The sequence below is a fragment of the Arthrobacter sp. efr-133-TYG-118 genome, from assembly GCF_030209755.1.
GTDB lineage: Bacteria > Actinomycetota > Actinomycetes > Actinomycetales > Micrococcaceae > Arthrobacter.
This window is the reverse complement of the sequence record NZ_JARVRH010000027.1, coordinates 1-57671: the sequence shown is the minus strand read 5'-3', so window position 1 is coordinate 57671 and position 57671 is coordinate 1. Positions and strand designations below refer to the sequence as shown.

The following is a 57671-nucleotide window of genomic DNA, read 5'->3' as shown; positions in this document are numbered from 1 at the left end:
TGGCGCAGCGGTTAGTGCGCCGCATGGCAGAATGGCCGGGTGATGAGCAGGGGAACGCCGCGAAAACGATCAGGACGCCGCCACGCGGCCGGAAGCCCGGGTTTGCTGCTTGCAGTACCGTTAGTCGTGACCGGGCTGGTGGCCGGCTGCACGGCGCCTGCTCCTGTTGTGTCAGGAAGCATGGCGGTCTCATCGCCTGCCCCGTCGAGCACAGCCACTGCCGCTCCCGCTGTCACCCCGAGTGCTGGAAACTCATCGGCATCGGCATCCGCTTCGCTCAGCCCGGGCACTGCCGCACTGAAGCAGACCATGGAGTCCGTCCTGAAGACCATTGCCGCCGCAACCCCGAAACCGGCACAAGACGACCTGCGATCGCAACTCGTATCGGCCGGCATTCCGGCCCCTGCTGTCGAGGTGTCCGCGAGCAAGACGCCAACGGGGCTGGATGTCGACGCCATCGAGGCCGCGGCCAGACTGGACAAGGACTGCGTCATGGGCGAGATCAGGGCCGGCCAGGTTTCCGTGACGGTGTTGCCGGTGTTGGCCAGCGGCAAATGCTTCGTCGGGGATTCCCGCTAGCAGGGCCGAATGTGAGTTATGCCTTGCCACCCATTAGATTTAACGGCATGGCGGAATTCATTTATACGATGACCAAGGCTCGCAAGGCCGTTGGCGAAAAACTAATCCTGGACGATGTCAGCATGTCGTTCTTCCCTGGCGCGAAGATCGGCGTCGTTGGCCCGAACGGAGCCGGCAAATCCACGATCCTGAAGATCATGGCTGGTATCGACACACCGTCGAACGGCGAAGCCCGCCTCAGCCCCGGCTACTCCGTGGGCATCCTCCTGCAGGAGCCGCCCCTGAACGAGGAAAAGACCGTCCTGGGCAACGTCCAGGAAGGCGTGGGCGAGATCTACTCGAAGATCCAGCGCTTTAACGCGATCTCCGAGGAAATGGCCAACCCGGACGCCGACTACGACACCCTGCTGGAGGAAATGGGCCACCTTCAGGAAGCCATCGACGCTGCGGATGCGTGGGACATCGATTCCCAGCTCGAGCAGGCCATGGACGCACTCCGCTGCCCGCCGGGTGACTCCGACGTGACTGTCCTGTCCGGTGGTGAGCGCCGGCGCGTAGCGCTCTGCAAGCTCCTGCTGCAGAAGCCTGATCTCTTGCTCCTTGACGAGCCCACCAACCACTTGGATGCCGAAAGTGTCCTGTGGCTGGAGCAGCACCTCTCTTCCTACCCCGGTGCCGTCCTCGCCATCACTCACGACCGCTACTTCCTGGACCACGTCGCCGAGTGGATCTGTGAAGTGGACCGCGGCCGCCTTTACCCCTATGAAGGCAATTACTCCACGTACTTGGAGAAGAAGCGCGCCCGCCTTGAAATCCAGGGCAAGAAGGACGCCAAGCAGGCCAAGCGCCTCACCGAGGAACTTGAATGGGTCCGCTCCAACGCCAAGGGCCGCCAGACCAAGTCGAAGGCTCGTCTGGCCCGGTACGAGGAAATGGCGGCCGAGGCTGACCGCACCAGGAAGCTCGACTTCGAGGAAATCCAGATTCCGCCGGGACCGCGTCTAGGTGGCCTGGTTCTGGAAGCGAAGAACCTGCAGAAGGGCTTCGAGGACCGGACCCTGATCGACGGGCTTTCGTTCACGCTGCCCCGTAACGGCATTGTCGGCGTCATCGGTCCTAACGGCGTCGGCAAGACCACCTTGTTCAAGACCATCGTCGGGCTGGAACCGCTCGACGGTGGCGACCTCAAGATCGGTGACTCGGTCAAGATCTCCTACGCAGATCAGAGCCGTGGCGGCATCGACCCCAACAAGACCCTGTGGGAGGTCGTTTCAGACGGTCTGGACTTCATCCAGGTCGGCCATGTTGAAATGCCGTCCCGCGCCTACGTCGCGGCCTTCGGCTTCAAGGGGCCGGACCAGCAGAAGAAGGCCGGGGTGCTCTCCGGTGGTGAGCGTAACCGCCTGAACCTGGCACTGACCCTCAAGCAGGGCGGAAACCTCCTGCTTCTTGACGAGCCCACCAACGACCTCGACGTCGAAACCCTCAGCAGTCTTGAGAACGCCTTGCTCGAGTTCCCCGGCTGCGCCGTAGTGGTCTCGCACGACCGGTGGTTCCTCGACCGGGTTGCCACCCACATCCTGGCCTACGAAGGCGACGAGGAGAACCCGTCGAAGTGGTACTGGTTCGAGGGTAACTTCGAGTCCTACGAGGAGAACAAAGTGGAGCGCCTCGGTGCGGACGCTGCCAAGCCGCACCGCGTCACGCACCGCAAGCTGACCCGCGACTAAGCGAATTGCTCCACAGAAGGCCGGCGCCCTGGATATTTCTCCGGGGCGCCGGTCTTCTTTGCTTCGATGATCCTGGCGGCGTTGCGGCAGCTACGACGGGATCCGGAGCATGCCCTCTTGCGCCACCGTGGCGACGTGCCGGCCATTGCGGCTGAAGATCTTGCCGGTGGCCAGTCCGCGGGCGCCTTGGGCGCTGGGGGACTCCTGCACGTAGAGCAGCCACTCGTCCACGCGGACGGGGCGATGCCACCACATGGCGTGGTCAAGGCTCGCGACGCTCATGCCTGGCGTCATCCAGCTCAATCCGTTCTTGCGCAGCACCGATTCCAGGATGGTGTAGTCGCTTGCGTACGCCAGGGCGGCCAGATGAAGGTTGGGATCGTCCGGCATCGGGCCGAAGGTCTTCATCCAGACCGCATTGCTGGCTACCCGGTCCTTCGGCGCCTCCACATAGATTGCGGGATCGACGTGGCGGACATCGAAGGGCCGCTCGAAGGACATGTGGCGGGCGAGCGGATGGTCGTACTTCTGCAGCAGTTCCGCCGTGCTCGGCAGTGATTCGGGGTCCGGGATTCCGGCCGGCATGGAGGACTGGTGCTCCACGCCCTCGGCTTCGGTCTGGAAGGAAGCGATCATCGACAGGATCGGTTGGCCTTCCTGGTAGGCGTGGACTCGCCGGGCTGAGAACGAGCGTCCGTCACGAAGCCGTTCAACGCTGAAAGTGATGGGCTGGTTGGCGTCGCCCGGACGAAGGAAATAGCCATGCATGGAATGGACGGTTCGGTCATCCTCGACCGTGCGGATGCCGGCCACGAGCGACTGGGCGAGCACCTGCCCGCCGAACACGCGGTGGCGTGGCTGTTTCTGGGACGGCCCGAGGAAGATGTCCTCGGCTGTCCTCGCGCCGTCGAAGTCGGCCAAGGACAACAGGTCGATGAGGGTGGATGTGGGGTCCTCAAGGGCGACCTGATGTTCCAGGCCGGCGCGCGCGTCAGTCATGGTTCGACTCTAGACGCACCCCTGACCCCTCTCAACCGCGGACATGCCGGTAGAGTCGATGATGTGTCCGATGTATTGACCCAGTCCTTCCATTTCGTCGATCCCCGTGATCTGGCGGATCTCCGCACTTATGTCACGCGTGCCAAGAGCATCGACGATGGCGCCATTCGGCTGCAGGCGTCCGGACGCGTCCTGGCTGCGTACGTGTGCGTCCTGAGGCCGCGCCTCCTGGGCGAAGCGACCCCCACCATTCTCGGGCTTCGGACCATCGCCCTTGCCAATGACGCGCACGCGGACGTCACTGTAACCCTGTCCTCGGTCCTGGACCGCTTGGCGCGTTCCGGTGCCGACGACGTCGAGCTTCCGATCCCGCCGTCGACCGTTTCCGAATCGTGGGCCGGAGTCGGGGCGCCCCGCAGCGGCTGGGAACCGCTGGGTTCAGTGCCCGACGCCGAACTCAAGTCTGTCGCGAATGCAGGCATCGCCGAGGTGGCCGGGATTGTTCCGGATCAGCCCGGCGCGTTGATCGTCAACAATGCCAGGGCCGCGGTGTGGGGCCGGCAGATTCCGGGACTCGACGGCGTGCCCGCGGGCGCGGCGTTCGCGGCCTTGGCGCTCGGTTTCCTTGGCGACGGCGAACACCGGCTCTTCCGCAACGGCCGTTGGTTCCGGCTCAGCGGGAGCCGGGGCCACATCCTGGCACGATCCGGATCAGGCCTGGGCTTCCAAGCCCGCTGAAATTGGGGCAGGCCCTTTCGTGTCGCGTTCCGCGCCACGTAGGGACCCTGCTGCCCCACTCTGGGCGGGTGCAGGCCCAAGCGCCTACAAACTCAGGGCTGTTGGACCGACGGGCTGTTGACCATCGTGAGCGCAGCCCGCTCCATGTAGTCCCACAGCGTTCCTTCGTGAAGCGGCGACAAGCCGAGCGAATCCACTGCCGTGCGCATGTGGAAGAGCCAGCGGTCCTTGGCTTCGGGCGTCACCTGGAACGGCATGTGCCGCATCCTCAACCGGGGGTGCCCGCGTTCCTCGCTGTAGGTACCCGGGCCGCCCCAATACTGCTCAAGGAACATAAGGAACCGTCGCTTTGCCGGGGCGAGGTCTTGTTCCGGGTACATGGGCCGGAGCAACGGATCTCCTGCGACGCCGTCGTAGAAGACATCAATGAGCTTCACGAAAGTCTCGTGGCCACCGATGGCCTCATAGAAGCTGTCGGTGTAGGCAGGCTGGCTGAACGGATCGTTTTGCATCAACTGCCGCCGTTCGGCTGGCTGCGGTGTCGAGGATACCGGCTGGCCGCCCATGTCACTCACCTGCTTTCTGCTCTTGAATCTTGAGGGATTCCTTTGAAGATTGAGGCGCGCCGGATGCAGCGGTTTCGGCAGGCGCAGTACCCGGGGGCGCAGGCGGAACGTCGTCCGGGACTGCTGGTTCCTCCGGGACGTAGTCGCCTTGCGAGCGGTTGCCCACCCTTAGGATTTCTCCGTTGCGCAGATACCAGATGGCGCCGTCTTCGGCCCGCAGGCGTGTGATCCGGAGGCCTACGGATTCAACGGTGCCAATCACTTCGGTGGTCACGATCACATCGCCGATCCCGAACTGGTCCTCGATGGTGATGAAGATGCCGGACAGGAAATCGCGGATGAGCTGTTGGGCTCCGAAGCCAATGGCCACACCCAAAATCCCGACGCTGGTGAGCAGCGGTGCAATATCCACATTCAGGTATTTGAGCACGTAGATGATGACGATGACCACCACCACCACGCTCAACACGCTTGTCAGCAGTGAGCCGATCGTGTGGGCGCGTTGGGCGCGCCGTTCATGGTCGAGCGCTCGGAAGGCCGGCTGGACCCACCTGAAATGCGGTTTCTTGAAGAAGCTGGTGCCCTCGGCCACTCGGCGGGTAATACGCAGGATGACGAACCGGGCCACAACCCAGACCACCAACCCAATGCCCAGCGTCACGAAGATTGACGCGTAATCGATTTTGGCTGCATCGGCCACGATGTTGTCGGTCGACGAGGCGACGTTCATGTGCGGGAATGCTCCTCACGGGATCCAATTGTTCGCCGGGCCCTTTTTGCCGGGCGCTGAACACTCTGTCCACGGTCAACCCTATCGCCGTAGCGTGGCCGCATGCGCATCGTGATTCTTGGGGGAACAGCCTTCCTGTCATGTGGCTATCTGGCGGCCACCGTCGTGCTCGGCTCATGCAGAACGGGAAAATTGACGCTCCTGGCGATAAAGCACACCTGGTTGGCCTCATGGTGCAATTCGTCCACAAGGGAAACATGCGCTGGGTCGGCAACTGTGACCTGCGGCTTCAAAGTGACGTTCTCGAACTGGCCGCTGCCGTCGCGATTGAGCCTCATCATGCCCTCGGCGTGGTCTACATAATCGGTGACAACCACGCCGTGTTGGACCGCGACATGCAGGAAGGACAGCATGTGGCACTGGGAAAGGGCGGTGAGAAGAAGTTGTTCGGGGTTGTACCGGCTACGGTCTCCATGGAAGGTGGGATCCGAGGAGCCCTTCAGGACGGGCAAGCCGGGGATCTCGACGTCGTGGTCCCTGGTATAGCCGCGATAGGTGGAAGTCCCCGTGCCCAGATTTCCGGTCCAGCGCACGGTCAGGGAGTAGCGGTGTTCGTCCAGGCTCATGCGGAAAGTCTAGCGGCGGTGGGTTCGCGGGCGGCACACGGGAGGCCCCGGTTGTCGCAACTGTCGCGGGTTCCACTCGGCCTCCCTGCCCCCTAATGGTGATTGGATCCCTGAACCCCAGGCCATTTCGGCAGGCTTTCCGCGTAATGAAGTTTCTTCACGATTCCTGACGACTATATTGTTTTCCTGACAGTCTTTCGTTCTGGCCGAAGTGAGGTGCCTGTGGTTAAGCTGGCGGTCGTTCGCCCTGCCGTGGCCAGGAAATCCTTGTCGCCTCAGGAACTGGATGATTTCGAGCAGGAGCTCGTGGACCAGTTCGCTCTGGCGGCTGCTGCTTCGGGCATCGGCGACGACCACATCTCGAAGGAACGCTCCGTGATCTTTGCCTTGCTGAGGCATCTCGGGAACTACGTCTGGACCGCCCAGCCTGCCGACGTCGACAGGTTCCTGAACAGGGAACGTAAAACGAAGGGGCTTGCCAGAAGCACCGTCCATGGAAAAGCAGAAACTATCGCGCGGTTCTTCGACTTCCTCACCACCCGGTATCAAGGTGAAATCCATCAGCTCACCGGTCACGTAGTGATGCAACCAGTTGACGAGTTCAACCGTCCCGCGAAGGCCGACTACGGTGGCATGATCCGGGTACCTCCGTCAGGAGGAGAAGTGGATGTGCTGTTCTCGGGCTGGCGTGAAGCCTTGCCAGATGCACGCAAGTACCTGCCCGCTGCAAGGGACTACCTCGCCGCATCGCTGTGGCGGCGAGTTGGGCTTAGGATCGGCGAAACAGTCATGCTCGACATCCGTGACTGGCGCCCGGATCTGGGCGAGCAGGGCAAACTGCATGTCCGCTTCGGCAAAGGCAGCATGGGCCGCGGCCCCAAGACGAGGATGGTGCCGGCAATCAACGGCGTCGACGAATTGCTGAACTGGTGGCTCACTGATGTGCGCCACCAGTTCGGTGATGACTGGGAGGATCCCGATGCACCATTGCTCCCGAGCGAAAGACGGGACCCCGAACTCGGCCGTAGCCGCAGGGCCGGAGATGATGCATTGCGGTCCGGCTTCGCCAGGGCAGTGAGCCTGTGGCTTCCGGACTGGTCCGGCCGGCTGACGCCGCATGGGATGCGCCATTTCTGTGCCTCGTCGATGTACGAGCGCGGGATGGACCTCAAAGCCATCCAGGATCTGCTCGGGCATGAATGGCTGTCCACGACCACCCGCTACATCCACGTCCACGATAATCATGTGGAGACCGCATGGGCCGTGGCGAACGATCGCGTCGCGCTGCGATGGGGAAACGGAAAGAGGTGAACGGATGCGCTGGAACCTGCGCATGAAGGCCGCCGAACGCGGAGTCTGGAAATCGACGGAGCTGCGACGGCGGCTGGCTGAGGCCGGCCTTGAAATCAGTGCCGGAAAGATGTCTGCCCTGTGGACAGGCACCCCGATGTCAATCCGTTTGGACGATCTCGACATCATCTGCCACGTCCTGGACTGCGAGCCAAACGAGCTGCTCATCCGCGAGCCCGACGCGGTGGCGGCGCGCCGCCCCGCCAAAGAGAACATCGCTGCAGTCGGCGGCCAAGTCATCCCACCCCGGTTGGGACGCAACCGCACCCTTCCGCCTGCGTGAGCGCCCCGCGGACCTGCCGGGCGTGCGGTGCGCGGCCGGTTGCAACGGCGCGTGATGCGTTCTGCCACCAGTGCATGCCCGGCGGGCCATTCTCGCCACCGCCGTGCCGCAAGTGCGGATCCACGGAACGCTACTACTCAGGCGGGCTGTGCCGGCGGTGTCACCGCTTCGCACCTCACGTGATCGACAGCTGCCTGGATTGCCTCGGCTGGGGAGTCACCCGGCATACCAGCTGGCTATGTGAGGGGTGCAGGGGGTGGCGCCGCCGGTTCAAGACGGTTGGACCGTGCTTCTCCTGTCAGGAAACGAAAGCGCTGAGCCCCGATGGGTTCTGCCGGCTGTGTTGGCGCACTGCCGTGGGTGCCCGCCCCCACGGAACCGGGCCCGGTGTCCTCGAAATGAACCGGCATGGGCAGCAGCTGTTCTTTGTAGGCCTGATCTGGCGGCAACGCCGGCTTAAGCCCCGTCCGGCTTCGCTGACTGCACCTCGTCACCGGTATCCGGTAATGCACAGGCAGCTGACACTGTTCGACGCGCCCCGGGACCTCACCCGCCTCCGGGTGAACCTAAGTCCACCAGACCCGGAATTCGCCCTGGTGCTTGACCAAGTCGCCCGCGAGCATGCCCTCAAGCACGGGTGGAGCAAGACGAGAAACGTCAGTATCCGACAAGGCCTTCGGATACTCGCTTGCATTCAGGACACGCCTGGCGCGCTGATCAAGGCCAGCGACGTCGATCAGCTCGATCCGGTCGCGTTCAACCGTCAGCCGATCTTGGACGTTCTCGAGGCGGCCGGGTTGCTTCAGGACGACCGTGAGCCATCGATCGTGGCGTGGTTCGGCCGAAAGGTAGCCGGTCTTCCGGAACCCATCACCAGCGAACTGCAGACCTGGTTCGACACCATGCTTTACGGAAGCCCGAAAGCCCCGCGATCACGGCCGAGGGCACATGCCACCATCAAGGTACGGGTCCGATCCGCACTCCCCGCCGTGCGGGCATGGGCCACCGACGGCCGCACATCCCTGCGCGAAATCACCAAGGGAGACATCAACCGAATGTTGCCCTCCCAGGGAAACGACCGCGCTCTGACCGGAGCAGCCCTGCGGTCGCTGTTCCGCACGCTCAAAGCCAAGCGGCTTGTCTTTGCCAACCCCACGACCCACACCAAAACGGGCTGGCCCGAGTCCCGCATTCCCCTGCCGATCAATGAGAGCGCGATGCGAGCCGCCCTCGACTCCACCAACCCTGCCCGTACCGCTTTGGCCACCCTGATCGGGTACCACGCCCTGCGCAGCACACAGGTCCGGTCCCTGCTGCTCGCGGATATCCGTGACGGACGGATGCATTTGCCCGGACGCACAGTTCTACTGGCCCCGCGTGTCCGTGAAAGCCTGTCTGCTTGGCTGGACCGCCGCAGGGCCCAATGGCCGGAAACGAGCAACCCCCACCTGTTCATCAACAAACAAACCGCGGTCCGAACCACCCGGGTCAGCAACGTCTGGGTCATCGAGACTCTTGGTATGTCACCCCAGGCACTCCGGGAGGACCGGATTCTGGACGAAGCCCAAGCTACCAAAGACCTACGCAGACTCTGTGATCTCTTCGGACTCAGTGTTCCGGCCGCCGAGCGCTACCTAACAACACTCGATCGTCCTTCCCACATTGCAACGACGAGCGGTTACCTATAGCGGCGTCAGATGGAAACGAAGTTCTGACCTCCTCCAACTTCACGGATGGAGCAGGAAACGGGCGATGAGGTAGAACGCAAAGTCCACGATGCCCAGGATCATGCCCGCGATGGCGAGGCCGCGCCCACGCAGCCCCTTGTCCCTCGCACGCCGAAGCCCCAGGCCCGAAATGGCTGTTCCGAGCGGACCAACCATGGCAAGGGCAAATAGTCCGATACAACTGATAACGAACCCGGCGATGGCGGCCTTGCTGAACGGCGGACGCTCTCGGAGCGGGGCATACGGATTCGGGATACGCGAAACCTCGGAAGGCCAACGCTTCTCCGAAGGCTGGGGGGCACGTGCCATTTCGTTTTCTCCTTCATGGAATGTTGTGGCTGGGGCCTACGGGCAGCGGGGCCGACCGTGGTCTGCAGAAAACCATCGCGCCCGGTATGACTTTCGTTCTTCACTTCATTCCTGTCACCAATAGATCGGGGCGATCGTCCATATGTATGCGAGCATGATTGCGTAGCCGATTCCGCACGTCCACGCATATGGCCACCGCGTTCTTTCTTGCTCGGCAAGTGGTTTTGCGCGCTGCCCGCCGGCATTCGTTACGCTCACTCGAAGACCCAGCGGTTGCAACCGATACAGGAAAAGCGACGTGACGATAAGTGCGGCGGCAAGGTAGGCGAAGATTGGCGCCCCGATGAAGAGTGTGAGAGGGGGCAATACTAAGGCAATAGCGACTGCCGCAACGTGGAAAGCTACGTTGATGCGCCGGACGACCGTTTCAATACGCGAACCTCTGCGAATGATCGATGGAATCCCGAACCTTCCTGAGAACCCCAGAGAATATCCGACCATACCGAGAAATGCGCCAATGAGAATTTTGATCATCGGCTTCGGCAGTAGGCCCGGTTGTAGTTGATCGCATCATACGCCGGGCCGCTGAAGTGAACAGCTCCCCACGCCATTCTCGCATTGGCTCTTGCCGCGTCGGCAACGTGCAGGGATTCCCAGGCTGTTCCTTTGAGAAGACTGCCGTATTTCAGGCCGACAGCCGAGAGGCCCACTCCTGCCAAGGAATAGCCACAATCCTCGCTGAATCCTTTCGAGCAATCGTGGATTGCGGCTCCTACTCCGATCGCAGTTCCGGTCAAGGTTGCGGTGGTTTCTATTACGGTAAATACAACCGCGGCGGCTCCCCCCGTGGCAACCGTGGCACCAATCACCGCGGCTGTGAGGGCGATGACTCCAGCGATTGCTCCGACCTTGGCCCATTCTTCCCCGGTCCATTCGAAGGGATTCCAGCTCCAGAGCCCCAGTGGGTCTGATGAGTTGAACGGGTTGTTTGTGGCGTAGTTGTAGACCGCGTGGGTGATGGCCGCCAGTGGGTCGATGCTGATGAATTGTGTCGTGATGGGGTCATAGTAGCGGGCTCGGAGATAGTAGAGGCCGGTATCGATGTCCTGTGTTTGGCCGTTCCACCGCAGCGGGGTGTCGGCTGTGCCGGTTTTGTTGGTGAGGTTGCCGTTCGGATCGAAGGTGTAGGTGGCTGTGACGTTGCCGGCGCCGTCGGTGAGGAGCCTGGTTGATCCGTATTGGTCGTGCTGGTAGAACTGGACGGCGCCGCTGGAGTCGATTTGCTCAACTGGGTTCCCGGCCGTGTCATAGATGTAGTTGGTGGTTCCGTCGGTGAGCATGAGCGGGACCGCCTTGGCGGTGTCCCAGGTGTAGGACTGTCCTGGCCCTGTTGCCGGGGTCCGGGAGGCCCTCAGCCCGGTGGCGTCGTAGGTGAATGTCGTCCCGTTGGCGTTGGCGAGGCGGTTGGCCTGATTCCAGGTGTACGTCGAAGTTCCGGATACCGGTGCGGGACCTGTGAGCCTGTTGCCTTGGTTGTCGTACGTGATGGCAGTGGCAGTGCCGCCGAATGTGATCTGTGTGGGTTGGTTGGCTGCGTCGTAGGCGAGCGAAGCTCCGGTTGTCAGGGCTGTCGGGTTGCCGGCTGCGTCATAGCCGTAGTTGGTCGTGTTGACACTGGCCAGTTGGTCGCGGTTGGTGTAACCGTAGTTTTCGGCCGGTTGGCTAATCCCTGTCGTCGTGGTCGATGCCAGGTTGCCGACGTCGTTACGGGTGTAGGTGAAGCTGGCCAGTGTGGCCGTTGCTGTGGCGTCGGTGATGGCGGTGGCCAGCCCGGCGTTGTCGTAGCTCGTGGTGGCCGTGACACCGTTGGCGTAGGCGGTGGTCGCGGGAAGGCTGTCGGCCGTTGTCATGAAGGTGGTCGTATTGTTCAGCCAGTCCTTCAGCGAAGTCAGGTTGTTGGCCGCGTCATAAGCACGGGTGACGGTCTGGGCATTTGGGTAGGTCTGCGCGGTGGCGTTGCCTGCCAGATCATAGGCGTAGGCGATGGTTTTTCCGGCGCCGTTGGTCCGGGACGTCAGCCGCCCCAGGGAGTCGTAAACCATGGCCGTTGTGCCGGTCCCGTCCACGATGGTTGCGGGCTGGTGCAGGGCGGTATACGTGAAGGCTTCGTTGGGCGTCACCCCGTCGGAGTAGCTGGTACTGGTTCTGTCTCCGCCCGAGTTGTAGCCGTAGCTGGTCGTCCGGCCGCTTGGGTCGGTTTTTCCGGTGAGCTGTCCTGCTGCATCGTAAGCGTAACTGGTCGTCCGGTTGAGTCCGTCCTGGGAGGACGTGAGCCGGTTCCTGGAATCGTAGGTGTAAGTGGTGATGTGAGAGGACTGGTCCGTCTGGGAGGTCAGGTTCCCGTCGCTGTCGTAGGCGCTGGAGGTGACAGTGCTGTCCGCGGCAGTCGTGGAGGTCTGGTGGCCAAGCGCATCGTAGGTGTAGCTAGTGGTGTGGCCGAGCCGGTCGGTGACGGCTGTGGTCTTGCCGTTGGCATCGTAGGTGTAGGCGGTGGTCTTGCCGGGCGGATCGGTGGTCGTGGCCAGGAGACCAGCGGTGTTGTACGTGAAACTGGTGGTCTTTCCGCTTGGAGTCGTCGTGGAGATTTTTCTGCCCAGGACGTCGTAGGCGGTGGCGGTGGTCCGGCCGAGGGCATCCGTGACTGCGGTGCGGTCTCCGTTGGCGTCGTAGCTAAGGGTGGTGGTGTTGCCGTTCGGATCCGTGACCGAGGTGACGTCACCCGGGTGAGCGGTATCTCCGTAGGTGTTTGCAACGACGGAGACCTGGCTTGTGCCGGTCAACGGGGTGGAAGTGGTCAGGAGGTTGCCTTTAGCGTCGTAGGTGAGCGTTGTGACCGTCCCGGCCGGGTCCGTGGCGGAAGTAACGTCATTGAGGCTGTCGTACGTGTACGTGGTGGTATGGCCTGCCGGGTCAGTGCTGGTGAGCCGGTTCCCTGACGGGTCGTAGGTGCCCGTAGTGACGCGGTTGAGCGGGTCGGTGACTTTGGTGGTTCCGAAGGTTGCCGGGTCGTAGGTGTAGGACCAAGTGGCTGCCTGGGCGGTGCCTGCGCCTTCGATACGGGTGGCCAGTTGCCCGTTGATGTAGGTTTCTTTGATGACCCGCCCCGCCGGGGACGTCGTCGTGGTAGTGCCATCTCCGCCGTAGGCGAATGTTGTCACGCCGCCGTTCCGGTCGGTCTGCCTGGTGACCCGGTGGGCAGCATCGTAAGCGTTCGTGGTGGTTTTGCCGTTCGGGTCGGTGATGGTAGTGAGCAGATTGGCGGTCCCGTAGGCGTATCCGGTCACGGCTCCTGCGGGGGCGGTAACGGAGGCGAGCCGGCCGTTGCCGTCATATGCATAGCCGGTGATGCGCCCGGCCGGGTCGGTAGCCGAGGTGACGTGCCCCGATCCGTCGTAAGCGAAGGTCGTTGCCCTGCCGCTGCCGTCCGTGACGGTGGTGACGTGCCCGGCTGTGTCGCGGGTGATGGCTATGGCGTTGCCGTTCAGGTCCCGCATCCGGGTAAGAAGCCCGTTGGAGTCGAAATCGAAGATCTCCTTGGCCTTGCGGGTGTAGGTCCAGGAGCCATCGGCGTTATGGGCGAGGGTGGCGAGGACACGGGGCGGGGCAACGTAAGCACCCGAGTTGGCGGTGAATGTCACCATCGAGCCGTTTTCCTGGTGGACGTCCGCTGTGTCGCCTGAAGGTGACGGCACCAGATTCATGCCGTAGTTGAACGTCCACCCGAACCCAAAGGCGCTGTCATAGCCAGCCCGCTGGGAAGAATAGGACCGGGTGGTTTCCATAGCGGGTCCACGCCCTGGCACTGAACTGTCAGTGGTGTTCTCGAAGAATTCTCCGGTGAACGTGTTGATCGGGTCGCTTCTGCAGGAGAAACATTGGTTCAGTTCAGCCGGGTTCGGGCCGCCCACCGTCTCGTTCGCTCCGGAAGGACCTGACATCCCGACCTGGTTGGATACGGCATAAACCGTCGAAGGAGGGAAGGATGCGCTTTGGTTTCCAACAGCGCCGATGAAGCGATGGCCATTGGACGGAAGATTGACCGAGCAGGTCATGCCGGTGTTGCAGTAGACCCATGCACTTCCGGTATCGAGGTCGTAGATCTCCAGATTTATTGAGGTGCGGGCAGCGTAGTTGCTGGTCAACGTCGCCAGTGTTCCGCTCACGCTCAAACTCAATACCCAAGGGGGAGGGGTGACAGGATTGGAGGTTCCTACCGCACCTGCTGGCGGGTAATACGGTCTTTCAACAGGGTCAACAGTTGCGACGAAGGTATCAGGCGCACCGGGGAATATCGGGGCGGGGGTGCAACTGGTCCCGGTGGTGCACTCTGTCACGTACGACCCGGTATTGGTGTCCCAGAGCTGAAGGAAATATCCGGTGCCGGTGAGCGTGTAGTTCGTTTGGGCGTTGAGAGTCACTTGTCCGGTCGTGGCGGAAACCGATTGGGTGAGCGAAACGCTCCATGGCGGGGGCGTTTCGGTATTGGAATATGCGACCTGGTTTGTGGGCGTTAAGTACGCTGTATTCCCGCCAATGGTTGCCTGGAAGGTATACGGTGGTCCGGCGGTGCTTGTGAGGGTGCACGTCGTCCCTCGGCTGCAACTCACGCGTTGCTGGCCGTTGGAGAAGATCTGAAGGTAATAAGGCGTCGGTCCTACATCTTGATTCGCCGTGGCGGTCAACTGCATCGTCTGACCCACGGTCATTGTGAGAGTGACGGACAGCCCACCCGAATCCATCGGGACCGCACCAGAATGCTCCTTCACGTTCGTCTGCCGGGAAATGGTCTGTGGCAAAACACTGCCTGTTGAGGCGGGCTGCAGACTGGCCGTTCTGCTGATGCCGCCTAGACCCAATGAGGTGGCCTCGGAACGTCCTTGGACCGGCACCGTCTCCTGAACGGACGTCGTGGCATCCGCGGGAACGCGCGATGGTGCCTGAATAGAGGCCCGAGCAAGGGGTGCAGAGCCCACGCCGGCAGTTTCGGCGAATGCCGGCGTGCTCAATCCGTAAAGGGAAACACCGATCGTGACGAGCGTGGCAATAGCCATTTTGACTGCGAGGTAAGGTGCGGAAACAGGCTGAAACAAGGCAGGCTTGCGCCGGCTCCGGACATTGGTCATCCCCAGGTCTTTCTACGAAACAGATTCGAGGCTATCCAATTCCGCGAAAGCCCGATCCCCCAACGAGTGATGGCCTCGACGCTAGGCGTCCAGTCGGTGTGTCCTCAAGGATGCTGGTCAAATCCTAGGGAAAAACTAGGGATTCAAAATCGCTTTCTGCTGGATTTCCTCGTGGGTCCACGTCTCAGGCGCATCTGGGCAGGGCGGAATGCCGCGCCAGAAAGTCCGGAGTGTCACCGCCTAGGTCCGCGAACGCCTGGACCGTTCCGAGTCGCACGATGACCGCACGGGTGAATGGTGCCCCAATGGTGGGACCACCCCCGAAGCCGTGGACCGCTTCCACGACCCGTGACTGGCGTGCTTGGCGGCCGAAGCCGAGGGGCGAGCTGTCGGCGGGCGAACCGCTGGGACCGACATTTCGCGTTCGTGTTCAGCAAGTCCGAGTGTGCTCCCAGTGCGCTGGGGGGAACACAAGGAATTTTCTGACCATTGCGGACAGGGAATCCTTCGCGCGCCGGGTGGCGGTGTCGCTGGTTGCGTCCGGCCGTTGTTCTGCGGTCACAGTCGGAGGTTTTCCGTGCCTGGGGCTGGCGGGCGTCGATGGCAGTTGAGGACTCCGTTGGAGGACGGGGGCGGGAGAGTCGATCCGTCAGACTTTCTTTGGCTGCGGCGGCTTTCCTCGCGGGTGCGCCTGCCGGGTCGGATCTGCCCGGCGGGGATGCCTAGCCACTTTTTGCCTCCGTTGTATTTGCGCTGCAACCGACGGAGTTCGCGCAGGGTGGCTGCTTCCACGAGTTCGCTGATCGAGGCATAGCCCTCGAGGCAGCCGACAGCGTTGAGCGCGGCCCGGATCTGGTCGACGTCCTCTTCAGTGAAGTATGGCGAGAGGGACTTGGTCTTCTTGGGAATCGGCGGCATTGCTTCGCTCTCCCCTACAACGGTGTGTTGATACCCTGGTTGGCGTTCTTGCCGAACCACCGGTCATCGTCGGCGTAGCCGCCGGGTTCAGTGACCGCCGCGTGCCCGCTTTGGCTCTTTGCGGCGGCCTGGCGGCCGCCTTGAACGCCGGCAGATGTCGCCGCCGTGTAGCGGAGGGACAGGGCAACCTCGTCGGCCTCGAGCTCCACCACGGTGCGCTTCTCCCCCGTTTTCGTCTCATACGTCCGCGGCTTCAACCTGCCGGAGACAACAACCCTCGAACCCTTGGTCAGGGACGCTGCGACGTTCTCAGCCATCTCCCGCCACGCCGTGGCACGGAGGAAAAGCGTCTCGCCGTCCTTCCACTCATTGGAGGCCTGATCGAATGTACGTGGCGTCGACGCAATCGTGAAGTTCACGACGGGAGTGCCTTCAGTTTTCCCGAACCCACGGGAACCCAGTGAAGCGGAACCGGGGCCTGACGGTGATTTACCCGACGGTTTCTAGACGTCTGCCGCGCGGGCTTTCAAGGCGCGGGCAACGCCGTCGCGGTTCTCGAGCATCATGCGCCGCAGGGCGCTGCTGTCCGCCGGCAGCTCAGCGAGGAACTTGTCCGTACGGTCAACCGTGGCCTGCGTGGTCAGCTGCGCCGGGTAGAGCCCGACGACGATTTGCTGGGCCAGCGCATGGGTGCGGGTAGCAACAATCTCCGGTACGGCCTCAAAGTACTCTTCGGCGTACGGCTCCAACAGGGAGGTGTCCAGCACCCGTGTGAAGCCCGTGACGGCGGAGCTTTGAATGGCGTTGGAAAGCTCGCCTGTGACCACGATCTTCTTCCACGCGTCGGCCTTGGCCTCGGGGGTGGGAAGGGCTGCCATCGCCAGAGCGGCCGCGTTCTGGCCATTGGCCGTGTGGTCGCGCTCGAGTTCGGCGTCGATCCGGTCTTGGCCCTGGCGCCCGCCCACCACCAGCGCGGTGAGGAGTTCCCAGCGCAAGTCCTGGTCGACGGTCAGGCCATCCAGGACGGTGCTGCCGTCCAAGACCGCCTGGATTGTGTCGAATTGGGAGCTGCTCGCGGCAAGCAGCGCGAAGGACTTCACGAATTGGAGCTGCGCGTCCGATCCGGCAGCCGCCGCGGTCGAGAGTTCCCACAGCGTGTCAGCGGCGGCCACCGTGGCGGCATCCTTGTGCTCGGCTGCGACGTAGTAGGTCAGGGTGGTGGCCAGCTGCCGGAGCTGGGTCTGGATCACGGAGGAATCGGTCTCGGACGCGATGTTCGCCAGGATCAGCTCGGCGTAGCCACGGGCCGGGGTTTCGCCGTCGCGGGCCGCATCCCAGGCCGAGCCCCACACGAGGGTGCGCGGCAGGCTGCCGGCGAAGTCCTTCAGGTGGGCCTTCGCGGTGGCCAAGGATGTGGGGTCGAGGCGCACCTTGGCGTAGGCGAGGTCGTCGTCGTTGAGCAGGACCAGGTCCGGACGTGCCTTTCCGGCAAGGGCCGGGACGTCGGTCCGGGGGCCGTCGACGTCGAGCTCCTCCCGGTGGGTCCTCTCAAGCTTGCCTTCGGCTGAGAGGTCGTAGAATCCGACAGCGAGGCGGTGCGGCCGCAGCGTGGGCTGCTCGTCGATAGCCGTCTGCAGGATCGTAAAGGACGTGATGATGCCGTCGGCGTCGACCTCGAGCTCGGGAGAGAGGGTATTGACGCCGGCAGTCTCGAGCCAGAGCTTGCCCCACTGGTCCAAGTCGCGGCCGCTGGCAGCTTCGAGTTCCTTCATGAGGTCCACCAGTTCGGTGTTCTGCCAGGCATGCTTCTGGAAGTATTCGCGGACACCGGCCATGAACTGTTCCGGTCCCACCCAGGCAACCAACTGCCGCAGCACCGAAGCTCCCTTGGCATACGTGATGCCATCGAAGTTGACCTCGACGTCCTGGAGATCGTTGATCTCGGCGAAAATCGGGTGCGTCGTGGGCAGTTGGTCCTGCCGATACGCCCAGGATTTCTCCACCGAGGCAAAAGTTGTCCACGCCCGGTCGAATTCCGTGTTCTCGACGGCAGCCAAGTGGGACATGTACTCGGCAAAGGACTCGTTGAGCCAGAGGTCGTTCCACCATCGCATCGTGACGAGGTCCCCGAACCACATGTGGGCCAGCTCGTGCAGCACGGTAATGGCGCGGCGCTCGATCTGGGCGTCGGTGACCTTGCCCCGGAACACGTAGCCTTCGAGGATGGTCACCGCGCCGGCGTTTTCCATGGCGCCGGCATTGAACTCGGGAACGAACAGTTGGTCGTACTTCTCGAAGGGATACGGGAATCCGAACTGGGCCTCGAAGAACTCAAAACCCTGGCGGGTCAATTCGAAGATGTTGTCGGCGTCCAGGTATTGCATGAGGGACTTGCGGGCGAACACCCCGAGCGGGATGATGCGGCCATCGGAGCTGGTGACCTTGCTTCGGACCGATTGGTACGGTCCCGCGATCAAGGCAGTGACGTAGGAAGAGATGCGGGGAGTAGGGGCGAAATGCCAGACGGAGCGCGCGCCGCCGTCGTCCGCGGGAGTGGTTTCCACCGGAACCGGAGTGGGTGAGTTGGAGATCAGGTCCCAATGCGAGGGCGCAGTGACCGTGAACGTGAATGCGGCCTTCAGGTCCGGCTGCTCGAACACAGCGAACATGCGGCGGCAATCGGGCACCTCGAACTGCGTGTACAGGTAGACCTCGTTGTCCACCGGGTCAACGAAACGGTGCAGGCCCTCACCGGTGTTCATGTAGGGGGCATCGGCAACTACCCTGAGTTCGTTCTCCGCGGCGAGGCCGGGCAACTGGATGCGCACGCCGTCGGACACTGCTGCCGGATCGAGTTCGGTGCCGTTCAGTGTCACGGTGTGCACGGTCTCCGTGATCGCGTCGATAAAGCTCGAGGAGCCCTCGACGGCGGAGAACTTCACCACCGTGGTGGAGCCGAAGACCGTGGCGCCCTTCGTCAAGTCGAGGGTGACGTCATACGAGGTCACGGTGAGCAATTCTGCGCGCTGTCCGGCTTCGGCGCGCGTCAGGTTCAGGCCTGGCAAGGTTTGCCTCCAAGAATGGTGTCGAGAAGCCGGTTGGTTTCAGCCAGCGCCGGCGCTGTGAAGTCATTCTTTCACTTGATCCCGCCTTGGCAAGGAAGCTCGATCACAGTGTCGCCGGCGCGGGGTAGCGTTGGAATATGGCAAAGATGCGCGACTCGTTGGACCTCCGGGCACTCCGCTTTGCGGTGGCATTTCCACTGCTGCTGGCCGGCGCATTTGCTGTGTGCGCACTCATGTTGCGCAACAACCTTCCCGATCCTGTCGCCATCGCGTGGAACGCCGACGGCGGAGTCAGCTTTGCGCCGTTCCTCGCCTACGTCTTAGGCGGAGGGGGGTTCCTGGTCCTCGCGGGCTGGCTGGTGTTCATCCAGGCAGTTCCCCTGGCCCGGCCCGTGATCATGCGCCGGGTCATGATGGGCATGGGCCTTATGGTGACCCTCTTCATCACCTCCGTGCTGGCCGCCGGCCTCGTGGGGCAGACGGGCCTGGCCGACGCCCGCAGCTCTCACGTTGATGCCACCGTCCTTGCGCTGGGCGCCGGCGCGGCGCTGCCCCTGGGCGTGGTCATGATGATGGCTTTCAAGCCCGACCCGCATTGGACATCGGAAGACGACGCCGCCCTCGAGGCCGAAAGGATCCGGACGGAAGACCCCGGCCTGGCGGAGGATTCCATGTTGCTGTGGGTACACGCCCGGAGTTCGGTGTTCGTGATGATCTGCGTGGCCACCTTGTTCCCAGCCATGTTGATCGCGATTGCGCTCCCGTGGTTAGGCGCATTGCTCGCAGTGGTCGCCGTCATCGGAGCCTGCTTCCTCTTCGTCCGGGTCAGGGCGGACAGGGGAGGCGTCCAGGTCTTTGTCGCGGGCGTTCTGCGGGTCCTCACTGTGCCTGCCGTGGATATCGCAGGCGCTGCCGCGCAGGAAGTCAGGGCCGCCGACTTTGGCGGGTGGGGACTCCGGCACCACCGAGGAGCCACTGCCATGCTCGTCAGCAGCGGTCCCGCCGTCGTCGTCCGCCAGGTGAGCGGCCGCAGGGTGGCGTTCAGTGCCGGGACCTCGGCCACGGCGGACCGGCTCGCAGGAATTCTGAACCGCGTCGCGGCGCGTGCCCAGCGCGGCGAGCAGCCTCCGGCCCCCTGAGTGCCGGAAGGCCATCCAGTCTGCTGGCTTTGTCTTAAGAGGTGAGCCGGGGCCCGATCCTAGTAACCTAGGAACCGCATCCCGCACCGCCGCGCCCGGCATTGCCGCGTTCGCGCGCCAGACTGAATGGACTTCCTGTGACCACACCCCGCGTCCACATCGCCACGGACCACGCCGGCATGGAGCTCAGCGCCCACCTCGTAAGCCACCTGACTGCCAAAGGCTACGACGTCGTTGACCACGGCCCCAAGGTGTACGACGCCCTTGATGACTACCCTTCGTTCTGCATCAACGCGGCCGCTGCCGTAGTCGCCGACCAAGAGGCGGGCGTTCACGCACTGGGCATCGTCCTGGGCGGATCCGGCAACGGTGAACAAATTGCCGCGAACAAGGTCAAGGGTGTCCGGGCCGCGCTCGCCTGGAACCTCTCCACAGCGAAACTGGCCCGCGAGCACAACGACGCCAACGTTGTTGCCGTTGGCGGCCGCCAGCACACCGTCGAGGAAGCCACCGAACTCATCGAGGCCTTCCTGGAAGAACCGTTCAGCAACGACGAACGCCACGTGCGCCGCATCGGAAAAATCGCCGTCTATGAGAACACCGGCGAAATTGTTGCGTAGTGCCTGAAGGGCATTCCATCCATCGCCTGGCACGCCAGTTCCAGGATGTTTTTGCCGGACGGGTGCTGGAGGTCTCCAGTCCCCAAGGCCGGTTCGCAGCGGGCGCGGCGCTATTGGACTGCCACGAGCTGCTCGAAGCGACGGCGCACGGTAAGCAGCTCTTCCTCCGTTTTGACCATGGTGTTCTTCTGCACGTCCATCTGGGTCTCTACGGTGCGTGGAGTTTCGGTGGCGATGAATCTTTCCGCGGGGCCTCGAGCATCGGTGCGCCACGGCGGATCGGCGAACGCGAGACTTTCTCGCAAGACGCAGAGCAGGACGTCGGGCTGGGTGCGGGTTCCCGCGCAGGGAGCCCCGGAAGCAGTTACGCGGGTCCGCCCGAGCCCGTGGGTGCCGTGCGCGTGCGCCTCGTTTCGGCGAACGGCTGGGCAGACCTGAGGGGCGCCACCACGTGCGCAGCGATCACCCAGGCGGAGGCCGCGGTTGTCCTGGCCCGCTTAGGTCCCGATCCCCTCCACAACCGCCCTGGGGACCGGGAGGAGTTCATCCGTCGCTTGCTGCGCCGCAAGACCGCCGTCGGGCTCCTCCTCATGGACCAGTCGGTCGTGGCAGGGATCGGCAACATCTATCGCGCGGAGGTGCTGTTCCGCCAGCGCGTTGATCCGTGGACTCCGGGCAGCTCCCTGGACGCCGAAACCGCCGGACGACTCTGGGATGACGCCGTGGCGGCGATGTCCGACGGCGTCCGTGACGGGCGGATTGTTACGACCCCGCCGGCTTTGTGGAGCGGCGGGAACGCCGGAGCGTTCGACGGCGAGGCTCACTTTGTCTACAAGCGGCAGGGACAGCCGTGCCGCCGATGCGGCGAAGCGGTGGGGATGGCCGAGATCGGTGCCCGCAAACTCTATTGGTGCCCCGGCTGCCAGAACTAAGAGTCAGGCGCTAAAGTCCGGCGCTGGGCTGCGGGCCGGGTTTATGGGCCAAAACGTGTGTAAATCCCGGGCGGGTCATGTCCGTCGCGGGATCGTCTTGGCTCGGATGTCGGATTCTGCTCAATCATTCGAATGGACAAATTCCGGGCCCGCGGAATCACCGGACCGGCAACTTCGGCGAAGAGAATGATCCAGCAGAATCCGACGGGCAACGTACCAGCACCAGGCCGTGCGGCGGCGGAATGACCGGGCGGCGTAGAACGGGGTGAGGCGGAAAGACGAAGGGCCCCTCGACGAGGGGCCCTTCGTTCTTTGGAGGGGACGACGGGAATCGAACCCGCGTAATCAGTTTGGAAGACTGAGGCTTTACCATTAAGCTACGTCCCCGGGCAAGACTGCATGCACCCTGATGAACCTCTCGGAGTGTTCCGCGCATCTTTCCGGCGGCTGTTGAAGCCGGATATAACTAAACCTAATTCAGGGGCCAAGTGTCAAATGTGCATTCTCCGCCGAGATGCCCGTAGACTGTCCTGTGCATTCACGGGGTGTAGCTCAGCTTGGCTAGAGCGCCTGCTTTGGGAGCAGGAAGTCGCAGGTTCAAATCCTGTCACCCCGACTCTGTGTGCCTGTCCCGATCCGGGACGCGGCAGAACCCCATCCCACAAAACCAGGAGTACTTAGACTGTGAAGAGCGCTGTCGAGAACCTCACCGCCACGCGGGTCAAGCTCAACGTTGAGGTTCCCTTTGAGGAACTGAAGCCGAGCATCGATGCCGCTTACAAGACCGTTGCTTCGCAGATCCAGGTTCCCGGGTTCCGCAAGGGCAAGGTTCCCTCCAAGCTGGTTGACCAGCGCGTTGGCCGCGGCTACGTCCTGGAGACGGCCATCAACGATGGCCTCAACGGCTGGTACCAGGCTGCCGTCCAGGAAGCCGGCCTCCGCCCGCTGAGCCGTCCTGAGGTTGAGATCACCGAGGTTCCGGACCCGTCCTCGACCGATGGTGAGCTGAAGTTCCAGGTTGAGATCGACGTCCGTCCCGAGGTCGAACTGCCCGACTACGCCGGCATCAAGGTCGAGGTTGCCGCAGCCGACTCCTCCGACGCCGACGTCGACAAGGCCCTCGACGAGCTCCGCGGCCGCTTCGGCACGTTGAAGTCCGTTGACCGACCGGCCGCCGATGGTGACTTCCTGACCATCGACATCACCGCCACGATCGACGGCGCCGAGATCGACTCCGCCACCGGCCTGTCCTACCAGGTTGGCGCAGGCACCATGCTTGAGGGCCTCGACGAGGCTGTCACCGGCCTTTCTGCCGAAGAAGAAGCAATTTTCGACACCACGCTGGTTGGCGGCGAGCACGCCGGCGAGGCAGCCCAGGTGAAGGTTGCTGTCAAGACGGTCAAGGAGCGCGAGCTTCCTGAGGCCAACGACGACTTCGCCCAGTTGGCATCCGAGTTCGACACCCTTGCGGAACTGCGCGAAGACCTCGCCAAGCAGGCTGCTGAGTCCAAGGTCGTTGGCCAGGGCGTCGAAGCCCGCGACAAGGTCCTGGACAAGCTCGTCGAGCTCATCGAGGTCCCGGTTCCGGACTCCGTGGTCGAAGAGCAGCTCGAAGCGCACTTCAACGCGGAGAACGCCCACGGTGAAGGCGAGCACGACACCGAGGAACACCGGGCCGAGGTCAAGGCCAACACTGCCCGCGCCTTCCAGAACGAGATCATCCTTGACGCCATTGCCGACAAGGAAGAAGTGAGCGTCAGCCAGAACGAGCTGATCGACTACATCGTCAGCACGGCAAGCCAGTACGGCATGGACCCGAACCAGTTCGCCCAGATCATCGATCAGAGCGGCCAGGTTCCCATGATGGTCTCCGAGGTACGCCGCCGTAAGGCTCTCGCAGTTGTCCTCGGCCAGGCCGAGGTTGTCGACTCCGAAGGCAACAAGGTCGACCTCAGCGACTTCGTGCGCCCCGCCGGCGAAGAGGTCTCCGTCGAGGAAGCCGAAGAAGCGGCTGTTGTTCCAAGCGACGACCCTGCTGCAGTGAAGTTCTAGTTTCAACTCAAGCCGCCCCCGGATCCTTGATCCGGGGGCGGCTTGGTTTAAGCCCGGCCAGCACCGAAAGCGGCACCCTTCCGCAATCGTGCGCCGTCAGCGAACAGCGCGATTTGGGAGAACAAATCGCCGTGGAAAACGGTTAGTGTCCAAGTAGTGAAGATCAGGGATGGCAAGTTCAGCAATGGCCCTGTCACCAGCGAGAGGTAAGTACTTATGTCACAGCACGCAGAGGCCCCCAGGATGGCAACCGTCGATCCAGCGGCCCAGGACAACTACATCTACAACCGCCTGCTGAAAGAGCGCATCATCTGGCTCGGATCCGAAGTCCGTGACGAGAACGCCAACGCGATCTGCTCCCAGCTCCTCCTCCTCTCCGCTGAAGACCCGGAGAAGGACATCTACTTGTACATCAACTCTCCCGGCGGCTCCGTGACCGCCGGCATGGCCATCTACGACACGATGCAGTTCATTCCGAACGACGTCGTGACGGTTGCCACCGGGCTCGCGGCCTCCATGGGCCAGTTCCTCCTTTCCTCGGGCACCAAGGGCAAGCGTTACGCCACCCCCAACGCCCGCATCCTGATGCACCAGCCTTCAGGCGGCATCGGCGGCACGGCGTCGGATATCAAGATCCAAGCGGAGCTGATCCTTCACATGAAGAAGGTCATGGCCGAGCTGACAGCCGACCAGACCGGACAGACCGTGGAGACCATCCTCAAGGACAACGACCGCGACAAGTGGTTCACCGCCCCCGAAGCGCTCGAATACGGCTTCTTCGACAAGATCTCCGCCCACGCAGGCTCTGTGGCCGGCGGTGGCGGAACAGCCAACTCGTCGAATTCCGAGAAGTAACCGGCAGCAAGAAACATTCAGATCAGGAGCAATAAAAATGAACTACAACTTTGGATGGTCTGCCGGTAATCTCCCGTCCAGCCGCTATGTCCTCCCGCAATTCGAGGAGCGCACGCCCTACGGCTTCAAGCGCCAGGACCCGTACACGAAACTCTTCGAGGACCGCATCATCTTCCTCGGTGTGCAGGTTGATGACGCCTCCGCTGACGACATCATGGCCCAGCTGCTGGTGCTCGAGTCCACGGACCCGGACCGCGACATCACGTTGTACATCAACTCCCCGGGCGGCTCGTTCACGGCCATGACGGCGATCTACGACACGATGACGTACATTCGTCCGGAGATCCAGACCGTTTGCCTGGGCCAGGCGGCGAGTGCCGCGGCCGTGCTGCTCGCGGCAGGTACCCCGGGCAAGCGCCTCGCCCTGCCCAACGCCCGGGTCCTGATCCACCAGCCGTCGCTGTCCGGCGGCCAAGGGGGCCAGGCTTCCGACCTCGAGATCCAGGCCGCAGAAGTCATGCGTATGCGCTCATGGCTTGAGGACACGCTGGCCAAGCACTCCGGGCGTACGCCGGAACAGGTCAACAACGATATCGAGCGCGACAAGATTCTCACCGCTGCCGAGGCAATGAACTACGGATTGATCGACCAGGTGCTCGATTCCCGCAAGATCAAGCCCCAGGCGATCGCCAGGTAACTGGCAAAAACTCGACGCCGGTGCGGTTCAGGAAATATGGACCGCATCGGCGTTCTGTTTCAACCCAAGCAGCCCATTGTGTCCTACAGTGGAAGTTGTCATGGTGGCGCCCCCGCTGCGATCTTGCGAAATTGCGGATAGGTACGGGGCTGCACCACCCGCATGAAACGAAGGGATTCCCACATGGCTCGGATTGGCGAGAGCACGGATCTGCTGAAGTGTTCTTTCTGCGGAAAGAGCCAGAAGCAGGTTCGGAAGCTGATTGCCGGGCCCGGCGTGTACATCTGCGACGAGTGCATCGAACTCTGCAACGAGATCATCGAAGAGGAACTCGCCGAGGTATCGGATCTTGGTAGCTTCGAGTTGCCCAAGCCGCGGGAGATCTTCGACTTCCTCCAGGAATACGTCATTGGCCAAGAGCCCGCGAAACGCTCCCTCGCCGTCGCGGTCTACAACCACTACAAGCGCATCCAGGCGGGCCACGCGCCGAAGACCGGCCTCGGTGAAGGCGGACACCACGAAGACGTGGAGATCGCCAAGTCCAATATCCTGCTGATCGGCCCCACCGGATGCGGCAAGACTTACCTGGCGCAAACCCTGGCCCGCCGTCTGAACGTACCCTTCGCCGTCGCAGACGCCACGGCCCTGACTGAGGCCGGATACGTCGGCGAAGACGTCGAAAACATCCTGCTGAAGCTCATCCAGGCCGCCGATTACGACGTCAAGAAGGCCGAACAAGGCATCATCTACATCGACGAGATCGACAAGATTTCGCGCAAGAGCGAGAACCCGTCCATCACGCGCGATGTGTCCGGCGAAGGCGTGCAGCAGGCCCTCCTGAAGATCCTCGAAGGCACCGTGGCCTCGGTTCCGCCGCAGGGCGGACGTAAGCACCCGCACCAGGAATTCATCCAGATCGACACCACCAACGTGCTGTTCATTGTGGCCGGTGCGTTCGCCGGTCTCGAGGACATCATTGGTTCGCGGTCCGGACGCAAAGGCATTGGTTTCGGGGCCCCGCTCAACGAGGTCAAGGACAACGCAGACAGCTACGGCGAGGTGATGCCGGAGGATCTGCTCAAGTTCGGGCTCATTCCTGAATTCATCGGACGCCTGCCGGTGATCACCACCGTGTCCAACCTTGACCGTTCCGCGCTCATCCAGATTCTCTCCAAGCCCAAGAACGCCCTGATCAAGCAGTACCAGAAGATGTTCCAGCTGGACGGCGTCGAGCTTTTGTTCGACGACGACGCCCTTGACTCGATTGCGGACCAAGCCCTTGAACGTGGCACGGGAGCCCGCGGCCTGCGTGCCATCATGGAGGAAGTGCTGCTGCCGGTCATGTTCGACCTGCCCAGCAGGGACGACATCGCCAGCGTGGTCATCACTGCCGACGCCGTGAACAAGAAGGGCCAGCCCACCATGATCGCCCACGAGGTCATTGCGAAGCGTCGGAATAAGTCCGCTTAGCCTGAGGTTGGCATCATTGGCGCCGGACACCGTTTCGTCCGGCCAACGCGCCCCCTTACGCCTATCGAAGGAGTTCCCTGTGCCCGAGCAGACCGCCAACAAGGTCGATTTCTGGTTCGATCCCATGTGCCCTTTTGCCTGGGTGACATCCCGCTGGATCGGTGAAGTGGAAAGCGTTCGCGGCATCGAGACCAACTGGAACGTCATGAGTCTCTCTGTCCTCAACGAAGGCCGCGAGCTGCCTGCCGAATACACCGAGAAAATGAAGCTGGGCTGGGGACCTGTCCGTGTCATCATTGCCGCTCGCGAGCTGCACGGAAACGAGTACATCAAACCGCTGTACGACGCGATGGGTTCCCTCATCCACCACGAAGGCATCAAGGATTTCTCCGAGGTCATCTCCAAGGCCCTGGCTGAAACCGGCCTCCCCGCCGAGCTGGCCCAATACGCCGATTCCGAGGAATACGATGTCCAGTTGCGTGCGAGCCACGAATCGGGGATCTCCCTGGTGGGCCAGGACGTCGGCACCCCGGTGGTCGCCGTCAACGGCACAGCTTTCTTCGGCCCTGTCCTCACCCGTATTCCCCGTGGCGAGGAAGCCGGCCGGATCTGGGATGCCACCGTCACGTTGGCCGGCTACCCGCACTTCTTCGAGCTTAAGCGCAGCCGCACGGAAAGCCCGGAATTCAACTAGCCTGAATCAATAAGCCTGAGCGGTGGCGGTCGTCTGAACCGCTGGTACGGCTATTTCAGGAATCGCGACGTTCTACGGTCCGCGAGGATCTTTCCGTTTGTCTGGCAGCCAGGGCAATACTGCAACGAAGTGTCGGCAAAGGACACCTCGCGGATGGTGGTCCCGCAGACGGGGCAAGGCTGGCCCGCCCTGCCGTGGACCCGCATGGTGTTACGCTTCGCGTCCTTGAGTTCGCTTGAGGCTTTCCCGACGGCGGCGGCGACGGCCGCACCCAGGACACTTTCGATGGACTCATAGAGGACACGGGTGGTGTCCTTGTCGAGCGACTTGGCGATCGCGAACGGTGAAATCCTGGCGGCGTGAAGGATCTCGTCACTGTAGGCGTTGCCGATGCCCGCGATGACACTTTGGCTCCGAAGGAGTCCCTTGATCTGGTGCGCGCTTGAGGAAAGGATTCCGGCCAGGGTTTCCGCCGTGAATGCAGGGCTCAGCGGGTCCGGGCCGAGTGTGGCGATCCCGGGAACGTCCAAGGGATCGCGCACCACGTAGACGGCCAGGCTCTTCTTCGTCCCGGCCTCCGTCAGGTCCACGCCGACGTGGGTCGAGCCGTCGCTCTTGGTGAAGCCGAGCCTCGCGGCAATATTGCTGCCGCCCATGCGCAGCTGGGTGTGCGATGGCTGCTCCGTGTAGCGGAGCCAACCGGCCTTGGCGAGGTGGAAAATGAAATGGATGCCCTCGGCGTCGAGACTGACGAACTTTCCGAAGCGTTCCACCCCGATGATTTTGCGACCCTCCAGGGCTGAGTAAGGCGGATCGGCTGTCTTCAGCACAGCAAAAGAAGTGATCTGGATCTTCGTCAGTTCGGCACCGAGAAGATTCCTGCGCAGGAAGGCAGTCAGCCCGGCCACTTCGGGAAGTTCTGGCATAGCAACACTGTGCCACAAAGCGCCCAGCCCCAGAACCCCGGGGGCCCGCCACCAGACATCCGAATTACATGCCAGTAGTTCCCGAAGAGGGCTTGTGCTGGCCGGGGAGCGGGTCAAGAATAGAACTTACCCACTTCGAAAGAAGAGGGACACGGAAACCAGAGATTCAGTGATATGCATCTGACGCAGCCTTCGGCAAAGTTGGATGCAAGCTACCAGTGACGAGGTAGGAAGACCTGAAAGTCCGAGGATTCCGCCAGACTGCCAAGACGTCACCAAGCAGCCGAAAAGTCGAAGCCCCACCAACGGCTAAACGCTGATGGGGCTTCCCCTTTGCCCGGAAACTCCCGGGCTCGTCCAAACTACGCCTGGGCGGGCTCCTCGGCTGGTGCCAGGACCACGTCCCTCACTGTGAGCTCGCCGTCGCCGGCTACCAGTGAGATCTCCTGTGCGTTGGCTGCGGCCTTCAGGTCTCCCAGTCCGGCTTCCAGCTGTGCAACAAACGACTCGGTAGCGGTGATGGTGGCGGAGAGGACTTCGGTGCGCTGCTTGACCTTCGCCTCGGACTTGGCCTTGCGGATGCCGCTTAGCGCGATGCCGACGGTGCCGAGCATGGTGGTGTCGCCGTCGACGATTTCCACGGCTGCCGGCCACGCTGCGCGGTGAACCGAACCCGTGCGCCACCAGCTCCAGACCTCTTCGGTGGCGAAGGGCAGGAACGGCGCGAACAGCCGCAACAGCGAGTCCAGCGTGGTGGCAAGGGCTGCAAGCACGGATGCCTGCTCGGTCTCGCCGGCCGCACCGTAGGCGCGGTCCTTGATGAGTTCCACGTAGTCGTCCGTGAACTGCCAGAAGAACGATTCCGTGATCTGCAGCGCGCGTGCGTAGTCATAGTTGTCGAATGCCTTGGTGGATTGCGCCACGACGTCGGCCAGCTGGGCGAGCAATGCCCGGTCCAAGGGATTGCTCAGGACGGACAGGTCGGCGCCGACAACCGAGTTCTCCGTAGCCCCCAGGTTCAATACGAACTTGGAGGCGTTGAGAAGCTTGATGGCCAGGCGGCGGCCGATCTTCATCTGGGCGATCTCGTAGGCAGTGTCCGCGCCGAGCTTGGCCGAGGCGGCCCAGTAACGGACGGCGTCGGAGCCGAACTCGTTCAGGACGTCGGTGGGAACAACCACGTTGCCCTTGGACTTGGACATCTTCTTGCGGTCCGGGTCCAGGATCCAGCCCGAGATGGCGGCGTGCTTCCACGGCGCACTGTTCTGCAGGGCATCTGCCCGGACAGCCGAGGAGAAGAGCCAGGTGCGGATGATGTCGTGTCCCTGTGGGCGGAGGTCGAAGGGGTAAACCTTGCCGAACAGTTCCTCGTCGCGGCTCCAGCCGCCCACGATCTGCGGAGTCAGCGACGACGTGGCCCAGGTGTCCAGGACGTCGGAGTCTCCGATGAAGCCGTTGGGCTGCTCGCGCTGGGACTCGTCGAAGCCGGGGGCCGCGTCGGCCGCAGGGTCTACGGGCAGGGACTCGTCGGACGGAAGGACGGGGTTTGCGTAGTCCGGGTTGCCCTGGGCATCCAGCGGGTACCAGACGGGGATCGGCACGCCGAAGAAGCGCTGGCGCGAAACGAGCCAGTCACCGTTCAGCCCGGAGATCCAGTTCTCGTAGCGGGAGCGCATGAAGGACGGGTGGAACTCGATCTCGTGTCCACGCGCGATCAACCGTTCGCGGCGGTCCTCGTCCCGCCCGCCGTTGCGGATGTACCACTGGCGCGAGGTGACAACTTCAAGGGGCTTGTCGCCCTTCTCGAAGAAGTTCACGGGGTGCGTGATCTTCTTGGGCTCGCCATCCAGCAGATCGGCGGCAATGAGAAGCTCAACCACCGCCTCCTTGGCCGAGAACGCCGTCTTGCCGGCGATTGCCGCGTAGGCTTCCTTGCCGGCGTCGGTGGTGATCCACTCAGGAGTCTCGGCGATGATGCGGCCGTCGCGGCCCATGATGGCGCGTGTGGGCAACTGCAGCTCGCGCCACCAGGTGACGTCGGTCAGGTCGCCGAAGGTACAGACCATGGCGATGCCCGAGCCTTTGTCCGCCTTGGCGAGCGGGTGGGCTTTGACCTCGAGCTCGACGTCGAACAGGGGGGATGTGACGGTCTTGCCGAACAGCGGCTGGTAGCGCTCGTCGTCGGGGTTTGCCACCAATGCGGCGCACGCGGCGAGCAGTTCCGGGCGCGTGGTCTCGATGTAGATCTTCTCGCCGTCAGCGGTGAAGAAGGGGTAGCGGTAGTACGCGCCGGCAACCTCGCGGTCCTCCAGCTCGGCTTGCGCGACGGCGGTACGGAACGTCACGTCCCACAGGGTGGGGGCCTCGGCCATGTAGGCGTCCCCGGCGTTCAGGTTGGCGAGGAAGGCGCGCTGGGACACTGCCCGGGAGGTGTCGTCGATGGTCCGGTACGTCAGGTCCCAGTCAACGGACAGGCCGAGGGTCTGGAACAGGTTCTCGAAGACCTTCTCGTCCTCGACGGCGAGTTCTTCGCAGAGTTCGATGAAGTTCTGGCGCGAGACGACGTCGAAGTCGCGCTGGTTCTTCGCCGGCTGTGCCGGCGGGCGGTAGTCGGCGTTGTAGGGAATGGCGGGATCGCAGCGGACGCCGTAATAGTTCTGCACGCGGCGCTCGGTGGGAAGTCCGTTGTCGTCCCAGCCCATCGGGTAGAAGACGTTCTTGCCGGTCATGCGCATGTAGCGGGCCTGGACATCCGTCTGCGTGAACGAGAACATGTGGCCCACGTGGAGCGAACCGGACGCGGTGGGCGGGGGAGTGTCGATCGAGTAGACCTGCTCCCGGGTGGTGTCCGGGTTGAACTTGTAGGTTCCTTCGTCCAGCCAGCGCTGTGTCAGGGCAGCCTCAAGGCCTTCAAGGGCCGGCTTGTCGGGAACGTTGATGGGGGCGGTGGCGGGCGTGTCTGTACCCTGCGTTGATTCAGCCATGCGCCAATTGTTTCATCAAACTGCAGTGCCAGTGGCACCAAGGTGCAGTAGCATGCGGCCCATGACGGAACTCAGGGACGTTTTGGCTATTAAGCGCATCTATGACGAAGCAGCCGACGACGACGGCTGCCGGGTTCTGGTCGACCGGCTCTGGCCGCGAGGGGTATCCAAAGAACGGGCCCGTTTGGATCTCTGGCTCAAGGAGATCGCGCCCTCGCCGCCGCTGCGGACGGAGTTTGCCCATATGCAGGAGCGATTCGAGTACTTCCGCCGCTCGTACGAAGCCGAACTGGAACAGAATCCGGCCGTGGAGCAGTTGCTGGAGCTGGCAGCCGGGAAGAAGCGTGTGACGCTGCTCTTCGGCGCCAGGGATCCTGAAGTCAATCACGCCCGCGTGCTGCTGGAGTTCCTGCTGGGTGCCGGGGCGGTAGGCAAATGACGACGCCGCAGCACCCCCGCTTTGCCCGGGCTTACGCCCGGGCCGTTCCGGCGATAAACGTCCGCGGCGGAGCCGAGCACCGGCGCAGCTTGCTGGCCGGCCTGCAGGGCCGTGTCATCGAGGTCGGCGCCGGCGAGGGCTCGTCGTTCGGCCTGTACCCGACCACGGTGGAAAGTGTCCTCGCGGTTGAACCTGATGACTACCTCAGGGGGCTTGCCGGAGCTAAGGCACGATTTGCTCCCGTACCGGTCACGGTAGTTTCGGCAACCGCTGAAAACATTCCAGCGGCCGACGGCGAGGCGGACGCCGTCGTGGTCAGTCTTGTCCTCTGCAGCGTCGCCGACCAGGCGGCGGCCTTGGCGGAAATCCGCCGCGTGCTTCGGCCCGGCGGAACCCTGGCATTCTACGAGCACGTGCGCTCGGACAACGGGGTTCTCGCAGCCGTCGAAGATCTGCTCACTCCGGCTTGGGAGCGCGTGGCCGGAGGCTGCCATCCCAACCGCAACACCCTGGAGGCGATCCGTACCGCCGGCTTCGAAGTGCTGCATAATGAGCGGTTCGGCTTCTCTGCCAGCCCGTTGTCCCCGCCGATCGCCCACATCCTTGGCCGGGCGATTTCTCCCGGCGAACCACGTTAGGGTGGTGCCATGACTGAGGAAGTACAGAAGAAGACCGCAGTAGTGACGGGCGCCAGCACGGGAATCGGCGAAGCCACAGTACGGGCCCTCGCCGCCGATGGATGGAAGGTATTCGCCGTCGCCCGCCGTGCGGAACGGCTCGAGGCGCTCGGCGCCGAGAGCGGCGCTGTGCCGTTCGCCGCGGATATCACCAACGACGACGACGTGGCGGCCTTGCTCTCCGCCGTCACCGAGGCAGGGGGAGCGGACACGCTCATCAACATTGCCGGCGGCGCGCGTGGCGCGGACACCCTGGCCAATGCGCAGACCGAAGACTGGGACTGGATGTACCAAGTCAACGTGCTCGGCACCCTGAAGCTGACCCGGGCCTTCCTCCCGATGCTGCGGGCCAACGGCGAGGGCACAGTCCTGAACCTGACGTCGACCGCGGGATTCACGGCCTACGAGGGCGGCGGCGGGTACAACGCGGCCAAGTTCGCCCAGCACGCCATGACCGGCGCCCTGCGCCTGGAGGAAGCCGAGAACAACATCCGCGTCATCGAGGTGGCACCGGGCCTCGTCCAGACGGAGGAATTCGCGCTCAACCGCCTCGGCGATGCCACCGCTGCAGCCAAAGTGTACGCCGGCGTCGAGAAGCCGCTCACGGCGGAGGACGTCGCCGACGTCGTCAAGTACGCGGTCTCAGTGCCGCACCACATCAACCTGGACGAGATCATCGTCCGCCCGGTGGCGCAGGCCGCTACCCACAAGTTGATCCGCAAGGGCTAGTTTCCCGGCGTCGCGCGCCCCATGCCCTCAAGTGGAGCTCGCGGCGCCGCTGCCGCTAGACTTGTGGCACAAGCTTTGACCCGGACATCACCGGTGAGCTTCCGGAAGAACGCCCCCGCCACCACGGGGGTCAGTAGAACCGGACGGGTAAGCCCGTCACAGCAGCAATGAGCGGCCGACGCCGGAACAGCTCCCCTTCACGAGGAGCAGGACCCGCGACGGTAAGTGAGGTGGTACCGCGGTACCGGCGCTGTTGGAAACAACGCAGCTGGCGCCGTCCTCGCATCCTGAATGAAACTTTGTGTTCACCGGCTCAACCCAGGATGAAGAGATGACGTATTACCCCAAGGCCTCCGCGGCACTTTCAGGCACAGTTCCGTCCGGCGCTTCCACAGGGGTGCCCGCCTCCGTGAAGTTCCCGGAGATCGAAGAGCGCATCCTCAAGTACTGGGATGAAGACGGCACCTTCCAAGCCAGCATCGACAACCGCAGCGCTGATCTGCCCGGTGGGCACCCTGGCAGCAACGAGTTCGTCTTCTACGACGGTCCTCCTTTCGCCAACGGACTGCCGCACTACGGCCACCTCCTGACCGGCTACGCCAAGGACCTCGTAGGCCGCTACCAGACCCAGCGCGGCAAGCGCGTCGAACGGCGATTCGGCTGGGATACCCACGGCCTGCCCGCCGAACTCGAAGCCATGAAGCAACTGGGCATGACGGACAAGACCCAGATCGAAGCCATGGGCATCGACAAGTTCAACGACGCCTGCCGTGCCTCCGTCATGAAGTACGCGGACGAATGGAAGAGCTACGTCACGCGCCAGGCACGCTGGGTGGACTTCGACAACGACTACAAGACCCTCAACGTCGAGTACATGGAGTCTGTCCTGTGGGCGTTCAAGCAGCTCCACGAGAAGGGCCTCACTTACAACGGGTACCGCGTCCTGCCGTACTGCTGGAAGGACGAGACTCCGCTGTCCAACCATGAGCTGCGCATGGACGACGACGTCTACAAGAACCGCCAGGACCAGACCGTCACCGTGACCTTCCCCATCAGGGCAGGGGAGTCGGAACTCTCCACGTCCCTTGAGGGTGTGCAGGCGCTCGCGTGGACCACGACCCCCTGGACACTGCCCACCAACCTGGCGCTCGCCGTCGGGCCTGACATCTCTTACGCAGTGGTTCCGGCTGGTCCGAACGGCATCAAGGCCGCTTCCGTGGAGGCTCCGGTGACGGGCAGCTTCCTGCTGGCCGCCGATCTGCTCGGCACCTACGCCAAGGATCTCGGGTACGGTGACGCAGCTGCCGCCAGCGCCGCTGTCACGGCCAGCTACACCGGCACCGAGTTGGCCGGCCTGGAGTACGAGCCGCTTTGGGACTACTTCTCCGACACCGAGAAGTACGGCACCCAGAACGGCTGGCGTTTCCTCGTGGCGGACTATGTCACCACCACCGACGGCACGGGCATCGTCCACCAAGCGCCGGCCTACGGCGAAGACGACCAGAAAATCTGTGAGGACGCAGGTATCCCCGTGGTCCTTTCCGTCGACGAAGGCGCCAAATTCCTCCACCTGTTCGCGCACGGACCCCTCGCCGAAATCTCCGGATTGCAGGTGTTCGACGCCAACAAGCCGATCACGCAGGCACTGCGTTCCGGCGGTCGTTTGGTCCGCCAGGCCAGCTACGAGCACAGCTACCCGCACTGCTGGCGCTGCCGCAACCCCCTGATCTACCGTGCCGTGTCTTCCTGGTATGTGGAGGTCACCAAGTTCAAGGACCGGATGTCCGAACTGAACCAGGAGATCAACTGGATCCCGGGCAACGTCAAGGACGGACAGTTCGGCAAGTGGCTGGCCAACGCCCGAGACTGGTCCATCAGCCGCAACCGTTACTGGGGCTCGCCCATCCCGGTATGGCTGTCCGATGACCCCGAGTACCCGCGCACGGACGTTTATGGCTCGCTCGCCGAGATGGAGGCCGATTTCGGCCGTCTTCCGATGAACAACGACGGCCAGGTCGACCTGCACCGCCCGTTCATCGACGAACTCACCCGGCCCAACCCGGACGACCCGCGCTCTCCTGAAGAGGGCCAGTCAACCATGCGCCGAGTCGAGGACGTCCTGGACGTCTGGTTCGACTCGGGCTCCATGCCCTACGGCCAGGTGCACTATCCGTTCCAGAACGAGGAATGGTTCGACACCCACAACCCGGCCGACTTCATCGTCGAGTACATCGGGCAGACCCGCGGCTGGTTCTACATGCTGCACATCCTGTCCACAGCACTCTTCGACCGGCCGGCCTTCCGCAACGTGATCAGCCATGGCATCGTCCTGGGTTCCGACGGGCAGAAGATGTCCAAGAGCCTGCGCAACTACCCGGACGTCTCCGAGGTCCTGGACCGCGACGGCTCCGACGCCATGCGTTGGTTCCTGATGTCCAGCCCCATCCTGCGTGGCGGCAACCTCGTGGTCACCGAACAGGGAATCCGCGACGGCGTCCGCCAAGTCATCCTGCCGTTGTGGAACGTGTACAGCTTCTTCACCCTGTACACGAACGCCTCCAATGGCGGCGCCGGCTATGACGCCAAACTGCGCTACGACGGCTACACGGACACCCTGGACCAATACTTGCTGGCAAACACCGGCGACCTCGTCCGCAACATCACCTCGAGCTTGGACGAATACGACATTTCCGGAGCCTGCGATGAACTGCGCAGCTACCTGGACATGCTCACCAACTGGTACGTCCGCCGCAGCCGTCAGCGGTTCTTCGACGAGAACACCGACGCCTTCGATGCCCTCCACACGGCCCTCGAAGCCGTCTGCCGTGTCTCGGCGTCGCTGCTTCCCTTGGTTTCCGAGGAGATCTGGCGAGGCCTGACCGGCGGGCGCTCCGTGCACCTGGCTGACTGGCCCGAGGCCTCGCTGTTCCCGGCAAACCCGGGACTTGTCGAAGCCATGGACCGGGTCCAGCAGATCTGCTCCACCGGTTCCAGCCTGCGCAAGGCCGCCAACCTTCGCGTTCGCCTACCGCTGCAGGAGCTCACGGTAGTGGCACCCGGTGCGGACGCGCTGGAAGGCTTCGCCGCCGTCGTCGCGGATGAACTGAACCTGCGTTCCGTCCGGCTCCTGGACGCCGCTACAGCGTCGCCGGAGGAATTCGGCATCGAGCAGAAACTCGTGGTCAATGCCCGCGCGGCAGGTCCGCGACTGGGCAAGAACGTCCAGCAGGCCATCAAGGGTTCCAAGTCCGGCGACTGGTCTGTTTCCGACGGTGGACTCGTCACCGCAGGCGGCCTTGAGCTGGAACCCCAGGAGTACACGCTGGAAACGGTCGTCGCGGAATCTGCTGACGGTTCGTCCGCGGCCGTCGCCGTCCTTCCGGGCGGTGGTTTCGTTGTCCTGAACACCGAAGTCACTCCGGAACTGGCTGCCGAAGGCCTGGCGCGCGACATGGTCCGTGCCATCCAGCAGGCCCGCAAGGACGCAGGACTCAACGTCAGCGACCGCATCCACACCACGGTCCTGGCTGTCCACGACGTTGTTGACGCCTTGCGAGCCAATGAAGAGCTGGTCAAGACCGAAACCCTGTCCCTCAAGCTCGACCCAGTCGTCTCCGGCGACGCCGCCGAGCCGCAGATCACCGTTACCAAGATCGAGGCCTAGTACATGAGCGATGAATTCTCCGTAGAAAGCGTCTACGCCGAACTCCTGGGCCGCGCCCCGGAAAACAAGATGGAGCCGCGGCTGGCGCCCCTGTACCGGGCAATGGACGTGCTGGGGGAGCCCAACAAGGCATTCCCGATCATCCACATCACGGGCACCAATGGCAAGACATCCACCGCCCGCATGATCGAGGCGGGGCTTCGCGCCCACGGCTTGAGCACTGGCCGCTACACGAGTCCGCACCTGTCGAAGGTCACGGAACGCATCAGCATCGACGGCGAGCCGGTTTCGGACGAGACCTTTGTCCGGATCTGGGACGAGATCCGTCCGTACCTTGAGATCGTGGACAAGGAGCTCGAGGCCGATGGCCAGCCCCGGCTCACGTACTTCGAGTGCCTGACGATCCTGGGCTTCGCGATCTTCGCTGACCAACCCGTCAATGTCGCCGTGATTGAAGTGGGGCTGGGCGGCATTACGGATGCCACGAATGTGGGCGACGGGCAGGTGTCCGTGGTGACGCCGATTTCGCTCGACCACACGGATCTCCTCGGCGATACCACCGAGGACATCGCCCGCGAGAAGGCCGGAATCATCAAGCCCGGCGGCTTCCTGATCAGCGCGGCCCAGCCCGTGGACGCCGCCCAGGTGCTCCTGGAGAAGGCGCGCGAGGTTGGCGTGCCGTTCCGCTTCGAAGGCGTCGAATTCGGGGTCGAGTCCCGCAGCGTGGCCGTCGGAGGCCAAGTGCTGACCATCCAGGGGCTCGCGGGCCGCTATGAGGACCTGCTGCTGCCCTTGCACGGCGCCCACCAGGCCGAGAACGCGGCAGTCGCCGTCGCGGCCCTGGAGGCCTTCTTCGGTGGAGGTGAAAAAGAGCTCGACGGCGACCTCCTTCGCGAGGCCTTCGGCAACGTCACGTCGCCCGGCCGTCTTGAGGTGGTGCGCACCGCTCCCACGATCATCGTGGATGCCGCCCACAACCCTGATGGCATCCGCGTCTCAGCCGAGGCAATCGAAGAGGCCTTCAGCTTCAGCAAGCTGGTAGTGGTCCTCGGGGTCCTGAAGGAAAAGGACGCGGAAGAAATCCTGCGGCAGCTCAAGGAATCCCTGGGCGGACTGGCAGAGGAATTCTGCTTCACGCAGTCCAGCTCGCCGCGGGCCATCCCGGCTGCACAACTGGCCGATCTCGCCGTCGACCTTGGCTTCGGTGCGGACAACATCCACATCGCCGAGAAGCTGGATGACGCGATCGAATGGGCCGTGGAACGTGCCGAAGCCAACGATGACCTGGCCGGCGGGGTACTCGTCACGGGTTCCATCACCGTGGTGGCCGAAGCCCGCATGCTCCTCGGGAAGGCAGGTTCCTGAGCATGGCGAAACTCACCAAAGCCCAGCGCGAATGGCGGCCAGGGATGCCCAAGAAGCGCCGCTCCACCAAGGTGATGTTCGCTTCGACCGTGTTGCTCCTGGAGGCCTTCGTCGCGTTCTTCGCCACCTTGGCAGTCTTCGGACTGAAGCGAGGAGAGGTGCAGCCGGCGCTGATCCTGACATTCGGGATCACCCTGAGCCTTGTGCTGATCCTGGCTTGTGCCGTGCTCAGCAAGCCGTGGGGCATCGGTGTCGGCTGGGTATTGCAGCTGGTCCTGATTCTTTCCGGCTTCGTCGAGCCCACGATGTTCGTCGTGGGGGTCCTCTTCGCGGCCTGTTGGTGGTACGGCATCCGTGCCGGCATGAGGATCGACCGCGAGAACGCCCAGCGTGATCGTGAGCAAGCCGAATGGAACGCTTCGCACGGGGAAGACTCTGCCGGGCAGTCCGCCTGAGCGAAACCCCGTAAACTGGCTGGGAAACCCACACACTCAACATTGGAGCAACCGTGAGCATTGAGCGCACCCTTGTACTGATCAAGCCCGACGGCGTCGCCCGCAACTTGAGCGGCAGCATCCTCGCCCGCATCGAGTCCAAGGGATACTCCTTGACCGAATTGAAGAAGGTCAACGCCAGCCGCGAGCTGCTGGAGCAGCACTACGAAGAGCACCTCGGCAAGCCGTTCTACGAGCCGCTGGTTGAGTTCATGCTCAGCGGCCCGGTTGTCGCCGCCATCTTCGAGGGTCACCGCGTGATCGAAGGCTTCCGCTCCCTGGCGGGAACCACGGACCCGACGACGGCGGCGCCGGGCACCATCCGCGGCGACTTCGGCCGTGACTGGGGCCTGGCAGTACAGCAGAACCTGGTCCACGGTTCCGATTCGGTGGATTCCGCCGAGCGCGAGATCAAGATCTGGTTCGGCGCGTAGTTTCCCGCCAAAAACGAACAACGCGGGGTCACTTACGGTCCATCCGGAGGTCCGGAATGGGCCGTAAGTGACCCCGCGTTAGTTACGGGATAAGTGCTCAGTAACCAGACGTGCCGATGAAGACATTGATGAAGGCGAAGAAAATGCTTGCAATCACGGCAACGTAGAGCAGCGCGGAAATGATCCAACCGGATTCACTGAGGATCCTGGCCAGGCGCGCGGGCGCTGGAATGACCCCGTGCGCTACGTTCCTGATGGTCACGAAGACGAAAAGCGGGATCATGCATGCCCAGACCACCATGCAGAACGGGCACAGGATGTGAATGACATACAGTGCCTGGGACCAGAGCCAGACGATGAAGATGAAGCCCAGGGTGACGCCCGTCTGCAGTCCGATCCAGTACCAGCGGGCGAACTTGGCCCCGGCGAAGATCGCCATCGCGGTGGTGATGATCACGGCGAAGGCCACAATGCCGATGAACATGTTGGGGAAACCGAAAACCGAACTCTGCGGTGTCTTCATGACGCTACCGCAGGACACCCACGGATTGAGGTCGCAGGCCGTTATGTGGTTGGGGTCGATGAGAACCTGCAGCTTTTCCAGCACGAGTGCCCCTGATGCCAGCCACGCAATGGCGCCGGTGGCGAGGAGTAGCCACGCAAAGGGGCGGTCGCGGACCATGCGGGGCATGGCTTCGTCGACGGCGTTTTCCCCGTACGGGGTTTTCCCGGTTTTCTCCCGGCGGAGGGAATGGGCATCGTTGTTGGCCAGGTTCGGGCTGGCGGGGCTCGGCATGGTTGGCTGTCCTTTTCTGGATGGCCCGGCGCAGGACCGGGGACTGCTCTTGGGAGGATTCTAGCTGCGAGGGCTGGATGACGCGTCCAGCCAGGGCGGCGGCACGGAAGCCTTCAGGGCGTGTTTCCTGCCGGGGGTGCGGGCGTGTGAGAGAATGAACATGGCCGGAAGCCGATCCACATGCGGAATCCGGTCCGGTATCTTGTTCCCAAGACCGCCAGTCATATGCAGGGCATGCCCAGGATCCAATGATCCCCGGTAGGGCCGCAGTGGCAATGGACGGCACCTGGTTGTGGCATTAGAACAACGGGTTTGGAGCGAAGCCGGCTTTCCGTGGATGCCGCACCCCCATGCTGGTGCGAACCGGAAAGACTACTACTGACTTCTGTCAACGCCTGCGGGTTTTGACAATATTGCCCCTCTGGGCACCGGATGTGGCGGTTGCGCAAGGGCAGGAGTGTTGCCACATATGGATAACGAGCAAGTTGTAGCCGCCGCCGAAGATGCGGCGTCCACCGAGACCACTGAAGCACCCAAAAAGGTCACCCGCACCCGCCGCAAGGCGGCACCGAAGACGGTCGCCGCGGACGAAACCCCCGACGCCGGAGCTGCCGCTGCCGCCGCTGAGCCCCTCGCCGAGTCGACGGACATCGAAGCGCCCAAGGCTCCTGTCCGGCGCACCAGGGCTCGAAAGAAGGTCGAAACTTCCGAGCCGCTGCCAGGTTTCGCTGAAGAAGCTTCCACGGAAGGTGGCGAGACGGCGGAGGTTCCCGTCGTCGTGGAGGCTGAAATAGCTGCGGAGGCCGAAGCCGCCCCCGAGAAGCCGGTCCGCCGCCGTCGTACGACGAGGGCAAAGAGCGCCGAGCCCGTCGCCGAAGAAGCCCCGGTGGAAACACCGGCTGCCGAGGTTGCCCCGCCCGAGGAAAACACTGTGGAACCGCCGGCTGCGGAGATTGCGCCCGAGGAAACCACAGAGGAGCCGGCCGTCGAGGCGGAGGCTGCAAGCCCGATCGCATCGCTGTTCCTGGAACCTGCGTCCGTCACGTCCATGATCTTCCAGGCACCGGACTTGAGCGCAGTTGCCAGGCCGGCCGTCGTCGAAGAAGAACCGCAGGCTGACGCTGAAGAAGTTTCCGAGGATAACGAACTGGACGAAGCCGGCAGCCGCCGGCGGCGTCGCAGCCGCGGACGTCGTGGACGCCGGGGCAACGAGCGTGATGAAGCCGCAGGAGAAGAAGCGTCCGCGGAGTCCGAGGACGAGGCAGAAGCCGGCACCGAGGAGGTCCTCGAAGAAGGCGTGACTTCCCGCCGTCGTCGGCGCCGTCGCCGTGGTGACCAGGACCTGGAGCTGACAGGCGGCGGAGACGACGATCCCCCCAACACCGTCACCCGTGTCCGCGCTCCCCGCGCACACGTTGAGTCCACCACCGGCTCCGACCGAGTCACGAGCGTCAAGGGCTCCACCCGCCTTGAAGCCAAGAAGCAGCGCCGCCGTGAATCCCGCGAGACCGGCCGCCGCCGCCAGGTCATCACCGAGGCCGAATTCCTGGCCCGCCGTGAGTCCGTTGACCGCCAGATGATCGTCCGCCAGCGCGACGACAGGATCCAGATCGGTGTCCTGGAAGACGGCGTGCTCGCGGAGCACTTCGTGTCCAAGACACAGCAGGATTCCCTGATCGGCAACGTCTACCTGGGTAAGGTCCAGAACGTGCTGCCGTCGATGGAAGCCGCATTCGTCGACATCGGACGCGGCCGCAACGCCGTGCTGTACGCCGGTGAAGTCAACTGGGATGCCGTCACCCTGGAAGGCAAACCGCGCCGCATCGAAAACGCCCTGAAATCAGGCGATTCCGTGCTGGTCCAGGTCACCAAGGACCCCGTGGGCCATAAGGGCGCACGCCTGACGAGCCAGATTTCGCTTCCCGGCCGCTACCTTGTGTACGTGCCCGGCGGTTCAATGACCGGTATTTCCCGCAAGCTGCCCGACGTCGAGCGCAACCGTCTGAAGAAGATCCTCAAGGATCGCCTCCCGGAGAACGCGGGCGTCATTGTCCGCACCGCCGCCGAGGGTGCTTCCGAGGAAGAGCTGACCCACGATATCAACCGCCTGAGGGCCCAGTGGGAAGGCATTGAAAGCCAGTCCACATCCACCAAGATCCTGGCCCCGGAACTGCTGTACGGCGAACCGGACCTCACCATCAAGGTTGTCCGCGACGTCTTCAACGAGGACTTCTCCAAGCTCATCGTCTCCGGCGATGAAGCCTGGGACACCATTGAGGCCTACGTCACCTACGTGGCGCCGGATCTCGTGGGACGCCTCGAAAAGTGGACCTCGGATCAGGACATCTTCTCGGCATGGCGCGTGGACGAACAGATCCACAAGGCATTGGAGCGCAAGGTCTTCCTGCCCTCCGGTGGTTCGCTTGTGATCGACCGTACCGAGGCGATGACGGTTGTTGACGTCAACACCGGGAAGTTCACCGGCAGCGGTGGCAATCTTGAGGAAACCGTCACCAAGAACAACCTCGAGGCTGCCGAGGAAGTGGTCCGCCAGCTTCGCTTGCGCGACATCGGCGGAATCATCGTCATCGACTTCATCGACATGGTCCTGGAATCCAACCGCGATCTCGTGTTGCGCCGCTTGGTCGAGTGCCTCGGCCGGGACCGTACCAAACACCAGGTCGCCGAGGTGACGTCGCTCGGATTGGTCCAGATGACCCGCAAGCGTATGGGCACCGGCCTGCTTGAGGTCTTCGGTGAGCAGTGCGAAACGTGCGCAGGGCGCGGAATCGTCACGCACGACGAGCCCGTGGAACACCGTCGGGCCAACGTGGTGGCCGCTGAACACCACCACCCGCGCACGGAGTCGCAGCCGGCCGTCCGGCCGGAACAGCGCAAGCGTCGCCGCGGCAGGGGCACGGGTCAGGGCACTGCCGAGCTCCCGATCACCCCTCCTGTCCCGGTCCACACCGTGGAATCCACTGATCCGAATCGTCAGGCAGCAACCCGCGCCGCGCTTGCCACCATCGCGGCCGCCGCCCACGCTGCCCACCTGCACGACGACGAGCTCCACCACGCGGCGGAATTGCTCGCCGACAGGCACGTAGCAGAAGCAGCCCCGGTCCAGGCCCCCGCGGCCCCGGTCCAGGCTCCCGCGGCCCCGGTCCAGGCTCCTGCCGCTGCATCGAGCGGCGAGGAACGTTCGAAGCCTGTGCTGCGATTCGGCGGCGAGGAAGTCGCGTTGCCCTTCGTCCACCACGAAGAAGAGCCAGCGAGTGGTGCGCCTGCCATGAGCCTGGATCTGTTGGCACAGGCATTCGCGGGCCTCGGAGAAGCTCCGGACACCGCGATGACGGCGACAGAAGCCAAGGAAGCGCCGGCAGTAGCCCCCGCGGCCGTTGCAAGCGGAGAATCCGCGGAACCGGGTTCGCGTGGACGCCGAGGCCGCCGGAACCGTAGTGCCAGCCGGGCCCAGGGTGCCGCCAACGCCACCAACGTGGAGCACCACGAGGTTGCCGCGGCCGCCTCCGGTGGGGCTGCGCACGAGGCCAGGGCGACGGACGCTGCTCCGGCCAAGTCGACGGCGGCGGCGGAACCGATCATCCTCGGAGTCGGCGTGCCCAAGTCCGAACTCTAAACGTAGTACCCTGTCCGAAGCCCCGGCCGTTCCCGCTCCAGTGGAAACCGCCGGGGCTTCGGCGTTTGCAGGTCAATCCACCGGACCTCCGCGCACCGCGGTTACAGCGGTTACAAAGGTCGATTTCAGCGGGCGAGGTGTGATCCGGGTTAAGCTAGGGGACCGACACGGGGTGCCGCGCACCAAGCCGGCTGAGACCAGACCCGTTGAACCTGTCCGGTTAGCACCGGCGAAGGGATGTCTCGCATGACTGTTCCGGCACAATCAGCCGTCTACCCGCTCAAGGCCGTCCAGCGACCTATCCCCAGGGTCCTGAGCATTGCCGGCTCGGATCCTTCGGGTGGTGCCGGGATCCAGGCAGACCTCAAGAGCATCGCGGCCAACGGCGGCTACGGCATGGCCGTCATCACGGCGCTCACCGTACAAAACACCCAGGGAGTCACTGCCGTCCATGTCCCGCCCGTGGAGTTCCTCCGCCAGCAGTTGGACGCCATTAGCGACGACATCACGGTTGATGCCGTCAAGATCGGCATGCTCGGGGATGCGGCGGTCATCCACGAAGTCCGCCGCTGGCTCGGGGAGGCTCGCCCCGCCGTCGTCGTGCTGGATCCGGTGATGATCGCCACCAGCGGCGACCGGCTCCTGGCGGAGTCCGCTGAAACCGCACTGCGGGAACTTCTGCCCCTCGCTGACTTGGTGACCCCCAACCTTCCTGAACTGGCCATGCTGCTTGGCGAACCTGTTGCCACTGACTGGGCATCGGCATTGGAGCAAGGCAAACGCCTGGCTGCCGCCTGTGGGAACACCGTCCTGGTGAAGGGCGGCCATCTGCAGGGAGCGGGCTGCCCCGATGCCCTGGTCAACACCGGGGGAGTCCTGAGCCAGGACGTGGTGGAATTCGCCGGCCAACGGGTGGAGACCCGCAATAGCCACGGCACGGGATGTTCCCTGTCGTCGGCGATGGCGACGGCCAAGGCGCGGCTCGGCGATTGGGAGTCCGCCTTGCGTGTAGTCAAGCCGTGGCTTCAGGAAGCGCTGATCCAGTCCGAGGTGCTGGAAGTGGGGAAGGGCAACGGGCCGATCCATCATTTCCACGCGCTCCAGCACGCCCTTGAGCCGGGAGATTTTGCCGTCCGGATGTGGGAAGCCGCCCAGACGGAACTTGCGGCCATTTATGGCTTGGACTTCATCCAGCACTTGCAATCCGGTGGGCTCAGCGAAGCGCAGTTCAGCTACTACCTGTCGCAGGATGCCATCTATCTCAACGGCTATTCCCGTGTCCTGGCGCGGGCAAGCGCCCTCGCTCCAAGCGAAACCGAACAGCTGTTCTGGGCCCGCGGCTCGCAGATGTGCCTTGAAGTCGAGTCCGAGCTGCATCGGAATTGGCTCAGCGGGCGCCAGGTAAGCGGAGGGCTAGGTCCGGTCACCAAGGCCTACGTCGACCACTTGCTTGCGGCGTCGGCGTCAGGCAGCTATGCCGTCCTGCTGGCTGCCGTACTTCCCTGCTACTGGTTGTACGCCGAAGTGGGACAGCAGCTCCACCATGGCTACATAGAGGCGGGAGCGTCGGACGAGCACCCTTACGCGGACTGGCTGCGCACCTACGCAGACGAGGCGTTCGCCGAGGCCACCCGCAAGGCGATCGACATCACCGATGCCGCCGCGCAGGCCGCAACACCTGTGGAGCGCACCGCCATGATGGAAGCGTTTGCCCAATCCTGCCGTTATGAAACAGCGTTCTTCGATGCTCCAAGGTTGCACGGCTGAACCCGGTTCCTCTCGCGGAAGGATGGGAATAAGGCCTGTGCCGGAGGGCGCTGTTGCGTGTCGGAGTGAGGATCCGAGCTTTTCCCGGCCGGCAGGGTAAGGTAGACGGGCACGGTACCGGATGGCGGCATAGCCAGTCTGTGGCAGCCATCACGTGGCAGCCTCCGGACCTGGCCTCATTTGCAGCCGAAGGCGAAACTAGCGTAATCTAGATCTTCGGTGCTTACGCCAACACTTGGGTTATGCCCCCAGAAACCGTTCATTTGGAACTGACCTTTCATTTGGAACTATTCGAGGGATGACTCATGGATTCCGTACCGGAGTCCACGGCGTTGAGGCACAGCGTGAACCAGGCCCGTTTTCGGATCGGGGTTCCGCACGCAAATTTAGTAATAAACGTCGAGAGAAGTGAGTGCCCAAGTGGTGTACGCGATTGTCCGCGCAGGCGGCCGCCAAGAAAAGGTTTCCGTTGGAGACTACGTAACCCTGAACCGCGTCCCCGGTGGAGCCGGCAGCACCCTTGAGCTGCCCGCACTGCTCCTGGTGGACGGTGACAAGGTCACCTCCGCTGCTGCGGATCTGGCCAAGGTCAAGGTTACGGCTGAGATCCTCGAAGACCTCCGTGGTCCGAAGATCGTCATCCAGAAGTTCAAGAACAAGACCGGCTACAAGAAGCGCCAGGGTCACCGTCAAGAACTGACCAAGATCAAGATCACCGGTATCAAGTAACCACTGGTTGCTGTTCAGGTTTTCAACAGATTCCCCAGAATTTAAAGGCAGGCATTTCAAATGGCACATAAAAAAGGCGCGAGCTCCACTCGCAACGGTCGTGACTCCAACGCCCAGTACCTCGGCGTAAAGCGCTTCGGTGGCCAGGTCGTTTCCGCAGGCGAGATCATCGTCCGCCAGCGCGGCACCCACTTCCACCCGGGCGCCGGTGTCGGCCGCGGTGGCGACGACACCCTGTTCGCCCTGCAGGCAGGTGCGGTTGAGTTCGGTACTCGCCGTGGCCGTCGCGTAGTGAACATCGTTGCTGCTGCAGCTGCAGAGTAATAACACGTTCTGAACGGGTGGAGCGGGCCGTATGGCCCGCTCCATCTGTCTTTTTAACCGCACTAGAATTTACTAGGGCGGGCGGCGGCGCATCAGCCCGCAACGCGCACTTCAAGCAGTAATTTCCACTTAGAGGAGAAACACGTGGCGACCTTCGTAGACCGGGTAGTACTTCACGTATCCGGCGGAACAGGCGGCCACGGCTGTGTCTCTGTTAAGCGTGAGAAGTTCAAGCCCCTCGGCGGACCCGACGGCGGCAACGGCGGTAATGGCGGCGACGTCATCCTGCGCGTTGATGCCCAGACCACCACTTTGCTTGACTACCACCACGCACCGCACCGGCACGCAACCAGCGGTGGCCCCGGCATGGGCGACTGGCGCGGCGGCAAGAACGGTGAAACCCTCGTGCTTCCCGTGCCGGACGGCACTGTGGTCAAGACCAAGGACGGCGTCGTCCTTGCCGACCTTGTAGGCGAAGGCACCGAGTTCGTCGCCGCTGCGGGCGGCCTCGGCGGCCTTGGCAACTCGTCGTTGTCTTCGCAGAAACGCAGGGCGCCCGGTTTCGCACTCCTCGGTATTGAAGGCGACTCCAGCGACATCGTCCTGGAATTGAAGTCCATCGCAGACATCGCGCTGGTTGGCTTCCCCTCCGCAGGCAAGTCCAGCCTTGTCGCGGCGATGTCCGCGGCGAGGCCGAAGATCGCCGACTACCCGTTCACTACCTTGATCCCCAACCTTGGCGTGGTTCAGGCCGGTGAAGTCCGGTTCACCATTGCAGACGTTCCCGGGCTGATCGAGGGCGCGAGCGAAGGCAAGGGCCTGGGCCACAACTTCCTGCGCCACGTGGAGCGTTGCGCCGCGCTGGTGCACGTGCTGGACTGCGGAACCTTGGAAGCGGACAGGGACCCGCTCTCCGATCTTGCGATCATCGAGCAAGAGCTGGATAAGTACGCCGTGGACATGAGCTACGCCGGCGTTGACGGCGAAGTTGTCCCGCTGAACGAACGCCCCAAGCTTGTTGTCCTGAACAAGGTGGACCTGCCTGACGGCAGGGACATGGCAGAGTTCGTCCGTCCCGAACTGGAACAGCGCGGCTACCGCGTCTTTGAAGTATCCGCCACGAGCCATGAAGGCCTGCGCCAACTGAGCTTCGCCATGGGCGAGATTGTCATGGCCGCCCGCAAGGCCGTTGCCACTGCGCCTCCCAAGGTCGCAGCGCCCGTCCTCCGCCCGCGTGCCGTCAACGAGTCCGGCTTCAAGATCCGCCGCGAGGAAAAGAACCTCGAGCCGCTCTTCCGCGTGCTGGGGGAGAAGCCGGTCCGCTGGGTAAAGCAGACCGACTTCACCAATGAAGAAGCCATTGGCTACCTCGCCGATCGCCTGGCCAAGCTTGGCATCGAAAACGAGTTGTTCAAGATGGGTGCCGTTCCGGGTGACACCGTGGTGATCGGCGAAGAGGACGGCGTCGTCTTCGACTGGGAGCCCACCATGATGGCGGGCGCCGAACTCCTGGCGACACCGCGTGGAACCGACATCCGCGTGGCCGACATTGGCGACCGTCCCACCCGTTCGCAGAAGCGCGATGAGCAGATCGAACGCCGCGAGGCAAAGGCTGCAGCACGCGCCGAGCTCGAAGCCGAGCGCAAGGCGGGCATCTGGACCGAGTCCGTCAGCGGCCGTCGTCTCCCCAAGCCCCTGAAGGAAAGCGGCCTGGAAGCCGAAAATGACGACTAGCACGGCCCGCATCGCTGAAGTCGCTGAAGGCGACGACGCCGCCGAACGCCAGGCTCTCGCCGGCGCCAAGCGGATCGTGGTCAAGGTGGGTTCGTCCTCGTTGACCAGCATCAAAGGCGGCATTTCGGAGAAGGCGCTGACGGCACTCGTCCACGCCCTGGCCGAGAAGCGCAACTCCGGGACGGAAATCATTCTGGTCTCCTCCGGTGCCATCGCGGCGGGTCTCGCGCCGCTCGGCCTCGCCAAGCGTCCCAAGGACCTTGCCACACAGCAGGCCGCGGCCAGTGTGGGCCAAGGGCTTTTGATGGCCCGCTATTCGCAGGCTTTTGCTGCGCACGGGGTCACGGTCAGCCAAGTCCTGTTGACTGCGGATGACTTGATGCGGCGCACGCAGCACAGCAACGCATACCGGGCGCTGGACCGTTTGCTGAATCTCGGCGTGGTGCCCGTCGTGAACGAAAACGACACGGTGGCAACCCACGAAATCCGCTTCGGTGACAACGATCGCCTGGCCGCTTTGGTGGCGCACCTTGTGCGGGCGGACGCGCTGGTCCTGCTCTCCGACGTCGACGCGCTGTACGACGGTCCGCCGTCGTTGGGTGCCAAGCGCATTCCGCTCGTCACCGGTCCCGATGACCTCGTCGGGGTGACTATCGGCAAGGCCGGCAAGGCCGGCGTCGGAACCGGGGGCATGACCACCAAGGTGGAGGCGGCGTCGATCGCCGCAGGCTCCGGAATCCACGCCCTCGTCACCTCCACTGCCAATGCCGCGGCCGCACTTGCAGGCGAGGACGTGGGAACGTGGTTCGCCATCAACGGCAACCGCAAACCCGTCCGCCTGCTGTGGCTGGCCCACCTGGCTTCGGTCCGGGGCCGTTTGGTGCTCGACGACGGCGCCGTCAAGGCTGTGCGCGACCGCCACACCTCGCTGTTGCCCGCCGGAATATCGTCGGTGCAGGGAGACTTCGAGCCTGGCGATCCCGTGGAGATGGTTTCTGCCGAGGGCGCCGTGATTGCCAGGGGACTGGTGAACTACTCGGCGGAAGAGCTTCCCCGCATGCTTGGCCGTTCAACCAAGGAGCTCGCCAAGGACCTTGGCCGCGGATATGACCGTGTAGTTGTTCATGTTGACGACCTCGTACTGGTCCAGCAGCCCCGCTCCACTAAACTTGGAGAATGACTGAGGCCCTTACCCCTGATTCTCCTGTGATGACTGACGCCCTGGCTTCCGGCAATGCCGCCCAGGTGCCGGAAACTCCGGAGACGGGAAACACGCCGCTCACCACCGAGCAAGTGGAGGCGGCCGTGCATTCGATTGCGGACCGCTCACGGCAAGCCGCGCGGCACATGGCCCAGGCGAACCGTGCCTGGAAGGACCGCGCCCTGCACGCTATCGGCGCGGCTCTCCGGGAACAGCAGGGGTCCATCCTCGCTGCCAACGCCAAGGATGTTGAGTCTGGCCGCAACAACGGAACCTCCGCTGCCATGCTGGACCGCCTGACCCTGACTCCTGCCCGCATCGACGGCCTTGTGGCGGCCCTTGAAAACCTGGCGGGCCTGCCGGATCCCGTGGGCAACGTCGTCCGGGGCCAGACCCTGCCCAACGGACTGCGCTTGCGCCAGGTCAACGTGCCCATGGGAGTAGTCGCGGCGATCTACGAGGCCCGCCCCAACGTTACGGTTGACATCGCCGGGCTCGCCTTGAAGAGCGGCAATGCGGTGATCCTGCGCGGCGGATCGGCTGCTGCCCACACCAACGCAGCCCTTGTGACCATCCTCCGCGATGCGCTGGAATCCGTTGGGCTGCCGGCCGACGCCGTCCAGAGCGTGGACCAATTCGGCCGAGAGGGCGCGAACGTCCTGATGCGTGCCCGCGGCCGGGTGGACGTGCTGATTCCCCGGGGTGGACGGGACCTGATTCAGACTGTGGTCAACAACTCTTCCGTGCCCGTCATTGAGACCGGCGAAGGCAATGTGCATATCTTCATCGATGAGTCCGCCAGCGAAGAGATGGCCGTCGATATCCTGCTTAACGCCAAGACCCAGCGTCCCAGCGTTTGCAACACTGTCGAGACTCTCCTGGTTCACGCGAAATCCACTGTGCTGCCCGCCGTCGCGACCGCCTTGCGCTCTGCCGGTGTCACCCTGCACGTCGATCCCAGGATTCAAGCGGCGCTGTCCGGCTCCGTGGATACAGTGCCTGCCGACGACGCCGATTGGGCCACGGAATACATGGACCTCGACCTCGCCGTTGCCATGGTGGACAACCTCGACGAGGCGGTCGCGCACATCCGCAAATGGTCGACGGGCCACACGGAGGCCATCCTGACGAACAACCTGGCGAACGCCGAGAAGTTCATTGCGGACATCGACTCTGCAGCGGTCATCGTGAACGCTTCCACGCGTTTCACCGACGGAGGCGAGCTCGGCCTCGGTGCAGAGGTAGGAATCTCTACCCAGAAGCTGCACGCACGCGGTCCGATGGGTCTCACGGAGTTGACCACCACGAAGTGGATTGTCCAGGGTGAAGGCCAGGTCCGCAGCTAGCGACGCTGTAACATAGAACAGAAGTCCTGAACGGTGGGAGGATCCGCCGTCGAAATCCTTTGAACCGCTAGGGGAGAAAATGCAGTTTCAGCAGATCGCCATTTCCATTCTCGCTCAAGGGGGCGAGAGCGAGGCGCCGGCGCCGTTGTGGGCTCCTCCTATCGTCTTCGGCATCACCATCTTCTCCATCCTCCTGGTCCTGATGTTTGTGGCAGTCTCCTACACGAACCTCGGCAACCGTCACGACGCCGTCGACGAGCACTCGGATCCGCACCGCCAGCACCCGGCCAAGCACCCAGGGCTGGGTCACTAACATTTCCGCCGCAAAACCCTTCGAGGAAACGGGGCGCCGACTTCGCTTGGGCGTGATGGGTGGGACCTTCGATCCCATTCACCACGGCCACTTGGTAGCTGCCAGTGAGGTTGCTGCCAAGTTCCGCCTGGATGAGGTGGTCTTCGTGCCCACAGGACAGCCCTGGCAAAAATCGCACAAGCAGGTCAGTGAAGCCGAGCACCGGTACTTGATGACGGTCATTGCTACGGCTTCCAACCCCAATTTCACGGTGAGCCGGGTGGACGTGGACCGTCCCGGTCCCACGTTCACCATCGACACCCTGCGGGATCTCCGGACCCAGCGGCCGGAAGCGGACCTGTTCTTCATCACGGGCGCGGACGCCCTGGCGCAGATCCTGTCCTGGAAAGATGTCGACGAGCTTTGGTCCTTGGCGCATTTTGTCGGTGTCACCCGGCCTGGTCATGTTCTTGATGGCATGGGCAGGGAGGACGTCAGTCTGTTGGAAGTGCCCGCTATGGCGATTTCTTCGACGGATTGCCGCGCCCGCGTGGGTGCAGGCAATCCGGTCTGGTACCTCGTACCTGATGGAGTAGTGCAGTACATCGCCAAATACAAGCTGTACTCGGGCAAACCCGGCATGGGGGAGCCCCTGCATGCTATGACCGGACCAGAACACCAAGCCCGTACCGAGTGAGTTTTGAATGAGCCAGGAACAGCCCCCCATCCCTAGCCGGCGCGAGCTTCGACGAGCCCGGGACGCGCGCCTGGAAGAAACCGGCGCACGTCCCGCAGCAGCCGAGGCTGCTACCTCCGACGACGCCAACCAGGCGTCCGGCGGCGCTTCGGTCAATCGGGTGCGCCGGGTGGCCGATGCTCCACTGGACGCCAAATCCGCCTCAGAACGTTCTTCCCAGGCGCGTGCACGCGACCGCGCCGCCCTCCGCGCCATCAAGGAACTCGCGGAAAAGGAGCAACAGCTTTCCCGCGGCGGTCCACCCACGCGCCGTCAGTTGCGCCTGCAGCAATTGCAGGAAGAAGTCGCCCCGGGCACTTCGGCGATCCCCGTTGTCGCTGCACCGGGATCCGCGCCCAGGACATCCAACATCCCTGTCCAGACTGCCGGCAAGCGGCAGCCCGGTTCGGATCGCCCGGGCGTATCGCCTGGCGGCGGTGTCCGCGTCACGGCAGGCCCTCCTCCCGGGGCCCCGGAAATGACGGTGGAGCAGGCCTTGATGGCCCGTGAGCTTTTGGCCGCCCAAGCGAACAATCAGTCCAACAAGCTTGAGCACATCGCGGCAATGGAATCAGCGGTGCAGAAAGTCCCGGCCGTTGAATCCGGGGTTCCCGGCAACGACGTTGAGCCGGCGGATCCAGAGGCCTTGGCTGACCAAATCGCCCAGGCTGAACGCGAGGCGATCCTCAACAAGAGGGCAATCGCCAAGCAGAAGCTCGCCGAGCAAAACAGCCGTCCTGCTGGTCCGGTCCGTGCTGAACCCTCCGTGGCCAGCAACCTGGCCATGGTGACGCCCCTGGAATTCGTGAAGGTTCCGGGACTCGAGCGTCCCGTCATGAAGCCGCCCGGCACTACCTTTGTTCCTCTCGTGACCTCCCCTGCGCCGAAACTGAAGCCCGGGCAGTCGGCGTCGGGCAAGCCACGCAGCCTGCGCGGCCGAGCAGGAGTGCTGGCGCGGGCGGAAGCCGCCGCGAAAGCGGCAGGTCGACGCCCGGCGTCGGCCTCCGAACCAGATGGCGAAGCGTTCGCGGAAGCGGCCGAACATCCGCCCATTTCGGCAAGTTCGGCTTACGGACTTGAACCGCTCGACGCCGCGACGGCGGGACTTGGGCGCGCCCAGCGTACACGACTTCTGGTCCTGGGACTCGTTGGCATCGGAGCGATCGCGCTGATTGCGGGCATCATCATGATCACCAGCGGACTTTCCCGCTGACCACAAAGGCTTTTGCCACCAAACAGGCTTCGTCTATTCTCGAAGCCGCATACAAGGAGTCCCATGACTGCACATGAACAATCCGTCCTCTTGGCCCGCCACGCCGCCCGCGCGGCAGCGGACAAGCTGGCCGAGGACATCATCGCCCTGGATGTCAGCGAACGTCTGGCACTGACTGACGTCTTCCTCATCGCTTCGGCCCCGACCGAACGCCAGGTCAATGCCATCGTCGACGGCATCGAGGAAGAGCTTCTCAAGCAGGATCTGCGCCCGGTCCGCCGCGAAGGGCGTTCCGAGGGACGCTGGGTCCTGTTGGACTACGCCGACATCGTGGTGCACGTCCAGCACTCCGAGGACAGGGTCTTCTACGCCTTGGAACGCCTGTGGAAAGACTGCCCGGTAGTGGACCTGGACCTCGGTGACGACGCCTCGGCGAAAGCTCCTGCCGTCGAGGAATCCTAGGCTTTAAGGCACGAACCAACTGAATATGCCCGATTTGGAATTTTCGGAAATGCTGTTCTAAGATATTTGAGTTGCTTCGGAGGAATCCGAAAACTGGAGGAGATTTTCCAGCCAGTTCACGGTTCGCGGAGCAGCGAGAATATGGGGCTGTGGCGCAGCTGGTAGCGCACCTGCATGGCATGCAGGGGGTCAGGGGTTCGAGTCCCCTCAGCTCCACCATAGAGGCCTTGCCTGGAACGTAGGTTCATGTTCCAAGCAAGGCCTCAGTTTTTCGAATTGAAAGAGCCACCCCGCTGTGAAGTGCACCCCAAAAGTCGGAACCACAATTAAGCGGTGACTCCAGCTTATGGGTCTGTTCGCTCCGACGTTGCTGCTGACTCGAGGAGGGCCCTGTCGGCTATTCCGATGGAGCCCTCCTTTCTTCGTCACATCACGGGGGACCGCTGCCTTGCCAGAGCCACCTCAAAAAGATTCGTGACCGGAGACTACCTGTTCCGCCGTGCGTGCCAGGAACCGGCCCGCCCGCCGGAAGTCACGGACGAGAAACACGATGGCGATCGCTAAGACAACAACGCCACTTGCCATAAACCATGCTGCTGGACTATCACCGTGCAAGGCAAAGTTCACGGATTGAGGAATGAAGACGAGCGGAAACCACGGCGCCAGAAGCAGTTGCGTGGCAAGGCCCTTTCGGAGCTGCACCGCGGCAGCCCGGGTCACCACAAGATGTTCCAGATCTATGGCTGCCTTCCCCGCGATCTGACGGCGGATCTGCTTTCGCTCCTCGCTCTCAAGCGATAGCAGCACGTCCACCCTTCCGAAATTGGCTGCGGGCACCACTCTCTTCGCGTTGTAGACCAGGCCGCCGATCAAGACACCGAGCACCGCGAGGAGGAACCCGAACACCAAATTGGACTCCCAGGTCGCCAAGGCGCCCCCGGAAACCAGGATCCCAGCCCCGGTACCGGCCGCTAAGAGGATCACCAGGCCAGCAGGAAAATAGCGCGTGTAATAGATTTTCACGACCTCGCCCAGGCCGTTGTCCACGATGCCCTGAGCTCTTCTGACGGCATGGGCCCAATGATCGTTGGAGGCCGCCATGAGATCGTCAATCCCGCTCATTGTCTGTTTCCCATGGATTCAACTAACCTCGACAAGGCATCGTGAAATTCTCGCATCCTCGTACCAGCCGGCCTCAGCACTACGGTTTCGCCCGCTGTTGGCGATTCCTCGTCCTGAGCATCATCCAGATCATGGCGGTGGAGGCTAGGAGGAGGACTGCGATCGGCAGGAGCAGCGGCAGCGCGAAGACGTTACCGACCGCTCCGGCTATACCGGCGATGCAACCGAGACTGATTCCAATAATCGCTGAGACAATGGCGATCTTCTTCCAAACTCTGGCATCACGATCGCTTAGGTCTGATGCCTTGAATTGAGCGATGCCTTCCGGTTCATACAGCTGAGCAACAAACAAACCTACGATGGCCGGGAACAACGGCAGCGCCGCGTTGCCGCCCGGCCGTGCTTGGATGACGGACGTGACTACGAGCATGGTGGTCACAGCCACAACGACCCCGACTAGGGTGAAATACTTCCAACGTCGTCGGGTCAGGACCAGCCTGCCAGCTTTGGTCTTTCCGACCAGAATCGTGGCGGCCCACAGAAACAGGATGGCGCACATCAGACCCTGGATGATCCTGAACAACATCTCCGTCTCCGGACGCAAAATCATAAAGAGCGATGTGACGGCGAGGGAGATGACCACCAGGCCACCCGTGATTCGGAGCCTCGCATCGGTCACATTGGATCCCATGCGCTAAGTGCATCCGCCGGCTGTGCGGTTGTCAATAAGCGCCGGTGCGGCGGACTGCCCGAACTGGGCGCGGTACTGCACGGGGCTGAGGATGTTCAGGCTTTCCTCGTTCCGGGCGTGGTTGTACCAGTGGATGTAGGTGTTCAGTTCTTGCACGAATTCGCTAATTGAGGCGAAGTGCCGGCGGCGGTAAAACTCTTCCTTCAGATGCCCGAAAAAGCTCTCCACCATTGTGTTGTCCAGGCAGTTGCCCTTGCGCGACATTGCTTGCGCGACATTGACTGTTTGATGCCACGCTCTCTCAGCATTCGGCGGTAGGCAGGGCTTTGGTACTGCCGCCTTGATCCGAGTGCAGCACAGGACGTTCCTCGGGACTGAGTCTGGGGAAGGCTTTCTTGAGCATCTCTGTGACCATGGCGATGGACGGGCTGGCGTTGACCGTGTGGCAGATAACTTCTCCATTGAACAAGTCGATGATGGGCGAGAGGACATCTTGCGCTCGGCCACCACCCGGCGGTGGTTCCCTTTTTCGTGTCCTGGGCCAGGTATCCCTTGCCGCACGCTCGCTTAGCTGTTGAGTGTATGCAACAGTGGGCTCAGCACGCCTGCAACACTTTGCCAACCGATTACGGTTTACTATGAGGCATTACCGTCCGGCGGATCGGGTCATTTGCGGGTCCATTGCCGACCAGCCACCGACAATACAGGGGGATAGTCCTTGGTAACCATGGCCGATGTTGCGCGGGTAGCCCGCGTTTCCAGGAGCACTGTGTCCTATGCCCTCAGCGGTGTCCGGCCGATTGCACCCGAAACGCGCGAGCGCATCCTGAAGGCCATGGCCGACCTTGGCTATACGCCGAACCTGCTCGCCCAGGGTTTGGCCGGCAAGCGGACCGGCATCCTCTCCTTGATTTTCCCGGTCGGGGAGCAAGGGATGAACACCACGGAATTCGAATACGTTCAAGGTGCTGCCGAACAAGCGCGTGTCGACGGATACCATCTTCTTCTGTGGCCAATGGACCCCGACGACCTGGGCGAGATGCAGCGGATCGTTGCCCAGGGTCTGGTAGATGGAATCCTCCTTATGGAAGTCAGGTCATTCGACGAAAGGATTCCAGTCCTACTGGAAACGGGTGTTCCATTCGTCACGATCGGACGGCCAACGGATGCCGCTGGCTTGACATTCGTCGACGCGGATTTTGAAGCCATGGGCGAGCTGGCGGTGTCGCACCTCGTCAGTCTGGGGCACAAGGAGATCGGCCTCGTGACGCATTCGCGTGAGTCCCTGGACACCGGCTACGGCCCGATGGTCCGATCGTGGGATGCCGTGGCAGCCGCCGCGTCGCGACACGGGGTCAGTGCCCGGCTGTTCCCAGCCGCGAGCTCACGTGCCGGCGGTCGCGAGGTGTTCGGACAGATCCTGGAAGATTCTCCGGAAACAACCGGACTCGTGATGATCAACGAAGCGGCTACTGCAGGCCTTCTGGGTGCTGCGGCGAGCCATGGTTGGCTCGTCCCCGAGTTTCTCTCCATTGTCGCGATCAACACCAGTGCCGGTTCCGCGGAGCGCTTCATGCCCGCCCTGACCACAGCGTCCGCAGAACCGAGGGTAATGGGGCGCGAGGCGGCGCAATTCCTTTCCCGGCGCCTCAGGAGTGAGGACGCGGATGCCCTGCAGTGGCTCGCTGAGCCGGTGCTGACGTTGCGCGGAAGCACCACCGTGGCACGCGCCGTCCAGCCATAAATCATCGCGTCGTTCGGGCGCAGCCCGCCAAATCGACGCGTTCATTACGCGGTCCCATCACACGTGATTGTGACATTTGACACACCGTTGCGCCGCCAACTACTGTCGAGCCATCGACCCGCGTCGACAAGGCGCGTCGACGAACGGCGATGAGATTCCTCCTGATACAACATGGCGGATGGTCACCGATCAGAGTTCCCGGAGACTAAGGAAGTAAGTCGTGCTTGGAATCATTCGGTACGAGTCCTGCGTGTTGAAGATGACGCCAGTGCTTGGTAGCCCGGAACGGGAATTCCCAAGCTTTCGCAGCGGGTCCACGAGCAACCGCGTCCCCTTGTTCCCGGGCAGTACAGGCCCCGGAATAGTGCGAGGACGGAACCTGGAGACCGCCGCCTGAGTCTGAGTTTCAGGACCCGTGCGCCCGTGAAGCCTATGATGCCGCTCAAAGCATGTAAGCGCTTGCTCTGCGTCGGTGGTCCCCGCGGAAGCCTCCTCACCCGGCGCCCCGGGGGTCCCACCCCTAGCCCACATCTCCCCAATCATCACAACAACCTCTTGGAGGCACACCGCATGAAAACGTTGACCAAACCGGCCCTGTCCGCGTTCGAAGGTGGCCGGAAGTGAAAGCGATTCGACGGTTCACGGTCCGGACGGTTCTGCCGGAAGCAATCGCCCCGCTGGCACGATTGGCGAAGAACTTGCGTTGGTCGTGGCATTTGCCGACACGTGAACTGTTTTCCGCGCTGAATCCCGAGGCCTGGGAGCAAAGCAATCATGACCCTATGACCTTCCTGGGCCTGGTCAGCCGCGAGGAACTGCATGAACTCGCAGAGGATGGCGCAGTCATTGAGCGTGTCCAGCACGCGGCTGCGGACCTGGACCGGTACCTGAGTGAGCCGCGGT

The 57671-nt window shown here is 63.2% G+C and carries 48 protein-coding genes, 3 tRNA genes, 1 pseudogene and 1 riboswitch; of the genes and pseudogenes, 36 read left to right on the top strand and 16 right to left on the bottom strand.

Annotation, left to right across the window (positions count from 1 at the left end; all coding sequences use genetic code 11):
* Nucleotides 1-180: 180 nt before the first annotated feature.
* Complete coding sequence (locus tag QRN59_RS20160; protein ID WP_284984228.1) at nucleotides 181-579, top strand: DUF6993 domain-containing protein; 399 nt, start codon at nucleotides 181-183, stop codon at nucleotides 577-579.
* Between the two features lie 47 nt (nucleotides 580-626).
* On the top strand, nucleotides 627-2309 hold the full coding sequence (gene ettA, locus QRN59_RS20155; protein WP_236811427.1) for an energy-dependent translational throttle protein EttA: 1683 nt from the start codon (nucleotides 627-629) through the stop codon (nucleotides 2307-2309).
* 90 nt (nucleotides 2310-2399) lie between these two features.
* On the opposite strand, the gene QRN59_RS20150 is transcribed toward ettA, so the two are convergent.
* A complete protein-coding gene (locus QRN59_RS20150) occupies nucleotides 2400-3308 on the bottom strand; it encodes an acyl-CoA thioesterase (protein ID WP_284984227.1) in 909 nt (302 codons plus the stop codon).
* Nucleotides 3309-3371: 63 nt separating this feature from the next.
* On the opposite strand from QRN59_RS20150, the gene QRN59_RS20145 reads away from it, so the two are divergent.
* Nucleotides 3372-4046 (top strand): DUF8185 domain-containing protein, encoded by a 675-nt coding sequence (locus tag QRN59_RS20145; RefSeq protein WP_284984226.1) that lies wholly within the window; start codon nucleotides 3372-3374, stop codon nucleotides 4044-4046.
* Between the two features lie 92 nt (nucleotides 4047-4138).
* Here the strand turns inward: QRN59_RS20145 and QRN59_RS20140 are convergent, their stop codons facing one another.
* The 3 genes from QRN59_RS20140 to QRN59_RS20130 all read right to left on the bottom strand — a co-directional run bounded on the left by QRN59_RS20140 (nucleotide 4139) and on the right by QRN59_RS20130 (nucleotide 5968).
* The gene (locus QRN59_RS20140; protein WP_284984225.1) at nucleotides 4139-4612 is read right to left on the bottom strand and encodes a globin; all 474 of its coding nucleotides are present in this window, start codon (nucleotides 4610-4612) and stop codon (nucleotides 4139-4141) included.
* Between the two features lies 1 nt (nucleotide 4613).
* Nucleotides 4614-5342 carry a mechanosensitive ion channel family protein gene (locus QRN59_RS20135; protein WP_284984224.1) on the bottom strand — a complete coding sequence of 243 codons (729 nt, stop codon included), beginning with the start codon at nucleotides 5340-5342 and terminating at the stop codon, nucleotides 4614-4616.
* 146 nt (nucleotides 5343-5488) lie between these two features.
* The gene (locus QRN59_RS20130) at nucleotides 5489-5968 is read right to left on the bottom strand and encodes an OsmC family protein (protein ID WP_284984223.1); all 480 of its coding nucleotides are present in this window, start codon (nucleotides 5966-5968) and stop codon (nucleotides 5489-5491) included.
* 267 nt (nucleotides 5969-6235) lie between these two features.
* On the opposite strand from QRN59_RS20130, the gene QRN59_RS20125 reads away from it, so the two are divergent.
* The 3 genes from QRN59_RS20125 to QRN59_RS20115 all read left to right on the top strand — a co-directional run bounded on the left by QRN59_RS20125 (nucleotide 6236) and on the right by QRN59_RS20115 (nucleotide 9289).
* Nucleotides 6236-7279 (top strand): tyrosine-type recombinase/integrase, encoded by a 1044-nt coding sequence (locus QRN59_RS20125; protein ID WP_284984222.1) that lies wholly within the window; start codon nucleotides 6236-6238, stop codon nucleotides 7277-7279.
* Nucleotides 7280-7283: 4 nt separating this feature from the next.
* Nucleotides 7284-7601, top strand: coding sequence for a helix-turn-helix domain-containing protein (locus QRN59_RS20120; protein ID WP_284984221.1), 318 nt, complete (start codon nucleotides 7284-7286; stop codon nucleotides 7599-7601).
* A gap of 506 nt (nucleotides 7602-8107) precedes the next feature.
* A complete protein-coding gene (locus tag QRN59_RS20115) occupies nucleotides 8108-9289 on the top strand; it encodes a site-specific integrase (protein ID WP_284984220.1) in 1182 nt (393 codons plus the stop codon).
* 39 nt (nucleotides 9290-9328) lie between these two features.
* Here QRN59_RS20115 and QRN59_RS20110 read toward each other — a convergent pair whose 3' ends face one another.
* From QRN59_RS20110 to pepN, 5 genes are all read right to left on the bottom strand, one after another.
* The gene (locus QRN59_RS20110) at nucleotides 9329-9637 is read right to left on the bottom strand and encodes a DUF4190 domain-containing protein (RefSeq protein WP_284984219.1); all 309 of its coding nucleotides are present in this window, start codon (nucleotides 9635-9637) and stop codon (nucleotides 9329-9331) included.
* 530 nt (nucleotides 9638-10167) lie between these two features.
* Complete coding sequence (locus tag QRN59_RS20105) at nucleotides 10168-13860, bottom strand: RHS repeat-associated core domain-containing protein (protein WP_284984218.1); 3693 nt, start codon at nucleotides 13858-13860, stop codon at nucleotides 10168-10170.
* Between the two features lie 1518 nt (nucleotides 13861-15378).
* Nucleotides 15379-15738 (bottom strand): ParB family protein, encoded by a 360-nt coding sequence (locus tag QRN59_RS20100; RefSeq protein ID WP_350225251.1) that lies wholly within the window; start codon nucleotides 15736-15738, stop codon nucleotides 15379-15381.
* A gap of 14 nt (nucleotides 15739-15752) precedes the next feature.
* Nucleotides 15753-16157 (bottom strand): single-stranded DNA-binding protein, encoded by a 405-nt coding sequence (ssb, locus tag QRN59_RS20095; RefSeq protein ID WP_502871095.1) that lies wholly within the window; start codon nucleotides 16155-16157, stop codon nucleotides 15753-15755.
* Nucleotides 16158-16241: 84 nt separating this feature from the next.
* Nucleotides 16242-18803, bottom strand: coding sequence for an aminopeptidase N (gene pepN / locus QRN59_RS20090; RefSeq protein WP_284984217.1), 2562 nt, complete (start codon nucleotides 18801-18803; stop codon nucleotides 16242-16244).
* A gap of 137 nt (nucleotides 18804-18940) precedes the next feature.
* Here pepN and QRN59_RS20085 point away from each other — a divergent pair, with 137 nt between their 5' ends.
* The 3 genes from QRN59_RS20085 (at nucleotide 18941) to QRN59_RS20075 (ending at nucleotide 21494) form a co-directional block, all read left to right on the top strand.
* The gene (locus QRN59_RS20085) at nucleotides 18941-19942 is read left to right on the top strand and encodes a hypothetical protein (protein ID WP_284984216.1); all 1002 of its coding nucleotides are present in this window, start codon (nucleotides 18941-18943) and stop codon (nucleotides 19940-19942) included.
* Nucleotides 19943-20079: 137 nt separating this feature from the next.
* Nucleotides 20080-20562 carry a ribose-5-phosphate isomerase gene (locus tag QRN59_RS20080; protein ID WP_284984215.1) on the top strand — a complete coding sequence of 161 codons (483 nt, stop codon included), beginning with the start codon at nucleotides 20080-20082 and terminating at the stop codon, nucleotides 20560-20562.
* Nucleotides 20562-21494: an Fpg/Nei family DNA glycosylase gene (locus tag QRN59_RS20075; RefSeq protein ID WP_284984214.1), complete on the top strand. Its 933-nt coding sequence runs from the start codon at nucleotides 20562-20564 to the stop codon at nucleotides 21492-21494. Before QRN59_RS20080 ends, QRN59_RS20075 begins: the two co-directional genes overlap by 1 nt.
* A gap of 313 nt (nucleotides 21495-21807) precedes the next feature.
* Here QRN59_RS20075 and QRN59_RS20070 read toward each other — a convergent pair.
* Nucleotides 21808-21881 (bottom strand) — tRNA-Gly (locus QRN59_RS20070).
* A gap of 154 nt (nucleotides 21882-22035) precedes the next feature.
* Here QRN59_RS20070 and QRN59_RS20065 point away from each other — a divergent pair.
* The 6 genes from QRN59_RS20065 (at nucleotide 22036) to QRN59_RS20040 (ending at nucleotide 27262) form a co-directional block, all read left to right on the top strand.
* A tRNA-Pro gene (locus QRN59_RS20065) sits at nucleotides 22036-22110 on the top strand.
* A gap of 68 nt (nucleotides 22111-22178) precedes the next feature.
* The gene (gene tig / locus QRN59_RS20060) at nucleotides 22179-23546 is read left to right on the top strand and encodes a trigger factor (protein ID WP_284984213.1); all 1368 of its coding nucleotides are present in this window, start codon (nucleotides 22179-22181) and stop codon (nucleotides 23544-23546) included.
* Between the two features lie 243 nt (nucleotides 23547-23789).
* Nucleotides 23790-24401, top strand: coding sequence for an ATP-dependent Clp protease proteolytic subunit (locus QRN59_RS20055; protein ID WP_284984339.1), 612 nt, complete (start codon nucleotides 23790-23792; stop codon nucleotides 24399-24401).
* Between the two features lie 37 nt (nucleotides 24402-24438).
* Complete coding sequence (locus QRN59_RS20050) at nucleotides 24439-25098, top strand: ATP-dependent Clp protease proteolytic subunit (RefSeq protein WP_028267470.1); 660 nt, start codon at nucleotides 24439-24441, stop codon at nucleotides 25096-25098.
* A 183-nt stretch (nucleotides 25099-25281) separates the two neighbouring features.
* Nucleotides 25282-26568: an ATP-dependent Clp protease ATP-binding subunit ClpX gene (gene clpX / locus QRN59_RS20045; protein WP_059389365.1), complete on the top strand. Its 1287-nt coding sequence runs from the start codon at nucleotides 25282-25284 to the stop codon at nucleotides 26566-26568.
* 124 nt (nucleotides 26569-26692) lie between these two features.
* A complete protein-coding gene (locus QRN59_RS20040) occupies nucleotides 26693-27262 on the top strand; it encodes a mycothiol-dependent nitroreductase Rv2466c family protein (protein ID WP_284984338.1) in 570 nt (189 codons plus the stop codon).
* 50 nt (nucleotides 27263-27312) lie between these two features.
* Here the strand turns inward: QRN59_RS20040 and QRN59_RS20035 are convergent, their stop codons facing one another.
* Nucleotides 27313-28188 carry an Fpg/Nei family DNA glycosylase gene (locus QRN59_RS20035; protein WP_284984212.1) on the bottom strand — a complete coding sequence of 292 codons (876 nt, stop codon included), beginning with the start codon at nucleotides 28186-28188 and terminating at the stop codon, nucleotides 27313-27315.
* Between the two features lie 362 nt (nucleotides 28189-28550).
* A complete protein-coding gene (gene valS / locus QRN59_RS20030; protein ID WP_284984211.1) occupies nucleotides 28551-31172 on the bottom strand; it encodes a valine--tRNA ligase in 2622 nt (873 codons plus the stop codon).
* Between the two features lie 61 nt (nucleotides 31173-31233).
* Here valS and QRN59_RS20025 point away from each other — a divergent pair, with 61 nt between their 5' ends.
* From QRN59_RS20025 to ndk, 7 genes are all read left to right on the top strand, one after another.
* Nucleotides 31234-31611, top strand: coding sequence for a DUF488 domain-containing protein (locus tag QRN59_RS20025; RefSeq protein ID WP_284984210.1), 378 nt, complete (start codon nucleotides 31234-31236; stop codon nucleotides 31609-31611).
* Nucleotides 31608-32249 (top strand): class I SAM-dependent methyltransferase, encoded by a 642-nt coding sequence (locus QRN59_RS20020; RefSeq protein ID WP_284984209.1) that lies wholly within the window; start codon nucleotides 31608-31610, stop codon nucleotides 32247-32249. Before QRN59_RS20025 ends, QRN59_RS20020 begins: the two co-directional genes overlap by 4 nt.
* Before the next feature lie 9 nt (nucleotides 32250-32258).
* Nucleotides 32259-33017, top strand: a complete 759-nt coding sequence (locus QRN59_RS20015) for an SDR family oxidoreductase (protein ID WP_284984208.1) — start codon at nucleotides 32259-32261, stop codon at nucleotides 33015-33017.
* Between the two features lie 331 nt (nucleotides 33018-33348).
* A complete protein-coding gene (gene ileS, locus QRN59_RS20010) occupies nucleotides 33349-36681 on the top strand; it encodes an isoleucine--tRNA ligase (protein WP_284984207.1) in 3333 nt (1110 codons plus the stop codon).
* A gap of 3 nt (nucleotides 36682-36684) precedes the next feature.
* Nucleotides 36685-38046, top strand: a complete 1362-nt coding sequence (locus QRN59_RS20005; RefSeq protein ID WP_284984206.1) for a bifunctional folylpolyglutamate synthase/dihydrofolate synthase — start codon at nucleotides 36685-36687, stop codon at nucleotides 38044-38046.
* A 2-nt stretch (nucleotides 38047-38048) separates the two neighbouring features.
* Nucleotides 38049-38501, top strand: a complete 453-nt coding sequence (locus QRN59_RS20000) for a DUF4233 domain-containing protein (RefSeq protein ID WP_234749844.1) — start codon at nucleotides 38049-38051, stop codon at nucleotides 38499-38501.
* Between the two features lie 53 nt (nucleotides 38502-38554).
* Complete coding sequence (gene ndk, locus QRN59_RS19995; RefSeq protein WP_284984205.1) at nucleotides 38555-38974, top strand: nucleoside-diphosphate kinase; 420 nt, start codon at nucleotides 38555-38557, stop codon at nucleotides 38972-38974.
* A 97-nt stretch (nucleotides 38975-39071) separates the two neighbouring features.
* On the opposite strand, the gene QRN59_RS19990 is transcribed toward ndk, so the two are convergent.
* Entirely contained in the window at nucleotides 39072-39770 is a 699-nt protein-coding gene (locus QRN59_RS19990; RefSeq protein WP_284984204.1) for a vitamin K epoxide reductase family protein, read from the bottom strand.
* Between the two features lie 469 nt (nucleotides 39771-40239).
* Between QRN59_RS19990 and QRN59_RS19985 the strand changes: the two genes are divergently transcribed.
* The 12 genes from QRN59_RS19985 (at nucleotide 40240) to QRN59_RS19930 (ending at nucleotide 53430) form a co-directional block, all read left to right on the top strand.
* A complete protein-coding gene (locus QRN59_RS19985) occupies nucleotides 40240-43407 on the top strand; it encodes an Rne/Rng family ribonuclease (RefSeq protein ID WP_284984203.1) in 3168 nt (1055 codons plus the stop codon).
* Nucleotides 43408-43565: 158 nt separating this feature from the next.
* A riboswitch (TPP riboswitch) is annotated at nucleotides 43566-43662 on the top strand.
* The gene (gene thiD / locus QRN59_RS19980) at nucleotides 43654-45174 is read left to right on the top strand and encodes a bifunctional hydroxymethylpyrimidine kinase/phosphomethylpyrimidine kinase (RefSeq protein WP_284984202.1); all 1521 of its coding nucleotides are present in this window, start codon (nucleotides 43654-43656) and stop codon (nucleotides 45172-45174) included. (Overlaps the previous riboswitch by 9 nt.)
* Before the next feature lie 420 nt (nucleotides 45175-45594).
* The gene (rplU, locus tag QRN59_RS19975; RefSeq protein WP_028267456.1) at nucleotides 45595-45903 is read left to right on the top strand and encodes a 50S ribosomal protein L21; all 309 of its coding nucleotides are present in this window, start codon (nucleotides 45595-45597) and stop codon (nucleotides 45901-45903) included.
* Nucleotides 45904-45963: 60 nt separating this feature from the next.
* Entirely contained in the window at nucleotides 45964-46227 is a 264-nt protein-coding gene (gene rpmA / locus QRN59_RS19970) for a 50S ribosomal protein L27 (RefSeq protein WP_003803426.1), read from the top strand.
* A 144-nt stretch (nucleotides 46228-46371) separates the two neighbouring features.
* Nucleotides 46372-47961 (top strand): GTPase ObgE, encoded by a 1590-nt coding sequence (obgE, locus tag QRN59_RS19965; RefSeq protein ID WP_284984201.1) that lies wholly within the window; start codon nucleotides 46372-46374, stop codon nucleotides 47959-47961.
* Complete coding sequence (gene proB / locus QRN59_RS19960; protein ID WP_284984200.1) at nucleotides 47951-49141, top strand: glutamate 5-kinase; 1191 nt, start codon at nucleotides 47951-47953, stop codon at nucleotides 49139-49141. The genes obgE and proB overlap by 11 nt, the downstream gene beginning before the upstream one ends.
* The gene (locus QRN59_RS19955; protein WP_284984199.1) at nucleotides 49138-50508 is read left to right on the top strand and encodes a glutamate-5-semialdehyde dehydrogenase; all 1371 of its coding nucleotides are present in this window, start codon (nucleotides 49138-49140) and stop codon (nucleotides 50506-50508) included. Before proB ends, QRN59_RS19955 begins: the two co-directional genes overlap by 4 nt.
* Nucleotides 50509-50587: 79 nt before the next feature.
* A complete protein-coding gene (locus QRN59_RS19950; RefSeq protein WP_284984198.1) occupies nucleotides 50588-50821 on the top strand; it encodes a hypothetical protein in 234 nt (77 codons plus the stop codon).
* A 46-nt stretch (nucleotides 50822-50867) separates the two neighbouring features.
* Nucleotides 50868-51497 (top strand): nicotinate-nucleotide adenylyltransferase, encoded by a 630-nt coding sequence (nadD, locus tag QRN59_RS19945; RefSeq protein ID WP_284984197.1) that lies wholly within the window; start codon nucleotides 50868-50870, stop codon nucleotides 51495-51497.
* Between the two features lie 7 nt (nucleotides 51498-51504).
* Entirely contained in the window at nucleotides 51505-52749 is a 1245-nt protein-coding gene (locus tag QRN59_RS19940; protein ID WP_284984196.1) for a hypothetical protein, read from the top strand.
* 63 nt (nucleotides 52750-52812) lie between these two features.
* Nucleotides 52813-53211 (top strand): ribosome silencing factor, encoded by a 399-nt coding sequence (rsfS, locus tag QRN59_RS19935; RefSeq protein ID WP_284984195.1) that lies wholly within the window; start codon nucleotides 52813-52815, stop codon nucleotides 53209-53211.
* 143 nt (nucleotides 53212-53354) lie between these two features.
* Nucleotides 53355-53430: transfer RNA gene (locus tag QRN59_RS19930), tRNA-Ala, on the top strand.
* 243 nt (nucleotides 53431-53673) lie between these two features.
* Here the strand turns inward: QRN59_RS19930 and QRN59_RS19925 are convergent.
* From QRN59_RS19925 to QRN59_RS24685, 3 genes and pseudogenes are all read right to left on the bottom strand, one after another.
* Complete coding sequence (locus QRN59_RS19925) at nucleotides 53674-54333, bottom strand: hypothetical protein (protein ID WP_284984194.1); 660 nt, start codon at nucleotides 54331-54333, stop codon at nucleotides 53674-53676.
* A gap of 79 nt (nucleotides 54334-54412) precedes the next feature.
* Complete coding sequence (locus tag QRN59_RS19920) at nucleotides 54413-54976, bottom strand: hypothetical protein (RefSeq protein ID WP_284984193.1); 564 nt, start codon at nucleotides 54974-54976, stop codon at nucleotides 54413-54415.
* Nucleotides 54977-55027: 51 nt separating this feature from the next.
* Nucleotides 55028-55511 (bottom strand): annotated as a pseudogene (locus tag QRN59_RS24685) (IS3 family transposase); the annotation flags it as partial.
* A gap of 240 nt (nucleotides 55512-55751) precedes the next feature.
* Between QRN59_RS24685 and QRN59_RS19910 the strand changes: the two are divergent.
* On the top strand, nucleotides 55752-56768 hold the full coding sequence (locus tag QRN59_RS19910; RefSeq protein ID WP_284984337.1) for a LacI family DNA-binding transcriptional regulator: 1017 nt from the start codon (nucleotides 55752-55754) through the stop codon (nucleotides 56766-56768).
* A 620-nt stretch (nucleotides 56769-57388) separates the two neighbouring features.
* On the top strand, nucleotides 57389-57671 hold a 283-nt coding region (locus QRN59_RS19905), incomplete at its 3' end, for a DUF3417 domain-containing protein (protein ID WP_284984191.1).

Bases quoted from the DNA above. Each gene is read 5' to 3' on its own strand.
- QRN59_RS19925 (WP_284984194.1), bottom strand. From the start codon at position 54,333: ATGAGCGGGATTGACGATCTCATGGCGGCCTCCAACGATCATTGGGCC.
- QRN59_RS19950 (WP_284984198.1), top strand. From the start codon at position 50,588: ATGCAGTTTCAGCAGATCGCCATTTCCATTCTCGCTCAAGGGGGCGAG.
- QRN59_RS20110 (WP_284984219.1), bottom strand. From the start codon at position 9,637: ATGGCACGTGCCCCCCAGCCTTCGGAGAAGCGTTGGCCTTCCGAGGTT.
- QRN59_RS20130 (WP_284984223.1), bottom strand. From the start codon at position 5,968: ATGAGCCTGGACGAACACCGCTACTCCCTGACCGTGCGCTGGACCGGA.
- rpmA (WP_003803426.1), top strand. From the start codon at position 45,964: ATGGCACATAAAAAAGGCGCGAGCTCCACTCGCAACGGTCGTGACTCC.
- QRN59_RS20150 (WP_284984227.1), bottom strand. From the start codon at position 3,308: ATGACTGACGCGCGCGCCGGCCTGGAACATCAGGTCGCCCTTGAGGAC.
- ettA (WP_236811427.1), top strand. From the start codon at position 627: ATGGCGGAATTCATTTATACGATGACCAAGGCTCGCAAGGCCGTTGGC.
- QRN59_RS20050 (WP_028267470.1), top strand. From the start codon at position 24,439: ATGAACTACAACTTTGGATGGTCTGCCGGTAATCTCCCGTCCAGCCGC.
- QRN59_RS20100 (WP_350225251.1), bottom strand. From the start codon at position 15,738: ATGCCGCCGATTCCCAAGAAGACCAAGTCCCTCTCGCCATACTTCACT.
- QRN59_RS20000 (WP_234749844.1), top strand. From the start codon at position 38,049: ATGGCGAAACTCACCAAAGCCCAGCGCGAATGGCGGCCAGGGATGCCC.
- QRN59_RS19955 (WP_284984199.1), top strand. From the start codon at position 49,138: ATGACTGAGGCCCTTACCCCTGATTCTCCTGTGATGACTGACGCCCTG.
- QRN59_RS20015 (WP_284984208.1), top strand. From the start codon at position 32,259: ATGACTGAGGAAGTACAGAAGAAGACCGCAGTAGTGACGGGCGCCAGC.
- QRN59_RS20160 (WP_284984228.1), top strand. From the start codon at position 181: ATGGCGGTCTCATCGCCTGCCCCGTCGAGCACAGCCACTGCCGCTCCC.
- QRN59_RS20135 (WP_284984224.1), bottom strand. From the start codon at position 5,342: ATGAACGTCGCCTCGTCGACCGACAACATCGTGGCCGATGCAGCCAAA.
- QRN59_RS20085 (WP_284984216.1), top strand. From the start codon at position 18,941: ATGGCAAAGATGCGCGACTCGTTGGACCTCCGGGCACTCCGCTTTGCG.
- QRN59_RS20035 (WP_284984212.1), bottom strand. From the start codon at position 28,188: ATGCCAGAACTTCCCGAAGTGGCCGGGCTGACTGCCTTCCTGCGCAGG.
- QRN59_RS20040 (WP_284984338.1), top strand. From the start codon at position 26,693: ATGTGCCCTTTTGCCTGGGTGACATCCCGCTGGATCGGTGAAGTGGAA.
- proB (WP_284984200.1), top strand. From the start codon at position 47,951: ATGACGACTAGCACGGCCCGCATCGCTGAAGTCGCTGAAGGCGACGAC.
- thiD (WP_284984202.1), top strand. From the start codon at position 43,654: ATGACTGTTCCGGCACAATCAGCCGTCTACCCGCTCAAGGCCGTCCAG.
- valS (WP_284984211.1), bottom strand. From the start codon at position 31,172: ATGGCTGAATCAACGCAGGGTACAGACACGCCCGCCACCGCCCCCATC.
- QRN59_RS20140 (WP_284984225.1), bottom strand. From the start codon at position 4,612: ATGGGCGGCCAGCCGGTATCCTCGACACCGCAGCCAGCCGAACGGCGG.
- QRN59_RS20025 (WP_284984210.1), top strand. From the start codon at position 31,234: ATGACGGAACTCAGGGACGTTTTGGCTATTAAGCGCATCTATGACGAA.
- QRN59_RS19985 (WP_284984203.1), top strand. From the start codon at position 40,240: ATGGATAACGAGCAAGTTGTAGCCGCCGCCGAAGATGCGGCGTCCACC.
- clpX (WP_059389365.1), top strand. From the start codon at position 25,282: ATGGCTCGGATTGGCGAGAGCACGGATCTGCTGAAGTGTTCTTTCTGC.
- QRN59_RS20120 (WP_284984221.1), top strand. From the start codon at position 7,284: ATGCGCTGGAACCTGCGCATGAAGGCCGCCGAACGCGGAGTCTGGAAA.
- QRN59_RS20055 (WP_284984339.1), top strand. From the start codon at position 23,790: ATGGCAACCGTCGATCCAGCGGCCCAGGACAACTACATCTACAACCGC.
- QRN59_RS19990 (WP_284984204.1), bottom strand. From the start codon at position 39,770: ATGCCGAGCCCCGCCAGCCCGAACCTGGCCAACAACGATGCCCATTCC.
- QRN59_RS19940 (WP_284984196.1), top strand. From the start codon at position 51,505: ATGAGCCAGGAACAGCCCCCCATCCCTAGCCGGCGCGAGCTTCGACGA.
- QRN59_RS20020 (WP_284984209.1), top strand. From the start codon at position 31,608: ATGACGACGCCGCAGCACCCCCGCTTTGCCCGGGCTTACGCCCGGGCC.
- QRN59_RS19910 (WP_284984337.1), top strand. From the start codon at position 55,752: ATGGCCGATGTTGCGCGGGTAGCCCGCGTTTCCAGGAGCACTGTGTCC.
- QRN59_RS20005 (WP_284984206.1), top strand. From the start codon at position 36,685: ATGAGCGATGAATTCTCCGTAGAAAGCGTCTACGCCGAACTCCTGGGC.
- ileS (WP_284984207.1), top strand. From the start codon at position 33,349: ATGACGTATTACCCCAAGGCCTCCGCGGCACTTTCAGGCACAGTTCCG.
- QRN59_RS20115 (WP_284984220.1), top strand. From the start codon at position 8,108: ATGCACAGGCAGCTGACACTGTTCGACGCGCCCCGGGACCTCACCCGC.
- rsfS (WP_284984195.1), top strand. From the start codon at position 52,813: ATGACTGCACATGAACAATCCGTCCTCTTGGCCCGCCACGCCGCCCGC.